The 57,671-nt window shown below is 36.1% G+C and carries 51 protein-coding genes, 2 tRNA genes, 1 pseudogene and 1 riboswitch (1 of these 55 running past the window's edge); of the genes and pseudogenes, 24 read left to right on the top strand and 30 right to left on the bottom strand.

What is annotated here, in order from left to right:
* Positions 1 to 426 (bottom strand): annotated as a pseudogene (locus NF27_RS00490) (hypothetical protein); the annotation flags it as partial.
* 48 nt (positions 427 to 474) lie between these two features.
* On the opposite strand from NF27_RS00490, the gene fliI reads away from it, so the two are divergent.
* On the top strand, positions 475 to 1,809 hold the full coding sequence (gene fliI / locus NF27_RS00495; protein ID WP_039454646.1) for a flagellar protein export ATPase FliI: 1,335 nt from the start codon (positions 475 to 477) through the stop codon (positions 1,807 to 1,809).
* The gene (locus tag NF27_RS00500; RefSeq protein WP_053332445.1) at positions 1,802 to 2,185 is read left to right on the top strand and encodes a cytochrome c-type biogenesis protein; all 384 of its coding nucleotides are present in this window, start codon (positions 1,802 to 1,804) and stop codon (positions 2,183 to 2,185) included. Before fliI ends, NF27_RS00500 begins: the two co-directional genes overlap by 8 nt.
* A gap of 182 nt (positions 2,186 to 2,367) precedes the next feature.
* On the opposite strand, the gene NF27_RS00505 is transcribed toward NF27_RS00500, so the two are convergent.
* From NF27_RS00505 to NF27_RS00515, 3 genes are all read right to left on the bottom strand, one after another.
* Positions 2,368 to 2,553: a hypothetical protein gene (locus NF27_RS00505; RefSeq protein ID WP_039454648.1), complete on the bottom strand. Its 186-nt coding sequence runs from the start codon at positions 2,551 to 2,553 to the stop codon at positions 2,368 to 2,370.
* 20 nt (positions 2,554 to 2,573) lie between these two features.
* A complete protein-coding gene (locus NF27_RS00510; RefSeq protein ID WP_039454649.1) occupies positions 2,574 to 4,646 on the bottom strand; it encodes a zeta toxin family protein in 2,073 nt (690 codons plus the stop codon).
* Between the two features lie 222 nt (positions 4,647 to 4,868).
* The gene (locus NF27_RS00515) at positions 4,869 to 6,224 is read right to left on the bottom strand and encodes an Npt1/Npt2 family nucleotide transporter (protein ID WP_039454651.1); all 1,356 of its coding nucleotides are present in this window, start codon (positions 6,222 to 6,224) and stop codon (positions 4,869 to 4,871) included.
* Between the two features lie 205 nt (positions 6,225 to 6,429).
* Here NF27_RS00515 and NF27_RS00520 point away from each other — a divergent pair, with 205 nt between their 5' ends.
* Positions 6,430 to 8,325, top strand: a complete 1,896-nt coding sequence (locus NF27_RS00520; protein WP_039454654.1) for an LTA synthase family protein — start codon at positions 6,430 to 6,432, stop codon at positions 8,323 to 8,325.
* A 4-nt stretch (positions 8,326 to 8,329) separates the two neighbouring features.
* Here NF27_RS00520 and NF27_RS00525 read toward each other — a convergent pair whose 3' ends face one another.
* Positions 8,330 to 9,937, bottom strand: a complete 1,608-nt coding sequence (locus NF27_RS00525; RefSeq protein ID WP_039454656.1) for an NAD+ synthase — start codon at positions 9,935 to 9,937, stop codon at positions 8,330 to 8,332.
* Positions 9,938 to 9,977: 40 nt separating this feature from the next.
* Complete coding sequence (locus tag NF27_RS00530; protein WP_039454661.1) at positions 9,978 to 10,352, bottom strand: hypothetical protein; 375 nt, start codon at positions 10,350 to 10,352, stop codon at positions 9,978 to 9,980.
* A 138-nt stretch (positions 10,353 to 10,490) separates the two neighbouring features.
* A riboswitch (TPP riboswitch) is annotated at positions 10,491 to 10,594 on the top strand.
* An 81-nt stretch (positions 10,595 to 10,675) separates the two neighbouring features.
* Here NF27_RS00530 and NF27_RS00535 point away from each other — a divergent pair.
* Genes NF27_RS00535 through thiD form a run of 3 tightly spaced genes read left to right on the top strand, consistent with a single transcriptional unit; the run spans position 10,676 to position 13,427 of the window.
* A complete protein-coding gene (locus NF27_RS00535; protein WP_039454664.1) occupies positions 10,676 to 11,899 on the top strand; it encodes an MFS transporter in 1,224 nt (407 codons plus the stop codon).
* Positions 11,883 to 12,551: a thiamine phosphate synthase gene (gene thiE / locus NF27_RS00540; RefSeq protein WP_039454666.1), complete on the top strand. Its 669-nt coding sequence runs from the start codon at positions 11,883 to 11,885 to the stop codon at positions 12,549 to 12,551. Before NF27_RS00535 ends, thiE begins: the two co-directional genes overlap by 17 nt.
* A gap of 3 nt (positions 12,552 to 12,554) precedes the next feature.
* Entirely contained in the window at positions 12,555 to 13,427 is an 873-nt protein-coding gene (gene thiD / locus NF27_RS00545; protein ID WP_068981987.1) for a bifunctional hydroxymethylpyrimidine kinase/phosphomethylpyrimidine kinase, read from the top strand.
* Between the two features lie 62 nt (positions 13,428 to 13,489).
* Here thiD and pgeF read toward each other — a convergent pair whose 3' ends face one another.
* The 14 genes from pgeF to NF27_RS00615 form a co-directional block, all read right to left on the bottom strand.
* Positions 13,490 to 14,296, bottom strand: a complete 807-nt coding sequence (gene pgeF / locus NF27_RS00550; protein WP_068981988.1) for a peptidoglycan editing factor PgeF — start codon at positions 14,294 to 14,296, stop codon at positions 13,490 to 13,492.
* A gap of 20 nt (positions 14,297 to 14,316) precedes the next feature.
* Complete coding sequence (locus NF27_RS00555) at positions 14,317 to 16,428, bottom strand: TrbL/VirB6 family protein (RefSeq protein ID WP_039454668.1); 2,112 nt, start codon at positions 16,426 to 16,428, stop codon at positions 14,317 to 14,319.
* A gap of 118 nt (positions 16,429 to 16,546) precedes the next feature.
* Complete coding sequence (locus NF27_RS00560) at positions 16,547 to 19,267, bottom strand: TrbL/VirB6 family protein (protein WP_039454669.1); 2,721 nt, start codon at positions 19,265 to 19,267, stop codon at positions 16,547 to 16,549.
* Between the two features lie 16 nt (positions 19,268 to 19,283).
* The gene (locus NF27_RS13105) at positions 19,284 to 21,950 is read right to left on the bottom strand and encodes a TrbL/VirB6 family protein (RefSeq protein WP_053332446.1); all 2,667 of its coding nucleotides are present in this window, start codon (positions 21,948 to 21,950) and stop codon (positions 19,284 to 19,286) included.
* Positions 21,947 to 24,358 carry a VirB4 family type IV secretion/conjugal transfer ATPase gene (locus NF27_RS00570; protein ID WP_039454670.1) on the bottom strand — a complete coding sequence of 804 codons (2,412 nt, stop codon included), beginning with the start codon at positions 24,356 to 24,358 and terminating at the stop codon, positions 21,947 to 21,949. Before NF27_RS00570 ends, NF27_RS13105 begins: the two co-directional genes overlap by 4 nt.
* Before the next feature lie 6 nt (positions 24,359 to 24,364).
* A complete protein-coding gene (locus NF27_RS00575) occupies positions 24,365 to 24,655 on the bottom strand; it encodes a VirB3 family type IV secretion system protein (protein WP_038540306.1) in 291 nt (96 codons plus the stop codon).
* 186 nt (positions 24,656 to 24,841) lie between these two features.
* Positions 24,842 to 26,209, bottom strand: a complete 1,368-nt coding sequence (locus NF27_RS00580; RefSeq protein WP_039454674.1) for a porin — start codon at positions 26,207 to 26,209, stop codon at positions 24,842 to 24,844.
* A 124-nt stretch (positions 26,210 to 26,333) separates the two neighbouring features.
* Positions 26,334 to 27,347 carry a DNA polymerase III subunit delta gene (holA, locus tag NF27_RS00585; RefSeq protein ID WP_039454676.1) on the bottom strand — a complete coding sequence of 338 codons (1,014 nt, stop codon included), beginning with the start codon at positions 27,345 to 27,347 and terminating at the stop codon, positions 26,334 to 26,336.
* Positions 27,348 to 27,407: 60 nt separating this feature from the next.
* Positions 27,408 to 28,718 carry a methylenetetrahydrofolate--tRNA-(uracil(54)-C(5))-methyltransferase (FADH(2)-oxidizing) TrmFO gene (gene trmFO / locus NF27_RS00590; RefSeq protein ID WP_039454678.1) on the bottom strand — a complete coding sequence of 437 codons (1,311 nt, stop codon included), beginning with the start codon at positions 28,716 to 28,718 and terminating at the stop codon, positions 27,408 to 27,410.
* Positions 28,719 to 28,736: 18 nt separating this feature from the next.
* Positions 28,737 to 29,342 (bottom strand): 50S ribosomal protein L25/general stress protein Ctc, encoded by a 606-nt coding sequence (locus NF27_RS00595; protein WP_039454680.1) that lies wholly within the window; start codon positions 29,340 to 29,342, stop codon positions 28,737 to 28,739.
* Positions 29,343 to 29,366: 24 nt separating this feature from the next.
* On the bottom strand, positions 29,367 to 30,299 hold the full coding sequence (locus NF27_RS00600; protein WP_039454682.1) for a ribose-phosphate pyrophosphokinase: 933 nt from the start codon (positions 30,297 to 30,299) through the stop codon (positions 29,367 to 29,369).
* A gap of 81 nt (positions 30,300 to 30,380) precedes the next feature.
* A complete protein-coding gene (locus NF27_RS00605) occupies positions 30,381 to 31,814 on the bottom strand; it encodes a hypothetical protein (protein ID WP_039454683.1) in 1,434 nt (477 codons plus the stop codon).
* The gene (locus tag NF27_RS00610; protein WP_053332447.1) at positions 31,807 to 33,249 is read right to left on the bottom strand and encodes an ATP-binding protein; all 1,443 of its coding nucleotides are present in this window, start codon (positions 33,247 to 33,249) and stop codon (positions 31,807 to 31,809) included. The genes NF27_RS00605 and NF27_RS00610 overlap by 8 nt, the downstream gene beginning before the upstream one ends.
* Positions 33,250 to 33,255: 6 nt before the next feature.
* Positions 33,256 to 33,993 (bottom strand): prepilin peptidase, encoded by a 738-nt coding sequence (locus NF27_RS00615; protein WP_039454686.1) that lies wholly within the window; start codon positions 33,991 to 33,993, stop codon positions 33,256 to 33,258.
* Between the two features lie 108 nt (positions 33,994 to 34,101).
* On the opposite strand from NF27_RS00615, the gene NF27_RS00620 reads away from it, so the two are divergent.
* From NF27_RS00620 to NF27_RS00630, 3 genes are read left to right on the top strand one after another with little or no spacing between them, the layout of a single operon-like run.
* Complete coding sequence (locus tag NF27_RS00620) at positions 34,102 to 35,052, top strand: type II secretion system protein (protein ID WP_039454687.1); 951 nt, start codon at positions 34,102 to 34,104, stop codon at positions 35,050 to 35,052.
* Between the two features lie 13 nt (positions 35,053 to 35,065).
* Complete coding sequence (locus NF27_RS00625; RefSeq protein ID WP_039454689.1) at positions 35,066 to 35,989, top strand: prepilin-type N-terminal cleavage/methylation domain-containing protein; 924 nt, start codon at positions 35,066 to 35,068, stop codon at positions 35,987 to 35,989.
* Positions 35,990 to 36,005: 16 nt separating this feature from the next.
* Positions 36,006 to 36,872, top strand: a complete 867-nt coding sequence (locus tag NF27_RS00630; protein ID WP_039454691.1) for a prepilin-type N-terminal cleavage/methylation domain-containing protein — start codon at positions 36,006 to 36,008, stop codon at positions 36,870 to 36,872.
* On the opposite strand, the gene def is transcribed toward NF27_RS00630, so the two are convergent.
* The gene (gene def, locus NF27_RS00635; RefSeq protein WP_039454693.1) at positions 36,864 to 37,457 is read right to left on the bottom strand and encodes a peptide deformylase; all 594 of its coding nucleotides are present in this window, start codon (positions 37,455 to 37,457) and stop codon (positions 36,864 to 36,866) included. The genes NF27_RS00630 and def overlap by 9 nt on opposite strands.
* 162 nt (positions 37,458 to 37,619) lie before the next feature.
* Between def and lpxC the strand changes: the two genes are divergently transcribed.
* The 5 genes from lpxC to NF27_RS10945 all read left to right on the top strand — a co-directional run bounded on the left by lpxC (position 37,620) and on the right by NF27_RS10945 (position 39,647).
* Entirely contained in the window at positions 37,620 to 38,501 is an 882-nt protein-coding gene (gene lpxC, locus NF27_RS00640) for a UDP-3-O-acyl-N-acetylglucosamine deacetylase (protein ID WP_039454695.1), read from the top strand.
* A gap of 7 nt (positions 38,502 to 38,508) precedes the next feature.
* Positions 38,509 to 38,712 carry a DUF6898 family protein gene (locus NF27_RS00645; RefSeq protein ID WP_039454697.1) on the top strand — a complete coding sequence of 68 codons (204 nt, stop codon included), beginning with the start codon at positions 38,509 to 38,511 and terminating at the stop codon, positions 38,710 to 38,712.
* Between the two features lie 82 nt (positions 38,713 to 38,794).
* Positions 38,795 to 38,870, top strand: a tRNA-Val gene (locus tag NF27_RS00650).
* A 57-nt stretch (positions 38,871 to 38,927) separates the two neighbouring features.
* Positions 38,928 to 39,004: transfer RNA gene (locus NF27_RS00655), tRNA-Asp, on the top strand.
* Positions 39,005 to 39,020: 16 nt separating this feature from the next.
* Positions 39,021 to 39,647: a YdcF family protein gene (locus NF27_RS10945; protein ID WP_053332448.1), complete on the top strand. Its 627-nt coding sequence runs from the start codon at positions 39,021 to 39,023 to the stop codon at positions 39,645 to 39,647.
* 3 nt (positions 39,648 to 39,650) lie between these two features.
* Here NF27_RS10945 and NF27_RS00665 read toward each other — a convergent pair whose 3' ends face one another.
* Positions 39,651 to 40,121, bottom strand: a complete 471-nt coding sequence (locus NF27_RS00665; RefSeq protein ID WP_039454698.1) for a hypothetical protein — start codon at positions 40,119 to 40,121, stop codon at positions 39,651 to 39,653.
* A complete protein-coding gene (locus NF27_RS00670; RefSeq protein ID WP_039454700.1) occupies positions 40,112 to 40,552 on the bottom strand; it encodes a hypothetical protein in 441 nt (146 codons plus the stop codon). Before NF27_RS00670 ends, NF27_RS00665 begins: the two co-directional genes overlap by 10 nt.
* A 373-nt stretch (positions 40,553 to 40,925) precedes the next feature.
* On the opposite strand from NF27_RS00670, the gene NF27_RS13110 reads away from it, so the two are divergent.
* Positions 40,926 to 41,054: a hypothetical protein gene (locus tag NF27_RS13110; RefSeq protein WP_275574601.1), complete on the top strand. Its 129-nt coding sequence runs from the start codon at positions 40,926 to 40,928 to the stop codon at positions 41,052 to 41,054.
* A gap of 57 nt (positions 41,055 to 41,111) precedes the next feature.
* On the opposite strand, the gene NF27_RS12190 is transcribed toward NF27_RS13110, so the two are convergent.
* The 6 genes from NF27_RS12190 to rpmH form a co-directional block, all read right to left on the bottom strand.
* Positions 41,112 to 41,810 (bottom strand): HI0074 family nucleotidyltransferase substrate-binding subunit, encoded by a 699-nt coding sequence (locus NF27_RS12190; RefSeq protein ID WP_161791746.1) that lies wholly within the window; start codon positions 41,808 to 41,810, stop codon positions 41,112 to 41,114.
* A gap of 92 nt (positions 41,811 to 41,902) precedes the next feature.
* Positions 41,903 to 42,982: a tRNA 2-thiouridine(34) synthase MnmA gene (gene mnmA / locus NF27_RS00680; protein ID WP_039454811.1), complete on the bottom strand. Its 1,080-nt coding sequence runs from the start codon at positions 42,980 to 42,982 to the stop codon at positions 41,903 to 41,905.
* A gap of 92 nt (positions 42,983 to 43,074) precedes the next feature.
* Positions 43,075 to 44,757, bottom strand: a complete 1,683-nt coding sequence (yidC, locus tag NF27_RS00685) for a membrane protein insertase YidC (protein WP_039454702.1) — start codon at positions 44,755 to 44,757, stop codon at positions 43,075 to 43,077.
* Positions 44,736 to 45,020 carry a membrane protein insertion efficiency factor YidD gene (gene yidD, locus NF27_RS00690; protein WP_053332449.1) on the bottom strand — a complete coding sequence of 95 codons (285 nt, stop codon included), beginning with the start codon at positions 45,018 to 45,020 and terminating at the stop codon, positions 44,736 to 44,738. The genes yidC and yidD overlap by 22 nt, the downstream gene beginning before the upstream one ends.
* Entirely contained in the window at positions 45,017 to 45,346 is a 330-nt protein-coding gene (gene rnpA / locus NF27_RS00695; protein WP_084212737.1) for a ribonuclease P protein component, read from the bottom strand. Before rnpA ends, yidD begins: the two co-directional genes overlap by 4 nt.
* A 6-nt stretch (positions 45,347 to 45,352) precedes the next feature.
* Complete coding sequence (rpmH, locus tag NF27_RS00700) at positions 45,353 to 45,493, bottom strand: 50S ribosomal protein L34 (RefSeq protein WP_038540347.1); 141 nt, start codon at positions 45,491 to 45,493, stop codon at positions 45,353 to 45,355.
* 93 nt (positions 45,494 to 45,586) lie between these two features.
* Here rpmH and NF27_RS00705 point away from each other — a divergent pair, with 93 nt between their 5' ends.
* From NF27_RS00705 to NF27_RS00745, 9 genes are all read left to right on the top strand, one after another.
* A complete protein-coding gene (locus NF27_RS00705; protein WP_039454703.1) occupies positions 45,587 to 46,312 on the top strand; it encodes a uracil-DNA glycosylase in 726 nt (241 codons plus the stop codon).
* 2 nt (positions 46,313 to 46,314) lie between these two features.
* A complete protein-coding gene (locus NF27_RS00710) occupies positions 46,315 to 47,253 on the top strand; it encodes a bifunctional riboflavin kinase/FAD synthetase (protein WP_039454704.1) in 939 nt (312 codons plus the stop codon).
* Positions 47,254 to 47,353: 100 nt separating this feature from the next.
* A complete protein-coding gene (locus tag NF27_RS00715) occupies positions 47,354 to 49,606 on the top strand; it encodes a DNA translocase FtsK (protein WP_053332463.1) in 2,253 nt (750 codons plus the stop codon).
* Entirely contained in the window at positions 49,606 to 50,742 is a 1,137-nt protein-coding gene (locus NF27_RS00720; protein ID WP_039454705.1) for a ribonuclease D, read from the top strand. Before NF27_RS00715 ends, NF27_RS00720 begins: the two co-directional genes overlap by 1 nt.
* A 38-nt stretch (positions 50,743 to 50,780) precedes the next feature.
* The gene (locus tag NF27_RS00725; protein WP_053332451.1) at positions 50,781 to 51,983 is read left to right on the top strand and encodes a CCA tRNA nucleotidyltransferase; all 1,203 of its coding nucleotides are present in this window, start codon (positions 50,781 to 50,783) and stop codon (positions 51,981 to 51,983) included.
* Between the two features lie 35 nt (positions 51,984 to 52,018).
* Positions 52,019 to 53,011, top strand: coding sequence for a pyruvate dehydrogenase (acetyl-transferring) E1 component subunit alpha (gene pdhA / locus NF27_RS00730; RefSeq protein WP_410518010.1), 993 nt, complete (start codon positions 52,019 to 52,021; stop codon positions 53,009 to 53,011).
* A 6-nt stretch (positions 53,012 to 53,017) separates the two neighbouring features.
* Complete coding sequence (locus NF27_RS00735) at positions 53,018 to 53,578, top strand: flavodoxin family protein (RefSeq protein WP_039454707.1); 561 nt, start codon at positions 53,018 to 53,020, stop codon at positions 53,576 to 53,578.
* Positions 53,579 to 53,590: 12 nt separating this feature from the next.
* The gene (locus tag NF27_RS00740) at positions 53,591 to 54,577 is read left to right on the top strand and encodes a pyruvate dehydrogenase complex E1 component subunit beta (protein WP_039454709.1); all 987 of its coding nucleotides are present in this window, start codon (positions 53,591 to 53,593) and stop codon (positions 54,575 to 54,577) included.
* 177 nt (positions 54,578 to 54,754) lie between these two features.
* Positions 54,755 to 56,506 (top strand): ABC transporter ATP-binding protein, encoded by a 1,752-nt coding sequence (locus NF27_RS00745; protein ID WP_039454711.1) that lies wholly within the window; start codon positions 54,755 to 54,757, stop codon positions 56,504 to 56,506.
* Between the two features lie 19 nt (positions 56,507 to 56,525).
* On the opposite strand, the gene NF27_RS00750 is transcribed toward NF27_RS00745, so the two are convergent.
* Positions 56,526 to 57,671, bottom strand: partial view of an NAD(P)/FAD-dependent oxidoreductase gene (locus NF27_RS00750; RefSeq protein WP_039454712.1) — the 3' portion only. The gene runs 111 nt beyond the window's last position; only the last 1,146 of its 1,257 coding nucleotides appear in the window; its start codon lies off the right edge, out of view; its stop codon occupies positions 56,526 to 56,528.

The following is a 57,671-nucleotide window of genomic DNA, read 5'->3' on the forward strand; positions in this document are numbered from 1 at the left end:
CCTAGCGGTAGCATCAAATTTTAAGAACGGTAACAGGTCATCCAACGAAATTCCTACTTTAGTCCCGCCTTGAACGGCAAGGCCTGCAACTTTATTAATTGCAAGTATATCCTCATCTTTATATAAAATATTTTGCTCAATCATCTCCAACAACTTATGATGCTTAGGATGCAGAGTCATCTCAGTTCGTAATTTATTTTGCGGCTTACTTTCTAATTCGGTAAGGTCAGGGAATCTGATTTCCTGCTCCGCAAGTACTCGCGTCGAGGTTTGGACTCTTTTACTATCCAGTCTTATTTGACCTTTCCTGGCTAATTTAGCAATAGTTGTAAAACTTATATTAGGAAAATTTCTTGTAAACCATCTATCAACTCTTATCCCATCATCTTCCTGTTTTATCTTAATATGATTTATCTTTATTGCCATTTGTTATGTTACCTTTTAAATTAGAACTAAATACTTGTTATTTATACAATGAATAATATCTTAAAAAAGATTGCCGAAGAAGTGAACAATATACCAGACGTTATTATAAAAGGCAAAGTTTCCGGTATAAAAGGGCTAATTATTTCCGTTCGGGGCTTAAGGAAGTTTGCGAGCATCGGCTCAAGATGTGAGATTTTCTCAAACGGGGGTAAAATAACTTCTGCTGAGGTGGTCGCAATTAATGCTCATGAAATACTGCTTATGCCTTTTGATGATGTAACGGGAATCAGCGCTAATGACGATGTTGTCTTAAAAGCTGCCGAACAATCGGTTTATCCGAGCCTGGAATGGCTGGGAAGAGTAGTGAATGCTTTCGGTGAGCCAATTGATGATAAAGGAGCATTAAAAAAAGGAACTACTCCTTATTTTCTAAAAAGATCCCCTCCTCCTTCGCAGTCAAGAACAAGGGTCGGCGAGAAAATGAATGTAGGAATTAGGGCAATAAATACTTTTTTAAGCTTGTGCAGAGGGCAGAGAATGGGAGTATTTGCAGGTTCGGGGGTAGGTAAATCCATGATGATCGCAATGCTTGCCAAGTATGCTGAAACTGATGTTAAGGTTATCGGGCTAATCGGGGAAAGGGGTAGAGAAGTTCAGGAATTCATTGAAGATTATTTAGGCGAAGAAGGGCTTGCACGCTCGATCGTAGTAGTTGCAACATCTGATGAATCTGCACTACTTAGAAGGCAAGCTGCAAATCTTACACTTTCCTTATGCGAATATTTTAGTGACCAAGGGAAGGAAGTGTTATGCATGATGGATAGTGTCACCCGCTATGCCATGGCATTAAGGGAGATAGGCCTTTCCGTCGGTGAGCCCCCGACCGCTAAAGGTTATACGCCGGGAGTGTTTGCCGAGCTTCCGAGATTACTTGAAAGGGCCGGGCCTATGCTTAAGGGGAAGGGAGCAATAACTGCGCTATTTAGCGTGCTGGTTGAAGGAGATGACCACAATGAGCCGGTCGCCGATGCGGTAAGGGGGATTATAGACGGGCATATTGTGCTTGACAGAAACATCGCTGCCAGGCGATATCCGGCAATTGATATTCTAAAAAGCGTTTCCAGGATGATCCCGAAATGTAACAATGAATATGAAAACAAATTAATCAGTAAATCGAGAGGGCTTATTTCAACATTTGAGGAAATGGCGGATATGATTAGAATCGGTGCTTATAAAAAGGGGGCCGATCCTTTGGTGGATGAAGCAATTAAATATCGGGAAGGACTGGAAAATTTTTTGAATCAAGCTTATAATGAGCATGACGATCTAGAATCATCTTATCTGAAACTAGCCGGAGCAATTGATTTCAAACCTAATGCATAAAATTTTATTTATTATATTAGTTATATTTTGCAGCAACTTTGCCTCAGCATTTGAAGCAATTTTAGTCGACCCACGACAAGAAATGAGAGCAAAAAGTTTGTTTACTCTAATCCGCTGTACTCAATGCAAAGGGCAGTCGATTAAGGATTCTAATGCAAAGATTGCACTTATAATCAGGCAAAACGTACGTAAACAAATAGAAGATGGAAAAACCGACGCGGAAATATTAGAGTTTCTTGAAGCCAGATATGGTGAAGAGATAAATATGAACCCGAAGATTAATAAAAAAAATATTATATTATGGGTTCTTCCTTTATTAATGCTTTTAATTGGGGGATATCTGACTTTAAGGAAAGCTAAGATTTTGGGTGTTTAGTCCCGTATATAAATAATATATCTGATAGGAAAGATATAAACCTTTACTTACAAAGTTAGAACATTTAAAAACCTTAAAAATTAACTTTAAAAAATAGTAATTATAAATACGTTATAATAGTTTAATATAACTCACTCAGTTTCTATTTATAAATTTTTCAGAAATGAATAAATTTATAAATATTATTCACTATCTTCTTGTGTATTCTGAACATAACTATTTTCTTTTTTAATCGCTCTGATAATCTCCAAATACTCTTCCCCTGAAAGGTAATCAGCTTCGTATCCGTAATCTTTTTCATCATCAGTTGTAGAAATTAAAATATATTCCTCGTTACTGACCTGTATTTCTTTTTCTTTCTTACTCATTTTAAATCCTATATAATATATTATTTATTTATTGAATTATTTAGCATTTTATTCTCTTTTTTTTCATTTACAAGTTTAATTTTAAAAGTATCTTTTTCTTCATTATGCTTCAATTTCCATTTTTCATCTATCTCAGCTGCTTTGTTATAAAGAAAATATCCTGAAATCCCCGCAATTAATGCGGAAGCTCCTAATACAATGCCGTATGCTAAAGGATCATAGCTTACCGCACTTGTTAAAGAGGTGGTAGCATTTCCCATAACTTGCGCTGAAGAGCCTGCTAACATCGCGATAGGAGATATGACGGCACCCAATAAGGTTAATGCATTACCGGAAGGCATGCTTGAATAGCCATTAACTAAAGGAGGGACTTGAGAATGCAATTTATGCTGTAAAATAAGCGGTATTATAGGTTCGTTATAATTTTCCGTAATATTATGATTCCTCAACGACTCTATTTCAAATGCTTGCTCTGATAATTTTAATATATTTTCTATTTGCGCTTCGGCATGTCGAGATTCTTTATTTACAGCTTTTATAAATACCTCATCATGCAATGCCTGCTTTAACTCTTGCTTTTCACTACCGTAAACTATTCCTTCCTGTAGTCTTAAAACCGATTTACCTTGATATTGCACCTCTACTTGCAGACCATGATTTGACAGATAAGTTTCTAAAAATTCATTAGATAATGCTTTCTCGCCTTCCGGCCAAATATTCCTTATTTCCTGAGCATTAGCATTCAAATACTTTCTTCCGTGAAAAGTACAGGCGCTTGAAAGGTCATGTACGATTATTTCGCCTGTTTTTAGGTTTCCGCTCTTAACTAATTTCGGCCTTGCCCCAAGCGGTACATCGGTATCATATAACTCAAACTCTATGTCTTGCCCAATATTTCCGGCAATTATATTTTGTAAATTTCCCGGCGCTTCCTTGTGGGATTCTAAAATAAAACTTGTCGGTACGAATCTTCCTGTTCTCTTTCCTCTTTCATCAGCACGTTTAATTGATATCTCAGGTTCAAGTGAAACCATTTTAATATGAACCCGGCCACCATCCGCTGTTCCCAAATCAATTTTTTCTTGAGAAGGAGCAACCCCGTCAAACAGTATGTGGGGCGCTTGCCCGGTTTGCACCCTATCGCGTTGCGTCTTAATTATTTTGTAAGTAACCAATCTGGCTTCGTCATGATTCAACTGGGCATGTTTCCATACTTCAGTTCCCAATCGGCTGTTTTCCGATAACAATGAACGGTAATTATCCGTATTCAACTTTATTACGTCATTCCAAGTAACTCCCAAATTACCAGCTTGCTCGATCATCAAACTTTCCGCTGTTCCCTTGCCGCATGCCGGGGCGCCGGCTAACATAAAGGTGTGGCGTTCACTGCCTGAATGCATACTAATAGGTCTTACTACAATAATGTTCTCTTCGCCTTCCTTTTTTTGACTTTCAGGAAGCTTAAATGCCGCTTTCTCTTTTATTATGTCTTGTACAACCTCATTAACGGTAACTTCAATTATATTCTCCAGAATTTCTTTTTTTATAGCATCTTTAGCAATCTTCTCTATAATTGTTTTTCTTGTTTCGCCTAAGTTAAACTCTCCAAGCTTATATTTACCGGATGCAATTCTTTTATCTACTAAGGTTTTTATTTCTTCCACTTTAGTCGCTATAGGATTAAGGCTAGAAAAGGGCTCCTTGTATGGAGGTCGGTCTAAGGTTGCTATAGCAGCTCCTACTTCTTTATCAACATAATTAGTAATGAGAGGAAGCTGTTTTTCAATAAATATATTTAACTTAGGTATAACTTTATTGTTGTATATTTGTTTAACTAGAGGATGAAAATCGCGTTCGTCTCCTATTTGAATATTGCTAACTACAGAAGCGATAGTATTCTGGAAGGCTATTCTATTAGGGGTAAAATTAATTATATCAATGACGTTTTTTACTCCTGTTGCAGCCACAATTTCAGCAATTTCCAATTCATCCCTTTCGGAGTGATCAATAATAGTAAACCTAGCCGGATCACAAACCCCGTTTTCATCCCGAAGGGCAGCTAAATACTCATCTACTCTTATAGTTGTTTTCATGGTGGATCCCTTATTCTTTATATCCCCTTTTATTTCATAATAATTTCAAAGTATTAATAATTAGTTAATAAATAACAGTTCTTATAAAATTATATGTTATATAAGCAATTAATTACTATAAAGCATGTATTAATGATCAAGTGAAACAAGAAGCCGATATTTTATGTTTAGTATAAAAACTTTCGTTATTTTTATTTCCGATAAATTATCTTCAAATGAAATCTAAAACATTCTACTAAGAGTAACCACTGATGATATCCAAATTACGACCACTATTAAAAATATAAAAAAGATATAAGGTGAGATGCTCACTAAAGTTGCACCTGCTATAAAAGATAACATACTCCACTGAATAAAAGCTCCTAAAGCTTTCCCTCCCTTCTCACCCAGCACATCAGCAACACTCTTACCTTTACTTTTTAATTCATCATCAAGCGGGATATAGAGCATTTCTTTTGTTGGCTCAAAGAAAGAATACTTACTTGCTTTAACTACTATATTTTGTATAGCTCCTGCGATCACACAAAGAAAAAGTATATTATGACCTCCCCATCCTTGAGAAATAGAGCCTTTAAATACAATTAATGTAAAAAACAAACTACCGATAATTAGCATAGTAATAGGTGTAACCAGTGCCCCGGCCCGCCAACTCAATTTTCTTAAGACAATAGAACTGCATAATATAAAAAATATACTGCTACAGCTCATGGCCACCTGAATTTTAGCTATAAAATTGCAATAATCCAATGAATGAGGATATAAAAGACCTAAGTGTTTTTTCCATACTCCCTCAACTAAATTAATCGAAACTCCATAGCACATGACGATCACGGTTATCAGCATAATATACTTTGAAGACAGGATCGCTCGAAAACTCTCAATCAATCCCGGCTTAGCTGAATATATTGGTCTCATAGTTTGCTCTGAGCTAATATATTTCTTAAGAAAATAAACACTTAGGCTAATTATAAGTCCTGCAATAAATATGGTGATGCAAATATATTTTAACGATATTTCCCAACTAACAGAGGTTTTATGCCGAGTTAGAATAGATAATGTAACTCCCGATAATACCGACCCTACTTCCCCGATTAACGCAAGCAGGGGATAATATTTTTTAGCTTCTTCCATAGAATAAATTCGGTTAGCTATCTGCCAAAACATTAAAGGAAGCATTACACCACCCCACATTTCCGATAAAATATAAAATAGGGAGTAAGACCAGTTTGCAAACATCAATAACTGATATTTGAAAAAAGGATAACGCAATATAACTTCACTAAAATCAAAGTGTATGAGTGAAGTATTGGGATATAGAAAAAAGCAAAAACCAAGGAAATAAGAAATAAAACATCCGTTTAATAAATGGTAAATTTGTATCTGCGTTAGGAGATTGCTAAGTTTAGTATAAAATAAAGTGAATATTACAGCAGCCGGCAACACACCATATAGCTTAACAGCACTGATTAATTCCGCTCCAAGCTCAGTGATTATTATAGTATCTTTAGTACCCTTTAAAATACTAAGCACATATATAGTGCATGCTATATTTAATGAAGAAAAAATAAGCTTTGCCAACTCGCATCTCCATAAATACTACTTTATCGATAATGTAGCAAATATATTAAAAAAACAAAGCTTTATATCATCTAATCTAAAGCTCTGTATATAAAGAAGACAATGTGAGCTACTTAATTTTCATTTATATAAAAGTAATTTATTTATCCTGCTTCATATGTTAAGGTTCTCGACAATTGATTTTATATAACTAAAAACTATTTTTATGCTGTTTAAAAGACTTCTGCCTTATATTTCGCTGTATTTTTTAATTGAAACTCTACTTCGGATCTCTCTACTTATCCGTTCTTTAAGCGACATTGATTATAGCCTCATCGATATAATCAAAGTATTAGTGATCGGCTATTGGTTCGACTTAGCTACTCTGGGATTCTTTTTAATTCCGATAATTATATTTCACATATCTTTGCCCGCAAGCAAGCACGGCAGTCGTTTCGATCAAATTGCGACCAAGGTTCTATGCCTTATTTTCACCTTTATATTGCTCTTTGATGCTACGGCTGAACACATATTTTGGAGCGAATTTAATACACGTTTTAATTTCATTGCAGTAGATTACTTAGTATATACCTCGGAAGTTATAGGAAATATTATAGAATCATTCCCAATTTATCGATTAATCGCTGCTCTCATAGTAATTGCTTTCTTTCTTACATGGCTCTCTACTTCAATTTTCAAACCTAAGACTCTTACGGCGCAAAATTTTTCCAAGCGCTTAAAAAGCTCTTTAATGACTTTTTCTATTTTTTTGCTCGCTTATTTTTTAAGTTCGGTAGAACAAGCTAATTTTAAAAATAACGCTGAAGCAACTGAGATAGCATCTAACGGGATACATAATTTATTTCATGCATTTTGGAATAATGAAATTGATTACAATAGGTTTTATGCCAAACAGGATGATAATAAAGTTAATCAAAATATAAGAAAGCTACTTGCTTCTGAAGATGCTTCGTTCATTGATCAGGATATTACTCGAATTATTAAAGCCGACAACCCGATAAAGCATAAAAATATTATGCTGGTAGTAATGGAAAGCATGAGTGCAGAATATATGCAAGCATTCGGCAACAATGAAAATTTAACCCCAAATTTGGATCGTTTAGCAAACGAGGGCTTATTTTTTACCAAGCTTTATGCCACCGGCACCAGAACAGTTAGAGGTTTAGAGGCAATCACTCTTTCAATCCCTCCTACTCCCGGGCAATCGATCGTTAGGCGTGGTGGAAATGAAAATTTATTCTCCTTAGGTTTTGTATTAAAAGATCATGGGTATGATAACAAATTTATTTATGGCGGGTTCGGCTATTTTGATAACATGAATGCTTTCTTTAGTGTAAATGGTTTTGACGTAGTTGATCGCACCAATTTAGATGATAAAGAAGTGCAATTTGCTAATATTTGGGGAGTATGTGATGAGGATTTATTTAAGCGCGCAATAGTAGAAGCGGATAAATCCTATACCACCGGCAATAAATTCATGCAACTGATTATGACAACCTCAAATCACCGCCCCTTTACCTATCCGGAAGGAAAAATTGATATTCCTTCTCACTCAGGGAGAAGCGGGGGAGTAAAATATGCTGATTACAGCGTAGGAAAACTTATAGAATGGGCTAAAGAAAAACCCTGGTTTAATGATACTATTTTCGTATTTATTTCTGACCACACCGCAGGAGCCGGCGGCAAAGTTGAATTAAATTTAAATAAATATCATATACCGATGATAATTTATGCTCCGAACTCCATAAAGCCGCAGAAACATAATGATATAGCAAGCCAAATAGATTTAGCTCCTACTCTTTTAGGTTTAATGAATTTTAGTTACTATACAAAATTCTTTGGGAAGGATTTGCTGAATTCTAAAGTAAACTCACCTTATGCGTTTATCAGCAACTACCAAAAGGTGGCTATGATGAAAGATAATAAAATTACCGTACTTGCTCCAAAGAGTAGTATTAGCCAATATACTTGGCCGAATGGAGAAAATGTTGAGAATATGGAAGAAGCTCTGGTGGATGATACCATTGCTTACTATCAGTCCGCTTCAAAATGGCGTGAGATTTATGGTAAGATTCCTACCCGCCCAATTGCCGAAAATTAAGCACTCATCCTTTATACAGATTAGTAATCGGGTATCTCCGCTCCTTATCCAAAGTCCGGGTGGTTAGTTTAACGCCGGGAGCGGATTGTCTTCTCTTATATTCCGAAATCTTTATCAGCTTTATTACTTTTTCAACCGTTTCTTTATCAAACCCCTTATCTATAATTTCTTCTTTTCCTAAATCCTGCTCTATATAAGCTTCCAGTATCTGGTCTAATATACTATATTCCGGCAATGAATCGCTGTCTTTTTGATCTTCTCTAAGCTCTGCCGAAGGCGGCTTGGTAATTACCCGCTCAGGCATCACGGGGAAGTTTAAATTCATTACTTGAATTGAGGTCGGAAGCTTAGAATTACGGAATTTGGCTATATTAAACACCGCGGTTTTATATAAATCCTTGATCGGGTTAAATCCTCCACACATATCTCCGTAAAGAGTTGCATACCCGACCGCATTCTCGCTTTTATTACCTGTGGTAAGCACTAAACTTTGCGTCATATTTGAAATACTCATCAGTATTATTCCTCTAGCCCTTGATTGCAAATTCTCATAGGCAATTCCGGAAGTACCTCCTATTCCGCTATCAATGGTCTCAACTATATCGGTGATTGCGATAACCCGGTAGGATATTTCGAGCATTTCGGCTACCCTCTCAGCATCCTCCATACTTTCTCTACCGGTAAATTTTGACGGCATCATTATTGCATGCACATTTTCTTTTCCCAAAGCATCGACTGCAATTGCCGCAACTAAAGCAGAATCTATTCCGCCTGATAATCCGAGCAACACCGACTTAAATCGATTATTATGCATATAATCTCTAAGACCCAGCACCATAGCTCCATAGAGCTCATCTTCCTTAGAAAAATTTTCTATATTATTTGTAGTTAAAATTTTATTTCCCTGAACATCTACTACTATGCTATCTTCCCTAAATGCCGATAAACAAAATTTTAAACTTCCGTCGTAACCGAAGCTTCTTCCTTCAAAAACTATACCGTCTTGCCCGAGTACCTGATTACAATATATAATCGGAAGCCTTACCTCTTGATATCTTTTCCTTATTATTTCTAAGCGAGTATTAAATTTTTCACCATCATAAGGGGAAGCATTGGGCACCAGTAAGATTTCAGCACCCTTCTCTTTTAATTTTGAAGCCACCTCAGGAAACCACATATCTTCACAGATCGGTACTCCGATTTTATATTCGTTGATATCTATAACCCTGGGTTCCCCGCTACTAAAATATCTTTCTTCATCGAATACCCCATAATTAGGTATACATTGTTTATAGCTTTTTCCTATAACTTTGCCGTTTTGAATAGCTAAAATTGCGTTATAAAGCTTATCTTTTTCTTTAATTACAGTGGGTAATAAAATTGTCGATGCTTTAGAGTTTTTTATCAATGAGGCTGTGTGCTTTTCTAATTCCATTAAGAATGAAGGTTTATGCAATAGATCTTCAGGCGTATAGCCTACACTGATCATTTCCGGAAATAAACATATATCGGCATTATCATTGCATGCTTTCAAATAGCAATTTTTAATTAAATCAAAGTTATACTCAATATCTCCTATTCTAGGCTTTACCTGTGCTAAGAATATTTTCATTCCATCCTACTTATTATGTCACGTTATTAACTAGTATTCTTTATAATGATTTAAATCTACCTTGTTCTTTTTCTATAACTTTTACCCATGTATTCCGAGGACACGGGCTCTTTTCATTATATTTATGTAAATCTTTATATTTATTAATATTCCATTTTGCAGTAGCATTTTCAAGCTCAATTCTTAAGTGCGGCAGATTATAAAAATCTATTAGCATTGAAGCCAAATTTTTTAAATAAATTATATCGGATTCTGAATCCAACAACTTATGAATAATTTCTTTAACTTCCAAATATGCATTTTTAATCTGCTGCTCGAATGTTACTCTCTTTTCTTCTTCCTCATTAGTTATATAACCGGCATTTTTTTCAAAAGCGCCGGCAAGTTCACTAACCTCCCCCAAGGTTTTCTCCATCCCTTTTAACTCTAAATAATCCCCTTAAAACATACCTTAAATATATCAGGTTAACAGAAGGTTAATAAATTATGATGAAGTAGAAAAACAAGTACTTTTCTTGACAGGTTATTTTTTTTCAATATAAGTTGGTTAATTATTATACACCAGGGGTGCTTTATGTAATTTTACATGAGGCTGAGAAACACCCTTAAAACCTGCTCTGGTTAATGCCTGCGGAGGGAGTGTGAAGCAAGAATTTCATATGCCCATTTTATAAGCGGGCAAGCTTCTCCTTTTCTTGTTTTATTTCTTCTTCGTAGAAATTTTATGAGGAAGAAGAGATGAAAGAATATCTTAATAAAACTTATTTACCTGCAATGCTTGGTGCTGCAATAGAATATTATGATATAGCCCTTTACGGCTTCATGGCACCAATCTTAGTGCAAGTTTTTCTCCCTCATCTTCCTAAAACTACTGCATATTTTTTCTATTTCTTATTCGAATTTTTCGCAAGTTTGGCTCAATTAGCGGGAGCATATTTTTTCGGTAAAATGGGTGATAATGATGGGCGTAAAAATGCCATGTATTATGCTATGATCGGTACATCATGTACTACTTTTATAGTTAGTGTATTACCCTCTTACCTTTCTTTGGGGATATTTGCTTCTTTCCTTTTCTTTGCTACCAGGCTTATGCAGGGATTCTTTCTGGGTGGAGAATACAACGGAGGAGCAATTTATTGTTTGGAACATGAACAAGACCACCGAAAGCACGGTACAGTTAGTGGGTTATATTGTGCATTAACAGCTTGTGGAATAATAACAGCAAGCCTTGCCGCTACCGCTGTCAATCACTATGGATCAGAATATTTCCGTATTGCTTATGGGGTTAGCTTTTTGCTTGCTATGCTAACCTTTTTTCTTAGAAAGTCGGTAAATGAAACTTCAGAGTTTTTAAAAGCTAAATTAATTTCTAATAAGCATTTTATAAGAACAAGCCCTTTTAAGCTTGATTATAAAAACTTAGTTAGTCTAGGAATAGCTTCTCTTTTATTCGGAATATTGTATGGGATACCAACTCGTATTTTTAATGCGATAATTCCACTTGTAACAAGCATCAGTACTAACTTAACCATGATAATCAACAGTGCTTTTTTAGTACTGTATATGCTGCTTTTAATAATGTTCGGTATAATTGCAAATAGATTTAAGTTTAAAAAAATGATGTATTTAACAGCTTTTTTAACTGCATTACTTGCTTACCCAATAATTATGTTAATAGAAAGTAGATCTCTTGAAGGAATTATTATAGCTAAAGCTATTTTTACCTGCCTTGCCGCTGCTTTTATTTCTCCCCTTCATGCATTTGCTCAAAGTTTATTTATAACTGAAGAAAGATATAAGCTTATCTCAATAGGGTACACACTGGGTAAATGCTGCTCTACCTTAATAATAGCCTTATCCGTCACCACTTATGATTACCTTGGTAACTTATACGGTATAGCATCAATTCTAACAATAATTGCAATAATTACATGGAGAGCATTATATGAGAAGCAGACTTAATCATTCGCTTAAACTTTGTTTGGTTACCAATATAACTCATCAACCTATGGAACAATACTTAAGGTTTGTTGAGGAGGCAGTAATGGGAGGAGTTACTATGGTACAACTGCGGGAAAAATCTAATAATTTAGTGGAAGTTAAAACTCGGGCTAGAGAACTGCAAAGGTTACTATGTTCGTTCGAAATACCGCTTATTATTAATGATTATGTTGAACTTGCAGCAGAAATAGATGCCGATGGAGTACATATCGGTCAACAAGATATGTCTATCACAAAAGCTAGAGGAATTTTAGGAGCAAATAAAATTATCGGATTATCAATTGAGGATTTAGATGAATTAAGTGAAAGCAATAATTCAAATGATATAGATTATGTAACCGCAAGTGCAGTTTTTCCAAGTAAAACTAAACCTGGTTGCAAGCAAATCTGGGGTATTGAAGGATTACAAAAAATAACTTCAACTTCTATACATCCGGTAACTGCAATCGGAGGAATCAAACTAAATAATACATTAGAGATTATAAGTACAGGAGCGAAAGGGATTGCAGTTATCGGAGCTATTCATGACGCTCTTAATCCTTATGAAGCAGCACAAAATTTAAGAAAAATTATTGATAATAAAAATGGAACGGCCTTATCATATAGGAGATAGAAAGTGAAGAAAGTTTTAACAATTGCAGGTTTTGATGGCTCGGGAGGTGCCGGAATACAAGCTGATCTCAAAACATTCTCAGCATTCGGCTGCTATGGAACGAGCGTGTTGACAGCGCTTCCTGTTCAAAACACTCTTGGTGTAAGAAATTGTTATGAAATACCTTTAAAAGCAATAGAAGAACAGTTGTCGGCAATATTTGATGATATAATACCGGATAGTATTAAAATCGGGATGCTTTTTAAAAGTGAAATTATCGAACTTGTTGCAGATTTCCTTAAGAAAGAAGCTAATAGCATCCCTATAATTCTTGACCCGGTAATGGTCGCTAAAAGCGGTGATCGCTTATTGTTATCTAATGCTATAGATGCTCTTAAAACTCAGCTTATCCCACTAGCTGCTATCATCACCCCAAACTTGCCTGAAGCTTACGAATTAACAGGCATAAATGCTACAACACCTGATAATATGCTACAAGCAGCTAACCAATTATTAAAACTTAGAGCTAAATCAGTGCTTTTAAAAGGTGGCCACTTAGAAGGCAATGAATGCTCAGACTTATATATCAATGAAGAAGGTATAAGTACTTGGCTAAAAGCAGAACGCATTATAACTTCTAATACCCATGGCACAGGCTGTACATTGTCTGCAGCTATTGCTTCCTGCCTTGCACATGGAATGGGAATGTTAGAAGCATGTAAAGTTGCTAAGTACTATTTATATAATGCACTTAAAGCCGCAAGTAATAAAAAAATCGGTTTGGGTAAAGGACCTGTTCATCACTTCTATCATTTATGGCCTACAACTGAAAAATCAGATAATAAGAATAGTAAGAAGCACGCGCCTAGCCGTCATTTATACATAAACTTAGTTTAATTTTTTATAGTTCAACTATGCTCCCTATATATAGGATATTAAACTTAACTTACTATAAAATATTAAAGTATACCCACTACCGAAAGCTGGGTTCCGTATTCCGCTTTCCCATCTTTATTAAAGTTCTTTTCATGAGTTGCACGTCTATAGCTAAAAAATTCAGGATTAGAATAAGTATCTATTCCCAAATTATCAATATGTTGAATTCCGATAATTTTAAGCCTTTCCACACAATAAGCAGGTAGATCGAACATATAGTGGTCGGCTTGCTTTGAATTAATAAAAAATTTACTGCTAGCCGGTTTAACACTTATAAAATTATTATAAAAGCTTTCATCTACTTCATATGAGGCTTGCTGAATGCATGGCCCGATTACACAAATTATATCTGCTATATTAGCTCCTAAATTTTGCATAGCCGCTATAGTATTACCTATAATACCTGATATAGCCCCTTTCCATCCTGCATGAGCTGCCGCAATAATCTGTTTTTTAGGATCGAAAAATAAAATAGGAGCACAATCGGCAGTTTTTATCCCTAGTAAAATTCCCGGTAAATTAGTGACCAAAGCATCTGCCACCGGGTGCTTAATATGCTCATCTCCATCTTTTATACTTATCACCCGGTTTGAGTGTATTTGTGTAACTGTAATCAATTTGTTGTGCGAAAATCCTAAACTATTACTTATAATCTCACGATTGGTAATAACGTTCTTTTTACTATCAGATGAGGCTAAGTTACAATTTAAAGATTGAAAATGTAAATCTTTACTCACACCTCCTTTCCTGGTAAAAAAGCCATGTGCCAGGTTAGCTTGCTCTGCTAATTTTAAACCGGAATATTTAAAGGTCTTACTTTCTTTATTCATATTAAATTATATTGTTTATTTTACTCTTTTTTACTGCCTCTTTCAAACCCTTCGTTTAATTTAGCTCCCACATTTTCAGGCATAAAGTTTGTTCCTTCATTCCCTCCTATTTTCCCCTTGTTACCGGGCATCATAAGTTCATCCATTTTCCTTGTTAGCATACCAGGTTCTTGTACAATTTTTTCTCCTTGTTTTGCTACGCTTCCTATGAGTGGGATACCCTGTGCTTTCTTTAATACCATACCTATAGGATTTAAGCCTTTAACCATATTCATGCCTTGCCCGATAAATGAGCCTTGAATCGCGCTTTGCATTGCACTGGCCGAAGCTGCCGAAGTTGACCTACTACTACCCATTAATGAATCTGCAATAGTCGGTACTTCTTCCAAAAAGCCGTTAAATATTAATGAAACAATCAAAAAAGCAAATAAATGCCCGATCGTTAATGCTGAATTAGCCTGGCTGGAAAAAGTCGGGTACCAAAACATTAAATCAAAAATATCAAGGCCTGCAATACTAACATCCCATACACTCACCCAACAAACCTGATAATATAATAATTTTTGCAGTTGCTCTGTAATTATGCTCATCATAAGCGCAAAAGTAGAAACGACAAGAATCATAAGAAATGCACTATTAACCATTAACTTAATCCATTCATCAAATAACTTCTTTGTCCATTCAAATAATAACATTATGATAAATATCGGAGCCGAAACCATAAGCAACGCCAATTGCATAACTGAAAGTAAATATAAAAATACGGCTCTAAAAATACCAAGTAATAAAAAATACCAACATATATATATTGCAGGAATAAAGTAAAGTTTCCAGTCATAGAATAAAACCGCAACTATTTTTTTATGTATCGGAGCAGAAATTAACATTTTAAAAAACATATCAAATATTGAAAGCGGAGATGCATCTTCCGGCATTAAGAAAATAGGATCATTTATATTATTATCATAATATAATGTTGAGGTAATAATGATTTGAGTGATGCTTGCCGCTCCGTCAGTAAATAAATTAAATAGATTATTATTAAAAAAGTCCCAACTATATTCTGAAAGCAGGGTAGCAATTAAACCGACTTTTATTAACCTGATTATTAACTCCTTCTTCTCAATTTTAATTAACCCTATCATGAAACCTACCCCTGTGAAAGCTACATATAACACAAGCATAGCTCTACAGATAGTAATGAACTTTAAATCTCGAGTAACGGAAATATAAATAGAGGCAGTAACTTCTTTTATAGCATCGGTAATAACTTCCATAACTTCCTGAATAAATCCTTTATTTGAAAATACCCCGCTAATTAAGCTAACCAAATATTTCCCGCCGTTATCATCATAATATCTATCTAATATTTTGAAATATAATCTTCCTCTTACCACATAATCTAAACCTTGTGACTGCTGGTCTTTAGTACAAACCGTTTTCTGCTCATCATTGTTTTTACAAAACTGACTATAATTTACTTCAAAATATTTTTTATCTTCACTTGATTCCTCATTATTTTTAACCGTAGCATGAAAAGTCCTGAAAAAAGCGGTCGGTAAAGTTAAAGCATTCCCAAGCTCATTAGGGTTTAATGTTTGGCCATTATTATCTATTGCAATCAAACCATACAATCCTTGCCCTTCTTTAAGCACGCAAGGGTATGCATGATTAGGATCGCTGTCTACTATCTTCCCGTTATCTAAGCAAATTGCATGGTTTGAAATATTTTTTGCACAATCAAGCATTATACATTCGGTTTTAGTCTCCGCACCCCAAGGATACCACTCTCCTTGAATATACCCTTTAAGCTTAGCATAAGAAGAATTTTCAGAATTATTGGCAATACCGGTAGTATATAGCCCCGTATCCACCCATGGTGCAATTTGCTGCCCTTTAGGAAAAGCTCTTAACAGTTTTGTATTAACTGTTTTTCCGGTTTTAGGATCTTTAGCTTTATATGTGCTACCACCTCCGCTTTGATTAGGATTAGCAGGCACATATAATGACCCTCCAAGACCAAAATCAGAAGCAAGAACACAGCTTTCGGCATATGACTGCTGTGGGCTACTAGAAATTCCTATCAGTAAAATCAGTAGAACTTTTATAAAACTTAATAGTTTTTTCCGCATATCCCCTCTAAGATCTTTTCTACTTTTACTACATAGTTAAAATGAATAATAATATTCTTTCTTTTTCTTTCTAAGTAAAAATATAATTTACCTGACATAATTATCCTTTTCACATTATTCAACCATCAACCGGTGGCATAGGCATTGGCGGCTTAGGCATCGGTGCACCGTCTTTTTTAGTTTTTCCCTGCTCTCTTTGCTCTCCCCTTTGTTTCCCCTGTAGGAATGGTTGTGTTAAATTATCTCTGGCCTGTACTGATTCTTTATCAGTTCCGGTGACTGCACCGAAACCCTCTAAGCCTTTCGCTAAAGGATCATTGTTATCAGCCATATTACTAAGACTACTACCTATAAAACCTCCACTGACAAGTTGCATTGCCATTGAAGAGCAATGACCTATTAAAGCATATGTAGATTGTGACATTAAAAATAAAAAGAGTATAGCTGCTATCTGAGTAAGCGGCAGACCAAGAAAATCATCGGCCGGATAATGCATACTCATCATAGTAGTCCATCCCGGTATTAAGCACAAATCAATATTTATAACGCCAGCATCAAGTTGGAATCCTAAGAGACATATCTTACATGCAGTAATTGCTAAACTTGTATATAAACCTATCATTAATAAATTATTTATCATAGTGATCATAGCGAAGACAAAAATCGGCTGCAAAGCAAACGATAATAGTTGTTTAAGCCAAGCATCAAAGAACTGCCTGGTATATTCAAATAAGATAAAAGATATAAATAGAGGGGCAATTAAAAGGAGTAAAGCTATCCCGATCATTGACATTAAGTAAATTATAATAGCTTTACCAATACAAAATATATAAGTTATTGCTGCAATTACAATTAATATAGCAATTACAAACCCTAAAACAGAAGACATAAGCACTGCACACACTTTAATCCACACTTCTCTACTGAATAGCTGAGTAAACGGCTTATCGAAAACAGAAAAAGCTAAGGCAGGATCTTGCTGAATTCGGGCAATTTGCTCCGCTGAAGCTCCGGTTTCAACTACAATTCTTGCTATAATCTCCAACCCTCCATCAGTAAATATATTAAATAAATATATATTAAAAAATTTCCAACTGTTTGGTGAAATTAAAGTTATTACCACCCCTATTTTTATAAATCTTATTATAGCTTCTTTTTGAGTTATTTCTGCAAATCCCGCTATAAAGCTTAAACCCGTATAAGCAATATATAAAATAAGTAAAGCCCTTATTGCATTAACTAATTGGGTATCTAATACCATCCTATTAAATATTTTCTGAACTTTTCCCGGAGTATTTATGTCACCGAACAAATACCCTTTTACTGTGCTGATCAAATCAGAAATAAAACCGGTTATGCTAGGGGGATCACCCTCAATTTCTACCTCTACAAAATATCCTCCGCTGGTTTTTGACGGAGCATAATTATTTTTAGCGGACTCGTTACTGGATTTGCAATGCGATTCATCATTCGGGCATTGAGGAGCCTTATCTTTTTCAAATTCTAACGGTTTTATTCTAAGGAATACCCCACCTCTATTCTTTCCTTGTAACACTACTTCACCACGGCTCATAATCGCATCCTTAGGTACATCATGCCACTCAACGCTTGGATCCCACGGTTTGTAAGTATTTATATCATCCTTAGTATCTAAGGGTACTATAGCATATTGCAGCCTATCTCCATTATAATACGGGCACCCTTTCCAAGAGATCTCTACATACTGTCCTCCAAGATTATCATCCCAATTATCAGCATCTCCTCCATCATAATGCTTTAACCCGAGACGGCTCCAATATTTTGAAAATCCTGAAAGATACCCTGAATAAAAAATCATTTTATAGAGATAATTATCTTGCTTTTGGTTATCAATGATTACATTAGTTCTAATATTCTCTAATATTCTATTTTCTAAGCCGTAAAAAGGATATTTCGCATTGTTTTTGTTTGCTTGTGCAGGAGAAATTGTATAACTTCCTTTAGCATTACTACCGGGGATTTGTAATTCGCTCCCTGCCAGATAAAGTAATTGCCCGCCATCCCAATCATCATAATAAGGAGCCCTAACACCCAGTGAATACTGAATTGGCACACCTTCACAGCCATCTGAACATAGAGAAGCAAACCCCCAGCCCATAGTTATAGAAAGGTAATCACCATTTTTAACGTCAATCCCTGTATCAGTCCAATGAGGGTTACGTGCATTCCATGTACTCGGAGATGTGTTTCTCCCCGACCATTTACCGGTATTCCAATCCCAGATATTATCCTTAAAGGAATAAATGGTAGGAACTAATTTAACTGTTTTCATCCCGCACATATATACTGTATTTCCTTCCGAATTTCCCGGATCAAATACCTTAAAATACGCCTTTGCTCCAGGATTTATAGTAATTCCGGTCTCATAGTAATTATTGGCGGCTGAATCTACTGCAGTTTCATTGGTACTGCACTTTGCCCCTATCCCAACCGCCTCTTTCTTAATAAACGGTAGCCAGTCAGTACTGTCTGGATTGGCTTGTCTATAAAAGCTGGTAAAATCTTTCCCTGTTTGGCAATCCATTATACAAGCATCAATTATATCTTGGTTTAATTCCCCGTCATAACTGGTTCGGGAAAAAGCATTACATTCTATTTTACACCTTTCCGCACAGACACGACCTATCGGTTTCACCTCAATAACTTTTCTTTGGATATCACCGAACTCCCAGCTGAATATACAATCATCATATATTGCATGGGAATTCTTAGGTATGAATATTAGCAATACCCAAATAAGTGCGAGAATAAAAGCAAAACTTATATTTTTTAAATATTTTAAACTTAATAAATTTTTCATTTTTTACCTAAATTCTCTATCCACCCATACCAGGCATTCCACCGCCACCGCCGCCACCGCCGCCTCCACCGCCCATCATACCACCTATTCCAGGCATACCGCCGCCGCCGCCACCGCCGCCACCCATCATACCACCTATTCCAGGCATACCACCGCCGCCGCCACCGCCGCCGCCCATCATACCACCCATTCCGCCGCCACCACCGCCGCCACCGCCACCGCCGGTGAGGCTACCGGTCATGCCACCAAGCTTAGATGTAATCCCTCCCATTGCTTTTCCACCAATTTTTTGAGTCATAGCCAATAAATCTATTGAACCTTTGGCCATGCCTCCTAAGTCCTGCACCCCGGTTAAGATTGCAAGGAAACTGGTAACGGAACCTAAAAAGAAGTAATATATCACTGCAAATAACATCATTTTGACAATAGCCTCCAGATAATCGGAAGCCGGTCCTTCCTTTAATCTGGTAAAGCTACCCAATGGGCCGAGATCAAATTCTTCCGTTAATTCCTTGCTTATTTTACCGACGCTCACCAAACAAGGATCCTTAGCTTGAAGGTGATGAATAGTATTACAATAAAGCGAATTTATTCCTTCACATGCGACTAACTTATCACTTATATCTTGCTTCGTCGTTTTTACCAGCACTAAATCCCCATAATATATTGAATCAAAAGTAACCAGCATCAAAGCGACGAAAGCAAATAAAAGAGCAGGATATAAAATATATCCTAAAATTAATTTTATCCAATTATCAAATATGGACTTAGTTGCTTGGAATAATGAAAAACATAAAAAGATCGGAGAGAGTAATATTAATATTGCTATAATGAATACCGCAAGGATAAACATATGAGCGAATTTGAAAACGACCAGTAATAATATAAGAATATATATAAATGAAACTATTGCCAGCAAGAACCCCACTCCGCCTACTAAAAACGCAGCAGCTATTATCCACATACCTATAACCCCGCCTAGTGAATAATTACATGAACCAAGATTCATATAATTTATGAGCTTGCAATCCACTAAATCCCACATTGTCATTTTAAGGTTGTTGAAACCTATGGTCGGTTGCACTCCGTTGCCGATTGATGAAGGTGGTATATCCCTTTGCGCTAACAATTCCTGTCCGCCCAGTATATATCTACACATCCCTACCGGGTCATTTGTATTTTCCGCATTCATAAAAAATACCCCTATTTCATCGGATGCCCATACCAGCGTCGGAAAAAGCCCTTGCGCTTCTCCATTCACAACATAGTACCATGCACTCGGAGTGGTAAAATATACTACCAGCCCGAATTTAATAATAAACATTAAAAATTCCCCTTGGCTTGGAACTTGCGGTGAGCTGATTATTTTAATACCCAGTAATGCCACATATAATACAAGTACTGCATAAACTATACCTCTTAGCCTATCTTGTATAACAATAAAGAATCCTGTGTTTACATAACCGGGATTATTATCCGGGCTTAAAAATACTTTTATTATTAGGTCTTTAACGCAACCGACTACCGTACTTGTGATATGAAAATCACTTTGCAAAAACCCCTTCATAGCAGTCGCATCATGCCCGTTAGCATCAATTTGCTTTAGTGCTCTACCTAATCCGTGTAAATCAGTTCTTCCAGTAAGCAGATAATAACATCTGGTTCCTTTCGTATAAAGCTCAAGAAACGCATCAATAGCCGGCTCCTCTGCAGGCGGTGCAACCTGGCTACATCCTATTTTTAAGGGAATCAGCGTATATGGACTTGCAGCACAAATTTGAATTTTGGCATTTGAACTATCATAGTGATAGTAAGCATAAAATTGTACGGATGCAGTACCTTTATCCATCTCTTCATTTCCTGCTTTTATCCACACTCCTGTTCTATCGTCAGTTGAACACCTGCTATATCCCTTCCAGTATCTCCTTCCCCAACCCTGGGTTGCTTCGACACGGATTTGCCCGACTTTTTCTTTATAAGCATATTTATCATTACCTTCTACACAATAAGGAGAGGCTGCACCCATATACCCCCAAACCCTACCGATATCTGCAGCACGCTCACTACCTTCCTTTATTTGCTCACCGTTCGTGGGATCATATTTAGGGTCGCAGGAATAATAGAACGGTACATCAGAAGCAGTTAAAGCTTTAGGTGCTGCGTTATAATACTTTCCGTCACGGCCCTTTTGACAATCCCAATATTCTTTTCCATTTTCAGCTTCCCCTGCAAGTTTTCTACTCATATATTCCCATGGTTGTACTACATAGGTGTTTGTGCATACTTCTATCATTACAAGAACATTAGTAGCTATTATAACAGCTCCTATAAACAGCCCTATACCGCTATTCATCAAACCCAAAACCACCCTTAATTGCATCATACCGGCCAAAGCTGAAATAAATTGTGTTGATGAGCCGTTATTTGAGGGAGCCCTTGTGTCTTTTCCCAGAACAGGAGGAATAAATGTGTTATTAAAATCCGATAATTCAGTAGGGCTATATACAAATCCGTCTCCAAAGCAGAAACTTAAATTACCCAGATATAAAAATCCTGAAGCATCCTCATCCGACCTTGACTCAAATTCCATAATACTATCATAAGCATTAGCTTTATTTATCGGACATATGAGCAGCATAAAAATAAATATGCCCAATTTTGCAAGATTCCCCCAAAACTTCATTCTTCTCTTTCCCTTAAACGATTGTTAAATATCGGGATCCAAATATTTGGATCATCGCCGTGTTTTTTTCTTATTTCATCAAGTATCAGTACTGTATCCGCTCTTCCTGATAGGATATTTACTACATCTTCCAGGCCGCTTAGATCAATTTTAGCTATAACTGCATCATTACCTTGCTTAATCAAGAAGAAGCGGCTACCGGGATCAGTAGTTTTAATTAATTGAAATTCTCTCTCACTTAGCATAAAAGTTTGCCGATAAGCAGCGGTTGCCTTTAAGTTCGGTAAGAATATTTGAGTTGCGGTTTGCTGAATTAGAGTATCACTAATCGCACTTTTACTGGCATCTTCAACACTTTGAGTAGCAAATACAACAAAGGTATTGAGTTTTCTTAAAACTTTTAACCAATCCTTAATTTTAGGTGCGAATACCGGATTATCAATTAGAGCCCATGCCTCATCAAGTACAATCATGCATGGAGTTCCATCCAGTGATAAATTAATACGGTGGAATATATATAAAAGCGCCGGCCCCAAACTTGCTTTATTCTTCAGCAATTCTCCCATTTCAAAGCCGAAAACGTTCGCCTTACCGAAATCAATTACATCCTCATCATTATCAAAAAGGTTGGCATGCGAACCGTTACTATGCCACATAGCAAGCCTGCCCGCCAAAGTTCCAGGACCTGCCATACCCAAGAAGGGAGCAATATTTCTTAGTTTTCTATCCTTCTTCTCTAATTTAAAGTTACCGTTCATTGCCGCGGTCAGATATGCTATATCTTCAGCAGTAACTTGCTCCCCGTTAGTTGAAACAAGTTGTTTAAGCCACTCAAGAATAAAAGTTTTATTTTCACCAGTTTCAGGAAGTTGAAGCGGATTAAATCCGCATTTTCTGCTCGGATCAATAATAGTATATTTCCCGTTCAATGCTCTTAAGAAGATTTCCGCTCCCCTATCCTTATCAAAGAAGAAAAGCCTACATTTATATTTCTGAGCTTGCGCACACAGGAAATTCATCATTACGGTTTTACCCGCTCCTGTAGGTCCTATAATAGTAGTGTGCCCGACATCTCTTAAGTGAAAATTGAAATAGTAGGGAGTTCCTGAAGTAGTATCTAAAACGGTTACCGCCTCTCCCCAATGATTTCCTTTCTGTTTACCCAAAGGGTAATTGTGCATTGAATTAAATGCAGCAAGGTTCATAGTATTTATAGTTGATTTTCTAACAATAAAATCATAATTACCAGGTAGTTGCCCCCAGAAAGCCGGCTCTAAGTTGGTTCTTTCTCTAACTCCTATTCCACCCGAATTAGTAATCTCTACTGCTGCCATTGATAATATATTTTCCAACTCTTTAGGATTTCTTGAAATACACATTACGGATAAATGATGGGAACCAAAGTGAATTTCTCCGCTCATTGCTTTATCCAGAGCATCGGAAATCTCTATAATTTGGGAGACGGCTTTATCTCCTGCTTGAATCATCCTGTTTTGCTGTAATTGCATTCTGTGCATTGCAGCTTGCTTATTGGTGAATTCAAAGGATTGGGTGAGAATAAACTCAAAAGGCATTCTAAGGAATGAATCTAAGATACCCGCCCAGGTTTTTGGTCCGTATTCTTTAATGCTTACTATTCCTGCAAACCTTTCGGCACCGTTTAAAGATTTTGCTTCAATAGATTTTTTGCCGAAATACAACCTATGATTATTAATATATTTATCTATATTTCCCAGCGGATAAAGCATACGGGATTGTGCGCCACAGTTAACGATCCTACCGAAAAACTCACATAGCTCTGAATAAACTCTATCTTGCTTTCTATCTAAGCCGAGTAATTTCGGGTTATATTCTCTAAGTGTATTAACTACTCGGGTAGTTGCTTCTTCAAGTTGCTCATAAGCTTCCCGCATTGCTATATCTCTTGCGCCTTTGTCACCGCCTTGCATCAGTTTTTTAAGCATAGATTCAATACCGCCTATGCTAAGCCCGGCTTCAATTTTTCTTACTACCGAAATATATAATTCATTGGTAAAAGCTTGCTTATCTTTATTTTTTTGAAACCATTTCTGGTCTAAATAGAGGGCAAAACCATCAGGCATATCAATACTTGCATAATCATCTGGATAAACCTGCTGGCGCTTTCTGATTATATGGAAATAAAGGCCTAAGTTACCTGAGGCCATACCTTTAAATAATTGATTACGGATTATTTTTTTTATATCCAGATCTTCATCATCGGCAGTCTCGAAAGAATAACCGCTAATTTTTACTACTTGAACTAAATCATTGCTCTTAGTAATTACAGTATTACTATTCCAGTGAGTTAAATAAGGTATGAAACCGCTACTCGGATACTCTCCGTTTGCTACTTTTTCTCTTTCAGCTTTAGTTCTAAATAGCTTCATCATATCTTAATATTGATCATAAGAGTTAGCACCATGATAAAGCTTGTTTTTACAGCGAGAGCATTTCTCTGCTTTTACTCTAAACAGCTCGATAAACAATGGTTCTTTAGAACATATATAATATCCGATTGCATGAATCGGGAACATCATAGCAAAATATTTAAAATCACTGGTGGAAATATAAGCTATCATCGAACCTATTCCATTGAGGACAGCAAACCCGTAGCTTACACCGAAAAGCATCGGCGGCCTGGTAAGCCCGACAAATAGAGGATCAGCGTTTAAACCTCCTGCCATATCTTTTCCCTCCCAAACTTATGAACTATATATTAATCTAAAGATAATACGCTTGTATAAAAATGTACAATATAAAATTCACATATGAGCTTGAATAATAACAATATATGAGTCTTGTATATAAAAAAATAAGGGTTACATGATGCTTTAAACCATGTAACCCCCAATTTTAATTTTTTTTATAACTTAGAAAGTAAGCCTGGTACCTATTAAATAAACCACACCTTGATTACTTTTCGGTGCATTAGCATCTTTAAAATGAAAACGCGAAGCTTCAGCATACGGCATGAACCCCGGAGCTACTTTATATTCCACACCTAAAGAAATATTAGTGAATTTATTATATGTAGTATCTGAGAAGGACTTATTTGGTGAAATTGCAGCGCCTGGAAATGATTTTTCAACAAATCTTCTTTGAACATCAGTTCCGATTGATTCCAAACCGCCTGCTTTCTTACTTTTCATAAAATTTAAACTATAGCCTAAATTTCCATATTGGTAAGCTGCCCCTAAAGTCCAGTACTGGCTCCCTTGCTTTGTACCTTCGAGTTTAGTTTTATAGGTTCCGGTTTTCATCCAACTACCGTAGGTTCCGCCGATTACAAAATCCTGATACCCGATTGCAAGGCCTGCTTCATAGGCTTTAAGGTCTCTGAGCAGATCCGTGCCTACAAATTTTTTAGCTTTACCGATCTCTCCGACTAAGCCTGCTTTAATGTTCCATTCCTGATTGAAGTTGTGCTTAAACTGAACACCGCCGCTGATTATATTTTTAAAGGTTGGTCTGTTACCTGCTATTCCTATAGGCTTTCTGTCGGTATCAACCGGTCCGTCGTCTCTTGAAGCTCTGGTTGCCACACTTCCGGTGCTATCCATATCGGGAATAAAACTAACCCCTATCGTTAAAGTTGGATGCGGCATAGTATAAGCGGTAAGCTTAGGAGCGGAAGCATAGTATTGCGCAGAATAATTTGACGGAAGGTTAGGGCTTACGATAAATTTATATCCGCTTAAATTATCCATTTTAGTTAAGCCGAAAGGTAAAAAAGGTGAGACTCCTGATAAATCAATATAGGCAGTTTCACTAGCCCATTTTGACCAAAACCCGTCAACCCCGTAAGCCGCTTTAGCAAGTGCCGCAGTGGTATCCATTTCAAATACCCCGCCGGCTCCGTAATAGTTACCGCCTTCAAGTCTTCCTATACTGTCATGCTGAATATATGCCATGGTTTTTTCGGCAATTCCGCTTTGATTAGCGGTTGATTTACTTGTATCAGCATTAAGCCTGATTAAACCGCCGTATTTAAGCTCGGAATCCGTAACTCCGTCAATATTAATATCTATCTTGGTATCATTTACTATTGCCGATCTGTTCCCTTTGCCTTTATTTTGAAAAGTATTATTATCTATCACATCTCTATATTCACCTGTTTGCCTAACATGCCCAACCATAGTATCAAATCTGCCGCCCAGTTTAACGGTCGGCGGTTCCGCTGCATTAGCAGCTGCAGCTATTACTGATAAGATTGCCGATAAAGTAATTTTTTTGTACATTATGATCACCTTTTGTCATTTTTGCACTTAAACAACTAGCATAGATACGTTAAACCACAAGTTTTTTATATGTGCATAATATACAAATAAACTAAACGTGGTTTTATTGTCTAAAGCTTGTTTGCTAGGTATTTTGCCTGATATTTAAGCTCAATTCCTGATTTAGGATTACTTCAGGTTGAGCCAGCCCTTTTTTGCATTTCAGCTCTATATCAACCATTGTTTTAAACATCGAGAGAGCTTTATCTAAGCTTAATTTTTTAGCTGCCGTTATTAAGTTATCTTTTTGCTTAAAAAAGACCGGCGGTTTTAAAGAAAAGATAGCCTGCTCTAAATTTTTTCCTCCCTCAATCAAGCCTTTTAGTTTAATTACTTTAACTAGAAAATTAGCAAGCACTCTAATGATCAACATAAAATTTACATCTGCGCTTTGTAAGCTGTTAAGATATTTTTGTACTTGATTCACATTCCCCGCAACTAAAGCCGCACATAGATCATCCAAAGAAATTTCGGCATTTGCTCCGATTGCATTAATAATATCTTCATATGCTATTTGTTTCTGCTGCCCTAAATAAATACTAAGCTTATTAAGTTCATTCCTTATAATATGCTCATTGGCCGGAAGGATTTCAACTATAGTATCAACTATTTCATTTTGATATTTGAATCCTTCTTTATCTAGGTATTCTCTAACCATTTTTTTCAGCCTCATTTGATCAGGCTTATAGCAAGCAATCGCAAGTATATTTATTTCTTCTTCAAAAAATTTACGCATAGATGAGCTTTTGCTTAGGTCACCGGCGATAAAAATGACCGTTGAGCTGCCTTTACTGCGCTTTATTACTTCAATTAAATCTTTGCTTATAGTTGTTGCCGCATCGGTTACAACTATTACCCGCTTATTATTAAGCAATGACAGTGAAGCCATTTCATCCCTTAAAGCTATCGGGTTTTCTCTTACCGCAGCATATGGTATATTTATAACTTCAATTTCCTCAGCTTCGGATTTTTGTAAGAATCGAATTATTTTTTGCTTGGAAACATTAACTTCCGCCTCTTCAGGACCATAAATTAATATTAGCTGAGGCAAGGCCTTATTACCGAACATGCTTTGGATATTGGAGGAGATTAGTTTCATAGTGACCTTAATTTACCATAAAAGCGATAATACTTCCTCTCAATAGAAATGCAAAATTTTTTATGATAAAATTTTAATCCATTCAGTTAAGCTGTTTATAGCTCTTTTAGAATACTCCGCTTTACGATCAGCTACCCTCTCGGTGAGCGGTGGAAAAAGACCGAAATTAACGTTCATGGGTTGGAATGTTTCACTTTCGGCATCTTGCGTTATATGGCCTATTAATGCGCCTAAAGCAGTATCTCTAGGAATTTCAGGGACATCAAGATTGTTTAATTCAAAATAGGTAAACAACCCGACTGCAAGACCGATTGCCGCACTTTCAAGGTAACCTTCTACTCCGGTAATTTGGCCGGCAAATCTGATTTTATGGTTAGTTTTAAGCCTAAGCTTCGTATCCAATAATTTTGGGCTATTGATAAATGTATTGCGATGCAACCCGCCGAGCCTGGCAAATTCTGCATTTTCCAATCCCGGTATCTTTTTAAATACCTCTTTTTGCGCACCCCACTTTAACTTAGTTTGGAAACCGACAATATTATAGAGCGTACCAAGCTTATTATCTTGCCTTAATTGCACCACGGCATAAGGCTTTTCAATACTATTCGGATCGGTCAAACCCACCGGCTTCATAGGCCCGAACCTAAGCGTCTCCTTGCCGCGCTCCGCCATTACTTCAATCGGCAAACACCCGTTAAAGTAAGGAGTATCTTTCTCCCATCCTTTAAATTCTGTTTTTTCTCCCTCTCTTAAATCTTCTATAAAACTATAATATTGCTCTCTTGAAAGAGGGCAATTTATATAATCTTTCCCGTCACCTTTATCATATCTCGATTGAAACCAGGCTTTAGAAAAATCAATGCTCTCCTTATAAACAATCGGTGCTATAGCATCAAAAAAATATAGGTATCCTTCACCTTCAGTGATATTTTTAATTTGTTCGGATAATTTATCACTGGTAAGCGGGCCGCTTGCGATTATAACAACTTGGTCATTCGGGATTTCAGTAACTTCTTCTCTTCTAACTTCAATATTACTTCTACTTAAAAGCGTTGCTTGTACCATTTCAGCAAATGCTTCTCTATCTACCGCAAGCGCTGACCCGGCAGGAACTTTACACTGATCCGCACATTTCATAATGAGTGAATCCAGTTTACGCATTTCTTCATGCAATAAACCGACCGCATTATTAATATCATCAGATCTAAAAGAATTTGAGCACACAAGCTCTGCGAACTTATCAGTCGAGTGAGCAGGAGTGGGTTTTACCCCACGCATCTCATGCAAAACAACCGGAATACCGAATTTGGATAATTGCCAAGCTGCTTCACTACCCGCTAGCCCTGCACCTATTATATGCACAGGTTTCATAAAATAACTCTATAATATTTAAGCAGTTGGAGCTTCGGCAGCAGACGTTTCTTCGGTAGACTCGGAACGTCCGGAAACTGAAACAACAACGAAATTGCTCTGATCAAGTGGAACTACTCCTTGTGGTAATTCTAAATCATTTATATGGATATTTTTACCGATTTCCAAATTAATAACATCAACTACAATGTGTTCAGGAATATTGGTCGGGTGACAATAAACAAGGAAAGATCTGGTTGCAACGTTAAGAACACCACCCCTTTTAACGCCAGGAGATTTCTCTTCGTTAATTACTTTAACATGCACGGAAACTTTAACAGTGGTATCTTTGCTTACTTCCTGAAAATCAGCATGAAGCGGGAAGTCAGTTACAGGGTGAACCTGAACGATTTTAGGAATAGCGGTAATCGTTTCATTCGCTAATTCAATTTCGAATAACTTTGCTTGGATATTCCCTTTATTATATTCTTTGATGAATTCATTTTGAGCAAGCGATATCATCACTTCCTTATGGCTACCGCCGTAAATAATAGCCGGGATTCTTCCTTCTCTTCTTAAAGCCCTTGTTGTACCTTTTCCATTTTTCTCTTTCAGTTCAGCTTTCATTTTAATTGATTCGGCCATATACCTCAATCCTCTTTTCAAAAATTAAATAAACAAACCCGAGACGGATTTTTCATTAGCAATTCTTTTTATTGCCTCTGCCATCAACGGAGCAATAGATACAACCTTTATTTTTTTGCATCTACTTAATTTTTCTTTGTCATATATACTGTCGGTGATAACCAAAGTTGATAACACTGATCCATCTATTCTCTCAACAGCTGACGAAGATAATACCCCGTGGGTTACATACGCTGCAACGCTATTTGCGCCACTTTTAACCAGTGCCTTTGCAGCATTACATAAAGTACCCGCAGAATCTACTATATCATCAATTATAATGCAATCTTTTTTATCAACATCCCCTATTATGTTCATAACTTCGGAAACTCCTGCACTTTCTCGTCTTTTATCGATTATTGCCAACGGCACCTCTAACCTTTTAGCTATAACTCTTGCCCTAACTACCCCGCCCACATCCGGAGATACAATTGCCAGTTGTTTAACATCGTATCGCTCCCTAATATCTTTAATAAACACAGGTGCTATAAACATATTATCAAGCGGTATATCAAAAAAACCCTGAATTTGAACGGAGTGAAGATCCAGAGTAAGCACCCGATCGGCACCTATTTTTGAGATCATTTCAGCTACAACTTTTGCAGATATCGCCGTTCTTCCTGAAGTCATTCGATCTTGTCTTGAATAACCGTAATACGGTATAACCGCAGTTATTCGCCTAGCCGAAGACCGCCTCAATGCATCAATAATTATTATAAGTTCCATGATATGATCATTCGCCGGGTACGAGGTAGATTGTATAATATAAACATCTTCACCCCTTATACTCTCTTCAAGCTCGACGAATATTTCATGATCTTCAAAATATCGGACGCTTGCCGGGATTAAATCGGTATTTAGAATTTCAGCAATGGATTTTGCCAGTGCTAAATTACTATTTCCCGTTATTAATTTCATAGAATTAATTTATCACCAGTTTTTTATATAATATCAAAGGTATAAACCCTGGCAAGGATTATAGCTAAGCAAGCATATAAGTTATCTGATTTTAATAAAAATTTTCCCATATTTACCGCTATATACTTCTTTCCAATTTCCAAAAAAGTTATAAATTTCTAAATATTTAAGCTCACTATGTGAGATAAGCGCCCCATCTATGGAGTATTTATTAAAAATTTCCTGCCAACCAGGAGTCAAACTTTTAAATTTCAGATAATCTGTTATCACTTCTTCACTAAATACAGTGCCCGCCCTGCCGTCAATAAAATGTTTAAGCTTTTCTTCTCCATAATAAATAATATAACCCCCTATATTATAATTATTAAATATTTTATAATTCGGATAATTTTGTTTTATGTACTCTATCTCTTCCAGAGGGATAGATACTTGATTTCTAATTACCGCTTTATCTTGAAATATCATAATATAAATTGCGAATAAAATTGCTAAGCTTATAACAACCTTGCGGAATTTTTCCAAAACAGTAATTTTTTTTACTTTTTCCTGTTCAATATAATCTTTGATTCTGCATGCCATATAGGGAGCAGCTAAAACTGCTAATATAGCAAAATATCTGATAGAAAGCAGTGAAGCGAAAATGGAACCGAAAGCAACTACTTTATCAACAGCTCTAACTTCCGACTTAGGCCGGGGTAATAAATCCATAAGTATATATAAAGATACGACTAAACTCGTACCATACATTGCCCCAAAATTAAACTGCCCCCATTCGGCAATATGTTTGGAAACTTCACTGTTCAAAGTTCTTAAAACCGCATAATAAATATTAATACCGTAAGGGTTTAAGGCGACCGCAATAATTGAAGCAATTAAGGTTATAGCAAGATGCTTTCCCCTATTATATTGTTTTAAATATAAGGCATCAAGCAGATGAACAAAAATTATACCCAACCCCAATATAAAACTTCCGTGAATATTAGCCCACAACGCTAAAAGTAACGGAACATATACAAGGAATTTCTGCTTTAATCTATCTTTATACAATTTAAGTAAAGTATTAAGCGCGAGAAGAAGATAGCATGCAATGATCTGAGGCCTTAGGAATACGAAGTCCCATATTATAATACCTGACAAGCCGGCAACAACCAGCCGGGTTTCGTTAGCTTCTTTAACCCATAACTTCAACGAATGATAAATAAAAACTATTAGCAAAGCATAAATTAAGCAATTTAGCGTATAGAGCTTATTTAAACCTAATCTTGCATGAACCAGGCTAATACATGAATCCCATGCCCATGAAACATTATACCATTTTTGGGAAGAACCAGCAAAACTCCAATTGTCATACCTGGGAATAGAGGCATTTCTCATAATTAAATCCCCCGCCTTTATATGCCACGCGACATCCGGGTCAGTAAACAGGAAGGGAGCAAACAGCATATAAGTAATAAAAAAAAGTAAGGCAATAAGAAGATCATCTCTTAGTAAAAAACTAGAAAATCCTCTATTCATATCTATCACTTAAAATAGGTAAATATACAGTAAATATGCTACCCTTACCAACAGTGCTTTCGATGTTTAAAAATCCTCTATGCCGCAAAAGAATTTGCTTAACTATAGCAAGGCCGAGACCGGTGCCGCCTAACTTCTTAGATCTTGACGGCTCTATTCTATAAAACCTTTCAGTCAACCTGGGCAGGTGTTCGCTGGCTATACCGTTACCCTGGTCTGCTATTGAGATGAATATAGCTTTACTATTATCCTGAGTAAAAATTCCGTTTCTTGGAACTACGTCAGTTACTCCAATATCAATTTTAATTTCTTTATTATGACCGCCGTATTTAAGAGCATTAGCTAAAAGATTAAATACTACTTGAGATAATTCATTAAAATCTCCTAAAACACTAGGAAGATGTTCATCTATATTTCTTATCACCGCTATTTTGGATTGCATAGCCTCCCATTCCAGTTGCTTAACTACCAAATCCACTATCTGAGCAATATCTACTATCTCCGTAGGAGGTGTGTTAAGCCTCCTTTCAATACTTGAAAGAGAGAGTAGATCATCGATCAGATTCTTCATGCAATAAGCCTGTTCTCTTATCATAGGGATAAAAAGCTTCCTCGCTTCTTTATCATCCCATCCGTCAATATCCAAGGTTTCAATGATACCTATTATTCCGGTAAGCGGAGTTCTAACTTCATGGCTTGCATTAGCAATAAAATCCGCAAGCATTTTTTCAGTGCGCTTTAGCTCCGATACGTCATGCATCATAATGATCAAGTTTTTCTCGCCGTTTTCTTTAGAATCATATACCTCGATTAATACCTGGTAATCTCTTTCGATCGGCGCCCCTAAATAAAGCTCCACTCTCTTGCTTACTTGGTCATGCAGCACCCATCTTACCGCACCAAGCAGAATTTTATTATCAGTTATCTCTCTTAAACTCATTCCGATTAAATTACTTCCGAACACCTGCTCAGCCGCATTGTTCACTTTAGAAATAATTAAGCTTTCATTTATAATAAACATGACCTCCGGGATAGAGCTGAATAATAACTTTATCTCAGCAATTTTTTCCAGTACTTCTCTTTGCTTCTTCTCCCAAGATTTCTTTAATAAATCAAGAGACTCGGATAGCTCTATAACCGCAATAGAAGACTCCAGTTTCGGAGGCTTAACAATTCGGTCGAAACTCAAATGCTTTACATAACCTGCAAGCTTAGAATAATCAGACATGAAGGGGAAAATAATATACATTGCAGAGCAAATTATAATTAAACAAATAACAATGTAGTAAACCCAGCTTTCTTCTGAAGTAACATAATGAAATGTTATTAGCGCAATTGGGAAAAGCGCAATGGCTAACGCTACCTTTAGTGCCGCAAGGAATATGCCGCTAAATTTATTTCCTCCGGTAGTAATTTTCTTTATAAAGTGGCTCACGTTTTTTCAAATCATAAAGTTTGCAATATCAACTATCTTTGGAAAAACCAAGCATAAATAAAGAGAAACAGCCAACGCAGGGCCAAACGGGAACTCTTCACCTTTGCTTAATAACCTCCAAATCAGCGCAGTAAATATACCTATTATACCACTTATAAGAAAAAATCCAGCAAGCATCTCAATTTTTAAAAAAATTCCGACAACGGCAAAAAATTTTACATCACCCGTGCCTAACCCATCTTTTTTCATAAAAAGCTTAAAGCCTTTTTGTAATATAATTCCGATAATATAGCAGAATAAAGGAGTAAATAAAAGCTCTATGAGAGGGTAATTGTTAAAAAAGGCATAAAAAATACCTAAAATTGCGATTATAAATTGAATTATATCAGGTATTATATAATATTCAAAATCGGTAATAATCATCACCATTAAAGCTGCGGTCGTAAGGCATAACAAAACTTGATTAATATGACCTTCAACATTGTATCCAACTATAGAAAAAGAAAAAGCAGTTAACAATTCTATCAGTGGATATCTTAATGAGATAGGCTGAGCACAGTGCCTACACTTACCTTTTTGAAATGCATAGGAAAATACCGGGATAAGCTCAAAAGCTTTCAACGCATGGTTACATTTCGGGCATTTTGATCTAGTAAGCAAGCTCTCTTGTGTTACCAACCTATAGCTTGCGGCGCCTGCAAAGCTACCAAAGATTAACCCTAATGCGGTTATCAAAAAAAACATTTATAACTCAACCCCTAAATTATTCTTGTTTACATAACATTAATATATATATATCATTATATAGATATAATACTGATCATACTTAAGCTTAAATAAAAAAAATAAATTATGCCAACAAAAAAGAAATTCAGCATTCGAGGTTTTACTTTACTTGAATTATCAATTACTATGGTAATCACAGGTATAATAGCGGTTGGCTACCTTTCTTATAAGCAATTTAATTTAGACAATACCGCACGAACCGAGACCCTAAGAAGAATAAAAGTTATAGAAGATACTATACTTTTAAATTTAGCACAAAATGGTAACCTCCCATGTCCCGCTAATCCATCGGAAGTCATTGGCTCAACATTATATGGAGTTGTAAATATGAATTTTGCAGATCCGTTGATATGTAACCCGAATTCCGGAAATGATTTAGGTAGCATGAACTTAGGTGGAGATACATTATACTATGGGACAATACCGACTAATAGCATAGGAATCCCTAGTGAGTACATGATTGACGGTTGGGGCAATAGGTTTGGTTATGTGGTACAAAAAACGTTTATTAATAGCCAAACCAGTAGCTCTGCATGCATAAATACAGCAGGTGATTTTGCACAAGACAACCATAGCAATGCTGCTTATTTTTGTTTTAAAGGGCAAGCTTCAGGATCAGCAAATCCCTCTACTCCGGATATACAAATACTTAACAGAGCCGGCGGCAGTGTTATAAGCAATGATGCTGTTTACGTTATAATAAGTTATGGCCCTAATGGCTATGGGGCTTACTTAAGAAATTCTGATCGCAACTCAGGAAGTGGTACCGAGGGATCGAACGTCAACCGTAATCCCATGCCACCAGCTGCAAATGATGATGAGCAACTTAACTTAGGGTGCAACCCAACCACTAATTCATGCAGTAAAACATTCTACAGTCCGCAATTTGTTAGCCGCTCTCCCTCAAGTGATTTTGATGATATAGTGGTTTATAAAGACCGTAACCTGATGGTCAGGGAGTGCAATGCTTATTTCAATAATGCTTGTACTATTAAACATGGTATATATATAAAATAATTATTTTTAACAAATGAGCTTAAAAGTTAAAGTTGATAAAATAAAAGGTTTTTCTCTAATTGAGCTTTCGCTGGTTCTCTTGATTTTAGCTGCATTAATTGCAGGAGGTATGTCTTTATCTTCTATCCAAGCATATAAAGAAAAATATGATACTACTCTTAAAAACATAAAATTGATAGAAAATGCATTAACTGTATTTGTGGCTTTAAACGGAAGACTTCCATGCCCGGCTAGTCCTGCTCAAAAAATTTTAAATTCTACTTTCGGCAGAGAACAGGTGACTGCCGGGGCAGTAGGCACTGCACAATCCTGTAATTCAACTACTACTAATATTTTTACTGGCAGCGTAGGCGGCAATACTCAATATTACGGCGCCGCTCCCGTAACAACCCTAGGGTTGCCTGATGAAGTAATGTTTGACGGGTGGGGGAACCGAATCGGCTATATAGTAACGAAACCATTTGTCAATAGTTCTAAAACTAATACATCCTGCACCAGCGGAGGAAGTGCGGCAAATGTTTCAAATAATATTTATTTTTGTTATAGAGGACAAGCGAGCGGAAACAGTAGCACCAGCATCCAAGTTCTTGGTGAAGGTTATTACGCAAATTATGCTCCCGTATATATTTTAATCAGCCATGGTGAGAATGGGTATGGTGCATTTTTGAAAAATGCGGACGTTGATTTGGATAATGGCGGAGTGAATGGCTCAAATGCTGATAGGAACCCGAATCCTCCAAGTTCTAATCCTCATGAATTACTTAATCTTAATTGCAATTCAGGTGCATGCTTAACACAAAATTATGTGCAAAAAGAAATATCCACCCCGATTTTTGATGATATATTGTTATTTAAAAATAGAAATAACATTCTTCTGGATTGTAATAAATACGGAAACAATGCATGTACGCTTAATGAAGGAATAATCATAGGTTAAATAATCGGTTTATAATATGAAACAAAAAGGATTTACTTTAGTTGAGCTTTCAATTGTACTGATAATAGTAAGTATTTTAATTAGCGGTGGAGCTGCACTAAGTTTAAGCCAAATTGAAAAATATAAATATGACACAACCTTAGCAAGGTTAGATATTATAGAAAACGCTTTAACCCAATTTTTATCCTTAAACGGTAGGCTTCCCTGCCCTGCCGATAACGTTATCCCTTCCTCAAACTCACTGTACGGTTTTGAGCAAATCACCTCATCGGGAGCCGGCCCTCAGAGCTGCTCTGCTGCTAATCTTCTAACGAAGACTTCAGGAACTTATGAAGTAGCATACGGTGGTGCCGTGCCATTTAAGACTCTTGGTTTATCTAATGATTTTATGCTTGACGGATGGAATAATAAAATACTTTACACCACCATTAGATCTTTGGTTAATAACCAAATTACTAACTCTTCTTGTGTAACTGCTAATAATGCACAAAATAGTGATTCCAGTCCCTTTTACATATGCTTTAGAGGAAAAAAAAGTAATATAATTTATACATTCAGATATATTTCAACTCCATCCGTAGTGACAATTATTGATGCAGCATATACCTTAGTCAGCGCAGGAGCTAACGGGTTTGGTGCATATAGTAATAGTGTGTCTAGCTCGGCTATCAAAAATCCAAATTCTGCCTCTATTAATGAAATAGAAAATTTTGATGGAAATTACGGATTTGTACTCTCAGGATATCAAAAATCCGCTTCAACATACACGTTAAACCAATTTGATGACATAGTAAGGTTTAAGGCCAGAAACTTATTGGTATACGACTGCAATAAAGAATATAACCTGGCATGCACTAATACATGGGGGATTGATTTAAGATAAATTTTCCTTCTCTTCCGTTCTTTGTAATAATTTCTTATATTTTTCTACTTTCTTCATCTGCATTTGCCGCTTAAGCGGAGAGAGATAATCAAGAATTATAACGCCATTAGTATGGTCAATTTCATGTTGAATACATGCAGACAGTAAACCTTTTTCAACTTTTAATGTCTGCTCTTTACCTTCATAATCTAAGTACTTGACCTTAATTTCTGCCGAACGCGTAACGTTTACATATACATTAGGCACCGACATACATCCTTCATCCATAGTTTCCAATTCGGTGGATTTTTCTATTAATTCAGGATTAACCATATATAGAGGTTTACCTCCATGCATTCCAGGTATGTGATCCTGTTCAAGCTTTTTATGTACTCCGTCAATATCGATTACAACGATTCTTTTCATGATTCCGACTTGTACTGCGGAAATTCCTATTCCTTGGTTGGCATGAATTGTTGCGAGCAACCTATCCATACACTCTTTTATCTCATCATTTATTTCTAAAACATCGACGGATTTTTGATTTAACCTTACATCAGGCACCAGTACCAAGTTATAAGGTTTAGCTTGAGTTATTGTATCCATTATAATTATTAATTTTTATAAGTTTAATATTTTCAGAATTTTATAGACTAATGGTTTATTTGGCAACTCTTTCCAATTGTAAAATTTTGCAACAATATGTAATTTGTCAATCTAAGTTGCTTTTAATATAATTATTATTATAAGTAATCTTACTCGGAAATTATGTCGGATTTTCAACATACAATTTCAAAACCTATAGAAATACAAGGTATAGGCGTACATAGCGGTAAAGAATCATATTTAAAATTGCTTCCTGCCAAAGAAAATCACGGTATAGTTTTTAAAAGAATCGACCTTAAAGAAAATAATATAATTGCAGCAAATTTTGATAATGTTATAGATACGACCTTATGTACTGTAATCGGCAATCCTTACGGCGCCTCAGTTTCAACAGTGGAACATTTAATGTCCGCATTATGGGGGTGCGGTATTGATAATGTAATAGTAGAGGTAGATAGTGCAGAAGTTCCCGTAATGGACGGCAGCTCTTTAGCTTTTACCAATCTGATTATGGAATGCGGAATAAAAAAACAGAATGCCTTTAGAAAGATACTTAAAATACTTAAGCCTATAGAACTTATGGTAGATGATAAAAAAATTGAAATTCTTCCGAGTGAAGATTTCATAATCGACTATACAATTCAGTTTGCAAGTAAAGCGATCGGGGTGCAATCTTTTATATTTAAAGAAAATCAAACTTCTTTTAAAGAAGATATAAGCAAAGCCAGAACTTTCGGATTTATGAAAGATTTAGCAGCATTAAATAAGATTGGGTTAGGTAAAGGGGTGAATTTAAGCAATTCAATCGGTATAACCGATGACGGTATTCTTAATAAAGAAGGACTCCGTTATGGTGATGAATTTGTCCGGCATAAAGTTCTCGATTGCATCGGAGATTTATACCTTGCCGGTGCACGCATTAAAGGGCATGTAAAAGCTTTTAAAGCCGGCCATGCTTTAAATAATAAATTACTGAGAAAATTGTTTGCAAATAAAGATGCATATGTTTTTATAGAAGAAAGGAAACAATTTTACGCAGCATAAAAAAGCAGTGCAACAAGAGCCGTTTATTATTGAATATTATAAAATTAAAAATCTTTTAAAAGTTAGTGCTATAGATCCTAAAACTAAAACTGAAGTTTGCGTTTTCGGCTCAGTTTCAACCTCAAAAGAATTTATAACCGATCTGGCTATACAGAAGCTAAAGTACCAACTAAATAAGAAATTGATTACCCCTGTAAGCGGGCAATCGTAGAATCTATACTTTTTTATAATATTTTTCTTGCCTTTTTAATTAAAACCTATTATTTATTTGAGCTCACAAGACCTGTTTAAAAGGGCGGTTAGCTCAGCTGGTAGAGCATCTCGTTTACACCGAGGAGGTCGGCAGTTCGACCCTGTCACCGCCCACCAAAGTTTAAAAAACTTTGCTTTTTAAAACTATTAGGTTACCCTAGGCCTGATATAAAGGGGGATGTAGCTCAGTTGGTTAGAGCGCCGGCCTGTCACGCCGGAGGTCGCGAGTTCGAGTCTCGTCATCCCCGCCACTAAATACTTAAGTTTATGACCTTTCAAACCCGCTTTAAATTATTAATTTTAGTTTTTTTACTACTAGTTTGCATTTGGTTTATAGGCTTTATCTTTTTTATATTTTATTCCCCTCAAGAAAATTGCAGTGATAATCAAGTAGATGCTGTTGTAGTGCTTACCGGAGGAAAAAATAGGATTGAAGAAGCAATTAAACTCTTTAATAGTAGCGGCGCTAAAAAAATTTTGATTTCAGGGATAGGGAAAGGGGTTATTAAAAATGATTTTTTCAATCTGGCTGATAAATATAAAGTTCCCAGAGAGTATATAGTGCTTGGTAACCTTGCGGAAAACACTTTTAGCAATGCAGTCGAAGCGGAAATTTTTATGAAGTTGCAAGGCTATAAAAGTTTATGTTTAGTAACTTCTAATTATCATCTACCTCGTAGCTTTAAAATTTTTAAAGATATGATGCCTGAAATTAGAATAAATTACTATCCGATATTCACCCCACTTGATAACAACAGCTCGCTAGCCGTTAAGCTTAGGTTTTTAAAAAGAACTATGCTGGAATATAATAAGTACTTAGCATGCTACGCTATCTACTATTTTGATTTACTAAGTGATAAATATTATGAGCTTTTGTATAAATATTTACCTTAAAACTTACCCTCTCCCCGGTGATTTTATTAGCTCGGATTCTAATATACTTGCAGCACTACTTAACTTACCTGAAAGCAATTCTAACTCTCCTATATGTTTATTTATGCTACCTTTATCTACTGCACTGGTAGCTATATTACCTACAGTAATTTTGTCAATATCAGGAGAATAAGCCCCGGCGGCTACTATGCCTGCTCCTAAAGTGACACCTGCTCCTAATGCCGTAACCGCACTGGCAGCAAGTAGCCCGACGGCAACCGGAATAGAGAAAGGCACTAACAAAGGTACTAGAATAGTAGCTGTCAGCATAGTCACCGTAGCCAGTGCAGTTAAAGTTCCGGCTACACATGCAGTTATTTTACCGCAGTATTTTGTTTTATCTAAAGTTTTTGAGCTTTCGGTTTGTAAATCTTTTTCCAATTGGTTTAAACAATCATCTATATCTTTTCCGAGCTTTCTTTCTGTTAAGACCAATTTTTTTCAATTTCTTTAAGCGTCTTTATTACCTCATTCCCTTTATCCTCTAGTTCACCAGTATCCTTAATTGAGATATCCGGTTTTTCAGTTATTTTATCCCACAACTCAGTAGTAAGCTCTCTCTCACCTTTTGAATTTAAACTAAATTTTATTCCCGATCCTTTATAAGAAACTTTAAAATTAGTTCCTAAATCTTCCAAATAATCGGAAATAACTTGGGCAATTTCTTTTCTTACTTCCGCTTTAAGAGCATCTTTGTGGAGATGACCTATTAAGTAACGCCTCTCGGAATCCCAATTTTTTTGTATTTCCCGCTCAAAATTTTCAGCATATTTCTTTATAATAATTTTAATTCTATCATTAAAATTATTAGCAGATTTGCCTATTTCTATCTGTGTGCTTCTTGGAAGCCTTATTTCTTCTTTCATATCCCCCCTTTTTAATCATTATTTATCTATAATATTTGAAAAAAATTAATAAAGAGTTAATTAAGTTAAAAATAGCATAACATGCCTTTCCTATTATACTAAGTTAAGTTTAATATGCTACTTAGGAAAAATTATAGGAAGCTTAAGAAATAAAATAACAAATGGTAAAAATGATATTAGAAAATATTAAAGACAGTAAGAAGCACGCGCCTAGCCGCCATTTATGGCGCGTGCTCGTATAAATGACATAGTCATTTATACGTAAACTTAGTTGAATTTTTTATAGTTCAACTATGCTCCCTTATATATACGGTATTCAACTTAACTTACTATACTTATACAATATAATTAAATAACAAAATAATTTTTATATATGAAGAATAGCCTTGAAAAATATTTAATTCCTGAAATTTATGATGCCGAGTATGGCAGGATAGAAGAAGATCTCGGTACCTTTTTAAGCTTAAAAACTATGGGGCTGATAAATCCGCATTTAAAATAGTCTCGCTATTATTCCTGTATGCAGGTTAAAAAAATAAAAGCTTTATATATATATTAATTACTGATTCCGTAATTTTTCACATAATATATTATATGTGCGTTGCATTACAGGGTGGTATACTTTTATATTACAATAAATTTTATAAGCCAGCTCTTCATCATATGTATGCGAAGTTTTATTACGATCCTCCAACATTTTAAGCCACAACTTTTCATCTTCAATCATTTTTGCCGCATATGCCTCTCTTAAAACTTCTTTAGGGAAGTTTACCTCCTTACCTAAATTTTCGATTATGCGCATTAGAAATTTCCAAAAAAGTTCAATACTGAATTCAAATCTTTGTATAGTTGCATCTATATTAGTATCATCCGAACCGATAATAGGTTTTTGTAAAACACTTTCCAATCTGTTTAATGCCTTACTGAGTTTTTTTGAACTCTCTTCTATTTTTAAATCCATACTTACTTGCCTTTTGTATAAATATTTTCCGTCTTTTAAAATAGCTCTTCTCAAAGGATTGTTTTCATCCATAGAATCCAATCTTATACAATCGATTTTAAGCAGAGTATCAGCATCCTCAATTAAATTGACTACCTCCAGCCAATCATCCTCACTTGCGCCGGGGCAATAAACAGCTAAATCCATATCTGATCTCTCATTATTATCTTCACGTGCCCTGGAACCGTAAAGCAATATATATTCGACATAGGGGAGTCGAATTAAATTTTGAAAGAAATTATATTTAGTCAGGTTCATATAAGTATTGCTTGTGTTTAATTATAATTACTTAGTAAGCTTTTAAAATACGGTATAATACAAAATAAATATTGTAATACTAAAAAGCTATATTAACTTTTAGTAATCCACCCACCGCCGAGCACGCGAGTATCATTATAAATTACACATGCCTGCCCGGGAGTAATACCTTCATAAGCTTCTTCGAGCTTAGCTATGGCTTGGTTATTACCTGAAATTTTAACCCTAGCCCTGGCGCCTTTATGCATTGAACGTAATTTTACTATACATTCCATGCCTTCACTTGGAATTTCTTCGCCAAGCCAATTAAGATCTTTAATATAGACTATGGAATTTGCTAAATCCTCTTTTTCGCCGACTACTACTTGGTTGGTTTTCGGATCAATTGCAATTACATAGAGCGGAGTACTATGTGCAATTCCTATACCGCGCCTTTGGCCTATGGTGAAATTAATAATACCGTTATGGTCGCCTAAAACCGTTCCGTCTTTATAAACAACTTTACCGTTATCCAGCGCTCCAGGTCGTAATTTTTCAATAATTGAAGCATAAGAACCGTTTGGCACAAAGCAGATATCTTGGCTATCCGGCTTATCGGCGATTTCCAATCCGAATTTCCTTGCAAGCTCTCTGGTTTCATTTTTAAGTCTCCCGCCAAGCGGAAACCTTAAAAAATCAAGTTGTTTTTGAGTGGTCGCAAATAAAAAGTAACTTTGGTCTTTAGCCGGATCCATGCCCTTATGAAGCTCTGCTTTGCCGTTCACTTCCACCCTCTGCACGTAATGCCCTGTAGCAAGCGCATCAGCGCCTAAATCTTCGGCAACTTTAAATAAATCTCTGAATTTTACGCTTTGATTGCATTTCACACATGGTATAGGAGTTTCCCCTTTCAAATAACTATCGGCAAAATCTTCCATAACCGCTTCTTTAAAGATACTTTCATAGTTTAGCACATAATGCGGAATACCGATTTTCTCAGCAGCCATTTGAGCATCATAGATATCCTGCCCTGCGCAACAAGCACCTTTCTTTTCAAGTGCGACTCCATGATCATACAGTTGCAGGGTAATACCGATCACTTCATGCCCTTCACTTGCAAGCAGAGCTGCAACCGTAGAACTATCAACACCACCGGACATAGCTACAACTATCTTTTGTTTTTTGCTTAGCATAAAAGTTAAATGCATTACTTTGAAATTTGATGCAATTATAGCTGAAAACCATAAAACAATCTATTATAAAAGCTAAACTTTACTCGGATGCTTTAGACTTTCTTAGTATCCAGCTTTTTAATCATTAACTGTTGAATAATTGAAAGTATGTTACTCCATGCCCAGTAAATAATAAGCCCGGATGGGAAGGTAGAGAACATAAACATAAATATCCACGGCAGCATTTTCATTACCTTAGCTTGCATCGGATCTGAAGGCTCAGGGCTTAAACGCTGCTGAATATACATGGTTGCCGCCATCAGAATAGGGAGAATCCCGATATGCAGGAAAGCGGGCGGATCCCATGGGATTAAACCGAATAAGTTAAATATATTGGTAGTATCTGCTCCCGATAAATCCTTTATCCAGCCGAAAAAGTGAGCATGACGCATTTCAATGGTTACATAAAGCACTTTATATAAGGCAAAGAATATCGGCATTTGCAACACAATCGGCAAACATCCAGCAAGCGGGTTAACCTTTTCCTTTTTATAAAGTTCCATTATGGATTTTTGGAACATCATAGTATCATCTTGGTGCTTTTGCTTTAATGCTTGCATTTGAGGTTGTAAATCTTTTAGCTTATTCATTCCTCTAAAACCTTTATACGCAAGCGGGAATAACATTAGCTTTATTACTACCGTTAAAAGAAGAATAGCCAACCCGAAGTTACCGATCATTTTATAAAAATAACTTAGGAGAATGAAAATCGGTTTAGTAATAAAATATAAGATACCGAAATCTACTGCACGGTCAAAAAGGGTGATATTATATTGCGCTTGGTATTTATCCAATAAATCCAGCTTTTTAGCTCCTGCAAAAAGTTTCACGTTTTGTACGGCACTTGAATTACTTTTTACTTCAAGCGTATTTTGAATTATGTCAGCTTGAAATCTTTCCAAATCCCCATCTTTAAACGCTATAAAACTACCTCTCCTAACCTGATCTTGTTGGGGGATAATTGCCGCAAGCCAATATTTATCAGAAAAACCTAACCAGTTTATGTTATTTTCATATTTAAGTTTTTTCTCACTGCTTAAGTCTTCAAAGCTAATTTCTTTTAATGAATTATTGAAAACTCCTATCGCTCCTTCATGAATAATCATATTTTTATCTTTGCTTTCAATATGACTACGGCTTATTAAAGAATAAGGTTGGATTTTTATAGGCTTATCGGATTGATTTTTAATTTCCTGTTTAATATCAAACATAAAATTTTCATCTAAAGAAATGGTAATTATAAACTCAATATTTTGGGAATTAGTCCAAGATAAACTAATGTTGTCATTTTGCTTTAGCGAGGCTTTATTTGCCTTCCATAAAGTCTCTTTATTCGGAAGCTCCAGATTTTCTTCATTACTAATCCAACCAAATTCTGCAAAATATACTTCCCTGGTTTTAGACGGCGAAAATAAAACAACATTAGCATCATTTGCGTCCGGATGGACTTTATATTGCAGAAGAGTTAAATCATCAATCCTTGCACCCACCAAATTAATCGAACCTTTTACTGCTTGGTTATTAATTAATACCCTGGTGTTATTTTTAAATCCTTCTTTTACTATTTCTTCTTGGGATAAATTAGCTTCTTCTAAATCAGGGATAATTTCAGCTGTGCCGCTTTTTTGTTCAAATGCGGAAGGGGGTGGAGGAGGTGGAGCAAAAAAATATTGCCAAGTAAATACAATTAAAACCGAAAGTATAACAGCTATAGTTAATCTTTGTTGATCTGACATTTTTGTTTTCCTTTGTTTTGTGGTACCGGGTCAAAACCTGCACTAAAAAGCGGGTTGCATTTTAAAATTCTAATTAAACCATAAGTTATTCCTTTTACCATACCATGCTCATTTATTGCAAGCATCGCATATTCGGAGCAAGTGGGCTGGAATCTGCAGGTAGGAGGAAGCATCGGAGAAATAACATATCGGTAAAACTTAATAAATATAAATATAAAAGATTTTAAAATTTGAGATATGAAAGATAAAATGCACTTAATCATCTTAAATTTTCTAACCCTTTAACAAATTCGTTTTTAAGATTTATATACTTTTCTTTAATTAAATTAGGCCTTGCGATTATAATTATTTCTGCAGGCTTAAATTTATTTTCTTTAATAATTTCTTTGGTAATCACCCTGATTAGTCTTTTGCAGTAGTTGCGTTTTACTGCGTTACCAACCCTTTTGCTTACTGTAAAACCGACTTTTAATAAATCATCTTCCATAAGCAAGTTGTACAAAATCAAAAAGCTTCGAGAGTGAAGCTTCCTTGAGTTTTTTGAGATTCTGGAATAATCTTTCGTTTTTACAATTCTTTCTAAGTTCAAAGCTAATTACGCGCTTAAAACGTGTCTACCCTTCGCTCTTCTAGCGTTTATTACTTTTCTGCCGCCTACGGTCGCCATTCTGGCTCTAAATCCGCCTCTGCGTTTTTTCACTAAATTACTCGGCTGATACGTTCTTTTAGTTGCCATTTTCTTTTCCTTGAGGTTAAATACGATTAAAAATGTAGGTGTTCTTATAACTCCTATCGTTTAAAAAGTCAATAGTTACAACTTTTAAAGCCTATGAACGATGCAAAAAATTTATTAAAATGGTATGTGGAAATGGGTGTGGATAGTTTTCTTTCTGAAAAACCTATTAATAGGCTCAAAAAACGCGAAGAAAAAATTGAATTAAAAGTGAAAGCACCTGAGTATAATGCTTCAAGAGAAATTGCCGATACGTGTAATGATTTAGAGATGTTAGAGCAAGCAGTCAAAGCTTTTGACGGGTGTGCTATAAAGAAAGGCGCTACAAATACTGTTTTTAAAGACGGCGACCCTAAATCTAAAATTATGTTGATTGGAGAAGCACCGGGTGCTAATGAAGATGAGCAGGGAATACCGTTTTGCGGATTAAGCGGCAAATTATTAAACAATATATTACTTGCAATCGGGTTGAAGCGAGAAGAGGTATATATCAGTAATACAGTTTTTTGGCGTCCTCCGGGAAATCGGCGCCCTACAACGGAAGAAATTAAAATCTGCCGCCCTTTCGTTGAAAAGCATGTGGCTCTAGTTGCACCAAAACTTATTATACTTGTCGGCAATACCGCAGTTGAGTCTTTACTTGATTTGAAGGTATCAATGGCTTCGCTGCGGGGCAAATACTTCGATTACTCAAATCCGTATTTAAGTAAACCTATTAAAACCGCTGTAATTTTTCACCCAGCTTATTTATTAAGACAAGCTCTAAAGAAAAAAGAAATGTGGATGGATATTCTTAAAATTAAAAAAGAGTTTTTAAGCTGAATATGATAGTTATCAAAGATTTAAAAAACCAAAGTTATAAAAATTTAGCTGTAGCATTGGGAAATTTTGACGGCGTACACATCGCACATCAGGAAATTATTAAAACTTGCATTAATTACGCTAAAAATCATAATATCCAATCTGCGGTAATAACTTTCACTCCCCATCCACGCGAGGTTATGAACCCTTCCGCCAAGCATGAAAGTTTAATTACAGTCGAACAAAAGCTAGAGTTGTTTGAGCGCTTAGGGGTAGATATAGTTTACTTAATTAATTTTACTCCTGATTTTGCAAATATACCGGCTAATGAATTTATCAGTAAAATATTGGTTCAGACTTTGCAGGTAAAACATGTCATAACCGGATATAATTTTCTATTCGGTAAAAATCGCCGGGGTGATGCTAATCTTCTATCCGAAAGTGCTGAACATTATAATTTTTCTTATCAGCAGATCGGTAAAATAAGTTATAATTATCATGATGTTTCTTCCTCAAATATTAAAACGCTTATGAAGCTCGGTGCATTCGGTATTGTTAATAAATTACTGGGAAGGGAATATTCCATCTCGGGAAATGTAGTAGAAGGTAATAAAAGAGCAAGAATGCTCGGGTTTCCGACAGCAAATATCGCCCTAAAGCAGGAATTGTTTTACCCGTTATACGGAGTCTATTTGGTTAAGGTTGAAATTGAAGGCAAGAGGCTATACGGTATAGCTAACATAGGTCTAAGGCCTACTTTTTCAGAAGTTGAACCGATTTTAGAAGTACATATTTTTGATTTTGATGGTAACATTTATGATAAGCAATTAAAAATAAAATTTCTTCATTTTATTAGGCCTGAAAGAAAATTTAGCCATATTGATGGCCTTAAAACCCAGATAACATCTGACATACAAGGCGCAAAGTATGCTTTAAAAAACTTACCCGGCTCATGTATTTAATGCTTTTTAACCAATATAAAAAGTATTATTATACGGGTTCCGGATTGCAAATTCCGAAGAATTTCTATAATAATTTAACCTACAGCAAAATGGAGTGATTGTGAGTAAAGCTAAATTTAATTTAAATAGCTTTTTTTTAAGATGTTTAGGAGCACTAATCATTGTGCTTGCAATATTTTTATTTATATCCTTCATAAGTTTTAATGCAGGCGACCCTTCATTTAATCAAGTTAATGACAATGAGATTAAAAATTTAGCCGGCTACTACGGTGCCTTTATTGCCGACCCGATTTTACAATCTCTAGGCTTTGCTTCTTATTTCATAGTAATATTTTTAACTACCTTAGGGCTTAAAATACTAACTGCGAGGGAGATAAGCTTTCTTACTCTAAGAATTGCATTTCTAATATTATTACTTCCGTTTCTTGCCGCCTGTTTTACATTTATAAAGCCTATTTCTAGCCAAAACTTTATCAGTTACGGCGGGTTTATCGGAGTATTTGTCAAAGAAGAGCTTAGTGTTTATTTTAATCCTAAGCATATTTTTTATAGTATTTTCCCTATTATTATAATTGTAAGTTTGCTTACTCTAAATATTAACTACAAAGAATTTAAAAAATTTATTATTGTTATAATCAGGCTGTTCACCTATGGCGCAAAACTTTTTGCCTGGGCTATGGTTTCATTATATATTTTAGTTAGAGGAAAAATAGCTAAAGAAACAAATGAAACTACGGTAGAAAATCAAGATGCAAATATAGAAATTGAAAAACCGAAGCCTGTATTAACAATTAAAAATAAGATGCCGAGGTTTGAGCCGAAAAAAGAGGTATTACACTCTACCCCCCGGGGTAGCTCAAGTGATTTTCAACTTCCGCCTACCGCTCTTCTTAAAGAACCGACGATTACTTCCAAAAAGAATCAGTTAAGCGAAGCTGCGTTAAACCAGAACTCAAAACTTCTCACCCAAGTTCTCCAGGATTTCGGAGTTTATGGGAATATCTTAAGTATACGGCCGGGGCCGGTAGTAACATTATATGAACTTGAGCCGTCTGCCGGCACGAAATCTTCCAGAGTAATCGGGCTTGCCGATGATATTTCAAGGTCAATGAGTGCAATATCTGCACGAATCTCGGTGATACCTGGTAAAAATGCTCTTGGGATTGAATTGCCTAATACTAATAGAGAGATAGTTTACCTAAGGGAATTAATGGAAAGTGAAACCTATGTTGCAACCGAAGGTAAGCTTCCTCTGGTCTTAGGTAAAAATATCGGCGGCGACCCTATTATTGCCGATTTAGCTAAGATGCCGCACTTATTGGTTGCAGGAACTACGGGGTCGGGGAAGTCGGTCGCTATTAATACTATGGTGCTTTCATTGCTATATAAGCTTTCTCCGAAGGAATGTCAGTTTATCATGATTGATCCTAAAATGCTGGAATTATCAGTTTATGAAGGAATACCGCATCTTTTAACTCCTGTCGTAACCGAGCCTAAAAAAGCCGTAGCTGCTTTGAAATGGGTGGTTAAAGAAATGGAGAATCGCTACCGCTCGATGTCAATTTTAGGGGTAAGAAATATCCAAGGCTTTAATAAGGCTATCGAAGAGTCTATAAGTAAAGGCCAGCGTTTAGAAAAACAAATACAAACCGGGTTTGATCAAGAAACAGGCAAGCCGACATTCGAAACAATTGAAATGCCTGCCGAACCTTTGCCTTATATTGTAGTTATTGTTGATGAAATGGCTGACCTTATGCTGGTGGCAGGTAAAGATATCGAAGGGTATATTCAACGACTTGCTCAAATGGCAAGAGCAGCCGGGATTCATATTATTATGGCGACACAAAGACCATCCGTAGATGTCATCACGGGAGTAATTAAAGCTAATTTCCCAACCCGTATCAGTTTCCAGGTAACTTCCAAGATTGACAGTAGAACTATTTTGGGTGAACAGGGTGCCGAACAGCTACTCGGTATGGGAGATATGCTTTATATGATGGGCGGCGGAAGGATCGAACGTGTTCACGGCCCATTTGTAGGTGACAAGGAAGTTGAAATGGTAGTTGATTACTTAAAATCCCAGGGAAGCCCTAAATATAAGATAGAAATTACTCTTGATGAGGATGAAGAAGGGGACAGTATAATTAACATGGCAGGAGGTAATACTGATGACCTTTACTCACAAGCAGTGGCCATAGTACTAAGGGATAGAAGGCCAACCACTAGTTACCTGCAAAGGTGTTTAAAAGTCGGATATAACAAAGCCGCAAGCTTAATTGAAAAAATGGAAAAGGAAGGGATTCTCAGCCCTCCTAATCATACAGGTAAAAGAGAAATTTTGGTAAATGACTAATGTTAATTACAGATAGCAAAATATTAAAACTATACTGTGAAAAAGCTTTAAGCGAAAAAGTAATGGCTTTTGATACAGAATTTATGCGGGATAAAACTTATTATCCGAAATTATCACTAGTCCAAATAGCAACTAAGGACAGTGCTTTTGCCGTTGATATGTTATGCGGACTGGATTATTCACCGTTAAAAAGATTGCTTTCAGCTCCTAATCTATTAAAAGTAATCCATTCGGCCAGGCAGGATTTGGAATTACTGTATAACTTCTTCGGCATCATTCCCCAAAACCTGCTTGATACGCAAACTGCCGCATTGTTTCTCGGTTATAAAGACTCCCCGAGCTTCGAGTTATTAGCTGCCGACTTTTTAGATATAAAAGTCAGTAAAGCCCTGCAATTCTCTGATTGGCTTATTAGGCCGTTATCCGATGAACAGTTGCAGTACGCAATTACGGATGCGAATCTGCTTTATGAGCTATTTTTTAAAATTGAAGAGCGGCTAAATAAATTAGATAGGTTTGCATGGGCGTTAGAAGAATCTAATCTTATTAAATGCGGTAGTAAGTTTATCACTCCTATTGAGAGTATACTAAACAAATTTGCCGGCGCTATTAATAAAGAAAGTGATTTACTTAGATGCTATGATCTGCTTTCCTGGCGTGAAGAGAAGGCAAAAACATTGGATGTTCCTCGCAATTACGTGATAAAAGAAGAAGTAATTATTCAGCTTTGCCATAAAAAACCTGTAACTATAGAAGAACTTTTAAAATATAAATTACATCCGAATCTGGATGAAGAGAACTTGTATGAAATTCTGGAAATCATGCAGGATGAAACTTTAGATGAGTCTAAAAACGAAATAATTAAAAATTTTTTAAATAATAAAAAGTTTATTTTCTTAAACAAAAACAACCTTTTCTTTATGCTTAAAATTTTAGTAGAAGTTATTTCTAAGAAATTAGGAATTCATGAGCAGCTTCTTGCAACCACTACCGATATTCTTCTTTTTGCTCATGATAAAGAGTCAAGAGCCAATCAGGGATGGAGAAGAGCAGCAATAGGCAATTTTATGCAGGACTTAAAAGAAGGAAAATTATTGCTTGGTTTTAAAGATGGAAATTTTTTTATTTCCGGATAATATACAATCTTATATTCTTAGTTGGTTAGCTGATTTTGATGACTAAAATAAATATTCCGCCTAACACTCCTCTTGAATTGATAAGGAAGCTTTTTAACCTATTATCTGAGGCAGGCGAATCAAGATTAGTCGGCGGATGCGTTAGGGATATCATCTGCGGAAAAATGTCGGATGATATTGATATAGCAACTACAGCTCTTCCCGAACAGGTACTGAAAATCTTCTCCAAACATAATATAAAGGCTATCCCCACAGGTATTAAGCATGGGACTATTACCGGAATTTTTGATAAACATATTTTAGAAATAACTACCCTTAGAAAGGACGTTGAATGCTTCGGAAGGCATGCAACCGTAGAGTTTACCGATAGCTGGGAAGAAGATGCAAGCCGAAGGGATTTTACTATAAATGCAATGTCTATGGATTTAGAAGGTAATATTTATGATTACTTTGGAGGGATAGAAGACCTAAAAAATAATCTTGTTCGCTTTGTCGGTACTGCTGAGAAAAGAATTCAAGAAGATTATTTAAGGATTTTAAGATTTTTTAGGTTCTACTCTTATTTCGGGGGTAACAATATAGATAAAGAAAGCCTGGCCGCGGTATTCAAATATGCGCCACAAATGGCGACTCTTTCAGGTGAGCGCATTAGGCAGGAGATGCTGAAAATAATTAATAAGCAATATGCTTATAATACAATTAAGCTTATGGTTGAAAACGGGGTATGGGAACATTTAAATTGCGGGAGCCCAAATATTGAGAAACTTTATAGTTATAAATTTTGTAGTGAAGCTCTAATAAATTTAGCAGCAATTATCCGATCTACCTCTGATCCGATATTAAATTGTAAGAACATCAGATTAAGATGGAGGCTATCAAACAAAGAAATGACCACTCTTGAAATGCTTTGTTCAAAAGATTATGAGTTAAATAGCACTGATGATATAAACTCGAAGAAAGCACTTTATTTTTTAGGTAAACAAAACTTCCTAATGAAATTAAAGTTAAAATTTGTTGAAGAGCCGAATGAAGATTTAAGCAAGCTGTTTGAACTTGCTGAAAACTTTATAATTCCTGCTTTTCCATTAAACGGAAGGGATGTTAGAAGGATAGGATTCGAAGGTAAAGAAATAAGAGAAGTGATTTTAAATACAACAAATGCTTGGATTAATAGTAATTTTAGTTTAAAAAAGGAAGAGCTACTAGAGTTGGTAAAAACATATTATATCTCTAGAGCTTAAAAGAATTTTTAAAATAATGTTAAGAGATGCTCAAGATGGCAGCTAAAAAAGAAATGAAAATAAACAGTAAATTATCCGATGAACAATTGAAGGAAGCATACTATGATATGCTTTTGATCAGAAGGTTTGAAGAGAAGTCCGGACAGCTTTACGGAATGGGGCTGATAGGAGGGTTTTGCCACCTGTATATCGGGCAAGAAGCAATAGCAGTCGGTGTACAAAGTGTGCTTAAAGAAGGTGACGGGGTAATAACCAGTTACCGTAGCCATGGAATAATGCTTGCAACAAAAAGTGATCCGAAATATGTGATGGCTGAACTACTCGGAAAAGCAACCGGTTGCTCAAAAGGAAAAGGCGGTTCAATGCATATGTTTGATCTTCCCAAAGGTTTTTATGGCGGCCATGGTATAGTTGGAGCGCAGATTCCGATCGGTACCGGAATGGCATTCGCTTATAAATATAAAAAAACAGATAATATTGCCGTTGTTTACTTTGGCGACGGGGCAGCAAACCAAGGCCAAGTCTATGAAGCTTTTAATATGGCTAAGCTTTGGGATTTACCTGTACTCTATGTGATAGAAAATAATGAATACGGGATGGGTACTTCGGTTGCAAGGTCATCAAGTATAGTTGAACTGTACAAACGTGGAGAATCATTCGGCATTCCGGGTAAAAGAGTTGACGGGATGAACTTCTTTAGCGTCAGAGAAGCGGTACTTGAAGCAGTAGAATATATAAGAAGTGGGAAAGGGCCGGTATTACTTGAGATGAAAACTTACCGTTATCGCGGGCATTCGATGTCTGACCCCGGTAAATACAGGTCTAAAGAAGAAGTAGCGGATTATAGAGAAAATCATGATCCCCTTACGATGATGGCAAAATACCTTGAGGATAATAAGATTTATAGCCAAGAAGACTTTGACTTGCTTGAGAAAAAAGTTAAGGATGCGGTTACTGAAGCGGTTGAGTTTGCCCAACAAAGCCCGGAACCGTCGGAAGATGAATTATTTAAAGATATTTACGCTTAAAACATTATGGTAAAAGTTGCAGTAATTCATCACGGAAACTATGGATATACAAAAACTATCGCTGAGTATATAGCACTGGGTGCTAAAGAAATAGCTATAACTGTTGAGCTATATCAATCTTCGGAGATAGAGAAGAATTTAAGCGCACTTGATGATGCAAATGCTATTATCTTCGGAAGTCCGACTTACTTCGGCTCCGTCTCTGCTGAATTTAAATCCTTTATGGATTCAACTTCTCAGCTTTGGCTCAAACAGAAATGGAAAGATAAGGTAGCAGCAGCATTTACCTGTGCTAATTCTCCAAGCGGTGATCAGATGAGCACATTAATGCAACTTTTTATATTTGCTTCACAGCATAGTATGATTTGGGCAGGGTCGGACTTAATGCCTAAAATGCAAGAATATAATGAAGGTTTGGAAGTTTATAATAAGCTTGGTAGCTGGGTAGGATTCGGTTTAGCTGTAAGAGGTGATCAAGGGGAAAGAATAGAGTTGGAAGAAGTAGATATAAAAGCCGCAAAACATTTTGGTAAAAGGATAGCTAAAGTTGCTAAAAAGTTTAAATAGAGAGATGAAAATATGAAAAAATTAACAGTTAGAGAAGCGATAAGAATTGGAATTAGGGAAGAAATGCTTGCGGATGAAAGCGTCTTTGTCATGGGTGAAGAAGTAGCGGAATATAATGGCGCATATAAAATCACTCAAGGATTATTTGATGAATTCGGTGGTAGAAGAGTTGTTGATACCCCAATCACCGAGCATGGATTTACAGGACTAGGTGTCGGTGCTGCCTTTGTCGGATTAAAACCTATTATTGAATTTATGACTTTTAATTTCGCTATGCAGGCAATTGATCATATTATTAACTCTGCGGCTAAAACCAACTATATGTCAGGCGGACAAGTAAGATGCCCGATAGTGTTTAGAGGGCCTAACGGCTCAGCTGCCAGGGTCGGCGCTCAGCATTCGCAGTGCTATGCCAGCTGGTATGCACATATTCCGGGGTTAATAGTACTTGCACCATATACAGCATATGATCACAAAGGATTGATGAAAGCAGCTATTCGAGACCCGAATCCGGTTGTTTTCCTAGAAAATGAAATACTTTACGGACATACCCATGAAGTAGGCGAGGACTTTGATACCGATTACGTAGTTCCGATCGGTAAAGCGGCAATTATAAGAGAAGGAAGCGATGTAACTATTACTGCATTTTCACTCCAAGTAAAAACCGCGCTTGATGCAGCAGAAAAATTAGCCGAGATGGGAATTGACGCAGAAGTAATTGACCTCAGAACCTTAAGGCCTTTAGATACTGAAACTATAGTAAACAGCGTTAAAAAGACTAACAGAATCGTAGCAGTGGAAGAAAGTTGGCCATTCGCCGGGATAGGAGCTGAAATTGCAGCTCAAATTATGGAACATGCTTTCGATTACCTTGATGCACCCGTGAAAAGGGTCACCGGTAAGGACGTTCTGCTTCCGTATGCGGCAAATCTTGAGCGTATGGCTATAGTACAGGTTGAAGATATAGTACAGGCTGCTAAGGAAGTCTGTTATAGGTAACTTAATACTTCTCCTGCTCTAAAGTTAAAAACTATTTTCTTCAAAAAAAATAATTGTTAGTTATAAACTTAAAAATTTATAACGCAATTATTGGCAGTATAGATATTTTATCTTGAAAATAAATTCATGTTTATATAGCTTGTAAGGTTAACTTTGATAGAATTTAAGGAGTATATAATGAATACCGTAAAATTCATTCGTGAATCTTTAGCTCCATATAAGCTCTATATCTCTATTCAAATAATAATAATTTTTTTCTCTGCGGTTAATCATAGCTTAAGCCCCTATTTAACCAAGTTAATTATAGACAAGCTAACCGTTACTCAACCCGACCAGGCTGTTCAGGCAGTTGCTAATCTCGGTATAATGTATATCTCGTTACAAATAGTAATGATTGCGATGTGGCGCATATATGATTATTGCTATTTGAAATATGTTCCATTGCTTAGGACAAAAGTTGCCCATAGAATGATGATGTATACAACCGGGCACTCTCATAACTATTTTCAAAATCAGTTTGCAGGAAGCCTAACTAATAAAGTTGTGGATGCTGCTAAAGCTGTAACCGGTATTAGTCAAACAATGATTAATAGTTTTGCCGGAGCAGCGCTTAGTTTATTAGTTGCTGCTTATGCGATGTGGAGTGTGCACTTGTGGTTTTCCGTACTGGTATTCATATGGGCTGCTATTGCTATCTTCTTTTCTACAAAAGTATCTAAAAAATCAAGCAAACTTGCAAAAAAATCCGCTGAAGCCTCATCAAGAGTTGTAGGTAATATAGTTGATACCTTAGGCAATATTAATAATGTCAGAGCTTTTACCGGCTATAACACTGAAAGCAACCGCTTAAAAGTTATACAAGGCGATTTTGTTAATGCCATGCGGGCAAGAAACTGGTTCATGCTGAAGGTATATTCTATACAAGGTACATTATTCAGTCTTTATCAATCTTTGTGCTTAGCTCTTCTAATTTATTTATATAGTAAAGGCCAAGTGACTGCTGGGGATTTTGCTATGATACTTACCATCAATCATACTATTATTGATATTATTTGGCAGCTCTCCCATTCAATGCGTGATTTCAGTGAAGACTACGGAACTTTAGAGCAGGCGCTACAAATTATACAGGAGCCTTATGAAATCACAGATGCTGCAAATGCTAAAGAATTAGCCGTCACTAAAGGTAAAATTACTTTTGATCAGGTTGGCTTCCATTACAAGAATGCTACTCCCCTATTCGGAAATTTATCGGTAACAGTGGAACCTAATCAGAAGGTAGGGTTGGTCGGGTATTCAGGCAGCGGTAAATCCACTTTTGTAAATCTGATAATGCGCTTATATGATATAAACTTCGGAAAAATATTAATTGATGACCAAGATATTAAGTATGTAACTCAAAACTCTTTAAGAGAAAATATTTCGATTATACCGCAAGACCCTTCCCTGTTTCATAGAACGCTAATGGAAAACATTCGTTACGGGACTTCGGCAACCGACAATGAAGTAATTATGGCGGCTAAAAAAGCGCATGCGGATGAATTTATATCTAAGCTTACTCTGGGCTACAATTCACTTGTCGGTGAACGTGGCGTAAAATTATCCGGTGGCCAAAGACAAAGGGTTGCGATCGCAAGAGCTATTTTGAAAAATGCACCTATACTCATTCTTGATGAAGCTACCTCCCAGCTTGATTCTGTAACCGAAGCTTTAATTCAGGAAAGCATATTTAAATTAATGCAGAAAAAGACCGCTCTTGTTGTTGCACATAGGCTTTCAACCCTTTTACATATGGATCGTATACTCGTTTTTGATCAAGGAAAGATAGTTGAAGACGGCACTCATGATGAGCTGCTGGCTTTAAATGGATTATATAAAACTTTATGGGACGCACAGGTAGGCGGATTTTTACCGGATAAGCCGGGAGAATAAGTATAAAATTATTTTTATCTTACTTAATAATTATTCGCTCTGCTTTGCCATGTGTTATGTAACTCCACAACCATTTAACAAAGACGGTTAATCGATTACGAAAACCGATTAGAAAGTATATATGTGCTAAATCCCAAATTATCCAGGCTAATACACCTTTGAATTTTATCCAAGTAAAATCGGCCACCGCCGAATAGCGACCGATAATAGCCATGTTACCAAAATTTAGGTATTTAAATTCATATTCTTTTTCAGAACCGGCAACACGTGCCCTGATTACCTTTGCAATAAACTTTCCCTGCTGAGTCGCAGCGGCAGCTAAAGCCGGAACTGCCTTATTATCTTTGCCCTTAATTTCCGCAGCATCACCTACAATGAATATATTGGAATTAAAGGGTAATGAGAGATCATTTTTCACCAGGACTCTTTGATTTGTGCCTAGCTTAATCTCATCTTTATTTAATAGATGCTTAATTGATTTTGCTTTAACTCCGGCTGCCCAGATTATTAAATCGCTTTCTATCTTTTCTCCACTCCATAATTTTATTTGATGCGGGCTAATATCCATTACCTTGGAGTTAAGCTTAATTACTATCCCTTTTTCTTCCAAAGATTTTTGAGCAACTGCTGATAATGAAGGAGCTAAAGAGGATAAAATTCTTGACCCGGCCTCTATTAATATAATTTCGGTATCAAGAGGGTTAATATGAGTAAAATCTGATCTAATCGCCTGTTTAGTCAGCTCGGCGATAGCCCCTGCCAGTTCTACGCCTGTAGGCCCTCCTCCGATTATAGTAAAAGTCACATGCTTTTTATGATTTGCAATTTCTGCTCTTTCAAACGTTTCTAATAATTCTTTCCTGATTTTTAGGGCATTTTTTAATGATTTAAGCCCGATAGTATGCTCTCTCCAATGATTATTACCGAAATAATTATCTTCACTACCCACTGCAAGAATTAAATAATCATAATTTAGAGCAGTGGCATTTTTAGTAAAAACTATTTTTTTATCCGAGTCTATCACGGTAGCTTCATCCATAATAACCGAAATATTTTTATAATTCTTAAATTGCTCTCTTATCGGCACTGCAATATCAGAAGGAGCGAGATCCCCGCAGGCAACCTGGTATAAAAATGGCTGAAAGACATGGTAGTTGTTAACATC

The sequence above is a fragment of the Candidatus Jidaibacter acanthamoeba genome (assembly GCF_000815465.1).
GTDB lineage: Bacteria > Pseudomonadota > Alphaproteobacteria > Rickettsiales > Midichloriaceae > Jidaibacter > Jidaibacter acanthamoebae.

Bases quoted from the DNA above. Each gene is read 5' to 3' on its own strand.
- fliI (WP_039454646.1), top strand. From the start codon at position 475: ATGAATAATATCTTAAAAAAGATTGCCGAAGAAGTGAACAATATACCA.
- NF27_RS00500 (WP_053332445.1), top strand. From the start codon at position 1,802: ATGCATAAAATTTTATTTATTATATTAGTTATATTTTGCAGCAACTTT.
- NF27_RS00505 (WP_039454648.1), bottom strand. From the start codon at position 2,553: ATGAGTAAGAAAGAAAAAGAAATACAGGTCAGTAACGAGGAATATATT.
- NF27_RS00510 (WP_039454649.1), bottom strand. From the start codon at position 4,646: ATGAAAACAACTATAAGAGTAGATGAGTATTTAGCTGCCCTTCGGGAT.
- NF27_RS00520 (WP_039454654.1), top strand. From the start codon at position 6,430: ATGCTGTTTAAAAGACTTCTGCCTTATATTTCGCTGTATTTTTTAATT.
- NF27_RS00525 (WP_039454656.1), bottom strand. From the start codon at position 9,937: ATGAAAATATTCTTAGCACAGGTAAAGCCTAGAATAGGAGATATTGAG.
- NF27_RS00530 (WP_039454661.1), bottom strand. From the start codon at position 10,352: ATGGAGAAAACCTTGGGGGAGGTTAGTGAACTTGCCGGCGCTTTTGAA.
- NF27_RS00535 (WP_039454664.1), top strand. From the start codon at position 10,676: ATGAAAGAATATCTTAATAAAACTTATTTACCTGCAATGCTTGGTGCT.
- thiE (WP_039454666.1), top strand. From the start codon at position 11,883: ATGAGAAGCAGACTTAATCATTCGCTTAAACTTTGTTTGGTTACCAAT.
- pgeF (WP_068981988.1), bottom strand. From the start codon at position 14,296: ATGAATAAAGAAAGTAAGACCTTTAAATATTCCGGTTTAAAATTAGCA.
- NF27_RS00555 (WP_039454668.1), bottom strand. From the start codon at position 16,428: ATGCGGAAAAAACTATTAAGTTTTATAAAAGTTCTACTGATTTTACTG.
- NF27_RS00560 (WP_039454669.1), bottom strand. From the start codon at position 19,267: ATGAAAAATTTATTAAGTTTAAAATATTTAAAAAATATAAGTTTTGCT.
- NF27_RS13105 (WP_053332446.1), bottom strand. From the start codon at position 21,950: ATGAAGTTTTGGGGGAATCTTGCAAAATTGGGCATATTTATTTTTATG.
- NF27_RS00570 (WP_039454670.1), bottom strand. From the start codon at position 24,358: ATGAAGCTATTTAGAACTAAAGCTGAAAGAGAAAAAGTAGCAAACGGA.
- NF27_RS00575 (WP_038540306.1), bottom strand. From the start codon at position 24,655: ATGGCAGGAGGTTTAAACGCTGATCCTCTATTTGTCGGGCTTACCAGG.
- NF27_RS00580 (WP_039454674.1), bottom strand. From the start codon at position 26,209: ATGTACAAAAAAATTACTTTATCGGCAATCTTATCAGTAATAGCTGCA.
- holA (WP_039454676.1), bottom strand. From the start codon at position 27,347: ATGAAACTAATCTCCTCCAATATCCAAAGCATGTTCGGTAATAAGGCC.
- trmFO (WP_039454678.1), bottom strand. From the start codon at position 28,718: ATGAAACCTGTGCATATAATAGGTGCAGGGCTAGCGGGTAGTGAAGCA.
- NF27_RS00595 (WP_039454680.1), bottom strand. From the start codon at position 29,342: ATGGCCGAATCAATTAAAATGAAAGCTGAACTGAAAGAGAAAAATGGA.
- NF27_RS00600 (WP_039454682.1), bottom strand. From the start codon at position 30,299: ATGAAATTAATAACGGGAAATAGTAATTTAGCACTGGCAAAATCCATT.
- NF27_RS00605 (WP_039454683.1), bottom strand. From the start codon at position 31,814: ATGAATAGAGGATTTTCTAGTTTTTTACTAAGAGATGATCTTCTTATT.
- NF27_RS00615 (WP_039454686.1), bottom strand. From the start codon at position 33,993: ATGTTTTTTTTGATAACCGCATTAGGGTTAATCTTTGGTAGCTTTGCA.
- NF27_RS00620 (WP_039454687.1), top strand. From the start codon at position 34,102: ATGCCAACAAAAAAGAAATTCAGCATTCGAGGTTTTACTTTACTTGAA.
- NF27_RS00625 (WP_039454689.1), top strand. From the start codon at position 35,066: ATGAGCTTAAAAGTTAAAGTTGATAAAATAAAAGGTTTTTCTCTAATT.
- NF27_RS00630 (WP_039454691.1), top strand. From the start codon at position 36,006: ATGAAACAAAAAGGATTTACTTTAGTTGAGCTTTCAATTGTACTGATA.
- def (WP_039454693.1), bottom strand. From the start codon at position 37,457: ATGGATACAATAACTCAAGCTAAACCTTATAACTTGGTACTGGTGCCT.
- lpxC (WP_039454695.1), top strand. From the start codon at position 37,620: ATGTCGGATTTTCAACATACAATTTCAAAACCTATAGAAATACAAGGT.
- NF27_RS10945 (WP_053332448.1), top strand. From the start codon at position 39,021: ATGACCTTTCAAACCCGCTTTAAATTATTAATTTTAGTTTTTTTACTA.
- NF27_RS00670 (WP_039454700.1), bottom strand. From the start codon at position 40,552: ATGAAAGAAGAAATAAGGCTTCCAAGAAGCACACAGATAGAAATAGGC.
- NF27_RS13110 (WP_275574601.1), top strand. From the start codon at position 40,926: ATGAAGAATAGCCTTGAAAAATATTTAATTCCTGAAATTTATGATGCC.
- NF27_RS12190 (WP_161791746.1), bottom strand. From the start codon at position 41,810: ATGAACCTGACTAAATATAATTTCTTTCAAAATTTAATTCGACTCCCC.
- mnmA (WP_039454811.1), bottom strand. From the start codon at position 42,982: ATGCTAAGCAAAAAACAAAAGATAGTTGTAGCTATGTCCGGTGGTGTT.
- yidC (WP_039454702.1), bottom strand. From the start codon at position 44,757: ATGTCAGATCAACAAAGATTAACTATAGCTGTTATACTTTCGGTTTTA.
- yidD (WP_053332449.1), bottom strand. From the start codon at position 45,020: ATGATTAAGTGCATTTTATCTTTCATATCTCAAATTTTAAAATCTTTT.
- rpmH (WP_038540347.1), bottom strand. From the start codon at position 45,493: ATGGCAACTAAAAGAACGTATCAGCCGAGTAATTTAGTGAAAAAACGC.
- NF27_RS00705 (WP_039454703.1), top strand. From the start codon at position 45,587: ATGAACGATGCAAAAAATTTATTAAAATGGTATGTGGAAATGGGTGTG.
- NF27_RS00710 (WP_039454704.1), top strand. From the start codon at position 46,315: ATGATAGTTATCAAAGATTTAAAAAACCAAAGTTATAAAAATTTAGCT.
- NF27_RS00720 (WP_039454705.1), top strand. From the start codon at position 49,606: ATGTTAATTACAGATAGCAAAATATTAAAACTATACTGTGAAAAAGCT.
- NF27_RS00725 (WP_053332451.1), top strand. From the start codon at position 50,781: ATGACTAAAATAAATATTCCGCCTAACACTCCTCTTGAATTGATAAGG.
- pdhA (WP_410518010.1), top strand. From the start codon at position 52,019: ATGGCAGCTAAAAAAGAAATGAAAATAAACAGTAAATTATCCGATGAA.
- NF27_RS00735 (WP_039454707.1), top strand. From the start codon at position 53,018: ATGGTAAAAGTTGCAGTAATTCATCACGGAAACTATGGATATACAAAA.
- NF27_RS00740 (WP_039454709.1), top strand. From the start codon at position 53,591: ATGAAAAAATTAACAGTTAGAGAAGCGATAAGAATTGGAATTAGGGAA.
- NF27_RS00745 (WP_039454711.1), top strand. From the start codon at position 54,755: ATGAATACCGTAAAATTCATTCGTGAATCTTTAGCTCCATATAAGCTC.